At 73.3% G+C, this 53,316-nt stretch carries 49 protein-coding genes; 17 read left to right on the forward strand and 32 right to left on the reverse strand.

Annotation, left to right across the window (positions count from 1 at the left end):
• Positions 1 to 17 precede the first annotated feature (17 nt).
• Entirely contained in the window at positions 18 to 2,003 is a 1,986-nt protein-coding gene (locus AW16_RS0111380; RefSeq protein ID WP_029290460.1) for an endonuclease/exonuclease/phosphatase family protein, read from the forward strand.
• Positions 2,004 to 2,030: 27 nt separating this feature from the next.
• On the opposite strand, the gene AW16_RS0111385 is transcribed toward AW16_RS0111380, so the two are convergent.
• A complete protein-coding gene (locus AW16_RS0111385) occupies positions 2,031 to 3,089 on the reverse strand; it encodes a LacI family DNA-binding transcriptional regulator (protein WP_051681889.1) in 1,059 nt (352 codons plus the stop codon).
• 166 nt (positions 3,090 to 3,255) lie between these two features.
• Here AW16_RS0111385 and AW16_RS0111390 point away from each other — a divergent pair, with 166 nt between their 5' ends.
• Complete coding sequence (locus AW16_RS0111390) at positions 3,256 to 4,659, forward strand: ABC transporter substrate-binding protein (RefSeq protein WP_029290462.1); 1,404 nt, start codon at positions 3,256 to 3,258, stop codon at positions 4,657 to 4,659.
• 88 nt (positions 4,660 to 4,747) lie between these two features.
• On the forward strand, positions 4,748 to 7,183 hold the full coding sequence (locus tag AW16_RS0111395; RefSeq protein WP_029290463.1) for a glycoside hydrolase family 31 protein: 2,436 nt from the start codon (positions 4,748 to 4,750) through the stop codon (positions 7,181 to 7,183).
• 185 nt (positions 7,184 to 7,368) lie between these two features.
• On the opposite strand, the gene AW16_RS0111400 is transcribed toward AW16_RS0111395, so the two are convergent.
• Positions 7,369 to 8,796, reverse strand: coding sequence for an NAD(P)H-quinone dehydrogenase (locus tag AW16_RS0111400; RefSeq protein ID WP_029290464.1), 1,428 nt, complete (start codon positions 8,794 to 8,796; stop codon positions 7,369 to 7,371).
• A gap of 39 nt (positions 8,797 to 8,835) precedes the next feature.
• Between AW16_RS0111400 and AW16_RS0111405 the strand changes: the two genes are divergently transcribed.
• Entirely contained in the window at positions 8,836 to 9,678 is an 843-nt protein-coding gene (locus AW16_RS0111405; RefSeq protein ID WP_029290465.1) for a purine-nucleoside phosphorylase, read from the forward strand.
• A gap of 75 nt (positions 9,679 to 9,753) precedes the next feature.
• Positions 9,754 to 11,613 carry a phospho-sugar mutase gene (locus tag AW16_RS0111410; RefSeq protein WP_029290466.1) on the forward strand — a complete coding sequence of 620 codons (1,860 nt, stop codon included), beginning with the start codon at positions 9,754 to 9,756 and terminating at the stop codon, positions 11,611 to 11,613.
• A gap of 13 nt (positions 11,614 to 11,626) precedes the next feature.
• Here the strand turns inward: AW16_RS0111410 and AW16_RS0111415 are convergent, their stop codons facing one another.
• The 12 genes from AW16_RS0111415 to AW16_RS0111470 form a co-directional block, all read right to left on the reverse strand.
• The gene (locus AW16_RS0111415; protein ID WP_029290467.1) at positions 11,627 to 13,069 is read right to left on the reverse strand and encodes a hypothetical protein; all 1,443 of its coding nucleotides are present in this window, start codon (positions 13,067 to 13,069) and stop codon (positions 11,627 to 11,629) included.
• Positions 13,070 to 13,229: 160 nt separating this feature from the next.
• A complete protein-coding gene (gene deoC, locus AW16_RS0111420; protein WP_029290468.1) occupies positions 13,230 to 13,910 on the reverse strand; it encodes a deoxyribose-phosphate aldolase in 681 nt (226 codons plus the stop codon).
• Positions 13,907 to 14,977, reverse strand: a complete 1,071-nt coding sequence (locus AW16_RS0111425; protein ID WP_029290469.1) for an adenosine deaminase — start codon at positions 14,975 to 14,977, stop codon at positions 13,907 to 13,909. Before AW16_RS0111425 ends, deoC begins: the two co-directional genes overlap by 4 nt.
• Positions 14,978 to 15,057: 80 nt before the next feature.
• Positions 15,058 to 15,288 (reverse strand): hypothetical protein, encoded by a 231-nt coding sequence (locus tag AW16_RS0111430; protein WP_029290470.1) that lies wholly within the window; start codon positions 15,286 to 15,288, stop codon positions 15,058 to 15,060.
• A 95-nt stretch (positions 15,289 to 15,383) separates the two neighbouring features.
• Entirely contained in the window at positions 15,384 to 16,667 is a 1,284-nt protein-coding gene (locus AW16_RS0111435; protein WP_029290471.1) for a thymidine phosphorylase, read from the reverse strand.
• A complete protein-coding gene (locus AW16_RS0111440; RefSeq protein WP_369794784.1) occupies positions 16,664 to 17,068 on the reverse strand; it encodes a cytidine deaminase in 405 nt (134 codons plus the stop codon). The genes AW16_RS0111435 and AW16_RS0111440 overlap by 4 nt, the downstream gene beginning before the upstream one ends.
• Before the next feature lie 5 nt (positions 17,069 to 17,073).
• Positions 17,074 to 18,378 (reverse strand): ABC transporter permease, encoded by a 1,305-nt coding sequence (locus tag AW16_RS0111445; RefSeq protein ID WP_081861620.1) that lies wholly within the window; start codon positions 18,376 to 18,378, stop codon positions 17,074 to 17,076.
• Positions 18,375 to 19,517, reverse strand: coding sequence for an ABC transporter permease (locus AW16_RS0111450; protein WP_231496030.1), 1,143 nt, complete (start codon positions 19,515 to 19,517; stop codon positions 18,375 to 18,377). Before AW16_RS0111450 ends, AW16_RS0111445 begins: the two co-directional genes overlap by 4 nt.
• Positions 19,518 to 19,631: 114 nt before the next feature.
• Complete coding sequence (locus tag AW16_RS0111455) at positions 19,632 to 21,200, reverse strand: ABC transporter ATP-binding protein (RefSeq protein ID WP_029290474.1); 1,569 nt, start codon at positions 21,198 to 21,200, stop codon at positions 19,632 to 19,634.
• A 124-nt stretch (positions 21,201 to 21,324) separates the two neighbouring features.
• Positions 21,325 to 22,449, reverse strand: a complete 1,125-nt coding sequence (locus AW16_RS0111460; protein WP_029290475.1) for a BMP family protein — start codon at positions 22,447 to 22,449, stop codon at positions 21,325 to 21,327.
• A gap of 265 nt (positions 22,450 to 22,714) precedes the next feature.
• Positions 22,715 to 24,004, reverse strand: coding sequence for an amidohydrolase (locus AW16_RS0111465; protein ID WP_369794785.1), 1,290 nt, complete (start codon positions 24,002 to 24,004; stop codon positions 22,715 to 22,717).
• A gap of 82 nt (positions 24,005 to 24,086) precedes the next feature.
• Positions 24,087 to 25,217, reverse strand: coding sequence for a mannose-1-phosphate guanylyltransferase (locus AW16_RS0111470; RefSeq protein WP_029290479.1), 1,131 nt, complete (start codon positions 25,215 to 25,217; stop codon positions 24,087 to 24,089).
• Positions 25,218 to 25,433: 216 nt separating this feature from the next.
• Here AW16_RS0111470 and sdhC point away from each other — a divergent pair, with 216 nt between their 5' ends.
• From sdhC to AW16_RS0111510, 8 genes are all read left to right on the forward strand, one after another.
• On the forward strand, positions 25,434 to 25,838 hold the full coding sequence (gene sdhC / locus AW16_RS0111475) for a succinate dehydrogenase, cytochrome b556 subunit (protein WP_081861621.1): 405 nt from the start codon (positions 25,434 to 25,436) through the stop codon (positions 25,836 to 25,838).
• On the forward strand, positions 25,838 to 26,296 hold the full coding sequence (sdhD, locus tag AW16_RS0111480) for a succinate dehydrogenase, hydrophobic membrane anchor protein (RefSeq protein ID WP_029290482.1): 459 nt from the start codon (positions 25,838 to 25,840) through the stop codon (positions 26,294 to 26,296). The genes sdhC and sdhD overlap by 1 nt, the downstream gene beginning before the upstream one ends.
• A 19-nt stretch (positions 26,297 to 26,315) precedes the next feature.
• Positions 26,316 to 28,166 carry a succinate dehydrogenase flavoprotein subunit gene (gene sdhA, locus AW16_RS0111485; RefSeq protein ID WP_029290484.1) on the forward strand — a complete coding sequence of 617 codons (1,851 nt, stop codon included), beginning with the start codon at positions 26,316 to 26,318 and terminating at the stop codon, positions 28,164 to 28,166.
• On the forward strand, positions 28,166 to 28,930 hold the full coding sequence (locus AW16_RS0111490; protein ID WP_029290486.1) for a succinate dehydrogenase iron-sulfur subunit: 765 nt from the start codon (positions 28,166 to 28,168) through the stop codon (positions 28,928 to 28,930). Before sdhA ends, AW16_RS0111490 begins: the two co-directional genes overlap by 1 nt.
• Positions 28,931 to 29,018: 88 nt before the next feature.
• Entirely contained in the window at positions 29,019 to 29,771 is a 753-nt protein-coding gene (locus AW16_RS17155) for a phosphotransferase (RefSeq protein WP_231496031.1), read from the forward strand.
• Between the two features lie 104 nt (positions 29,772 to 29,875).
• The gene (locus tag AW16_RS0111500) at positions 29,876 to 31,201 is read left to right on the forward strand and encodes a PepSY domain-containing protein (protein WP_051681890.1); all 1,326 of its coding nucleotides are present in this window, start codon (positions 29,876 to 29,878) and stop codon (positions 31,199 to 31,201) included.
• Entirely contained in the window at positions 31,198 to 31,557 is a 360-nt protein-coding gene (locus AW16_RS0111505) for a hypothetical protein (protein ID WP_051681891.1), read from the forward strand. The genes AW16_RS0111500 and AW16_RS0111505 overlap by 4 nt, the downstream gene beginning before the upstream one ends.
• On the forward strand, positions 31,550 to 31,984 hold the full coding sequence (locus AW16_RS0111510; protein WP_029290493.1) for a hypothetical protein: 435 nt from the start codon (positions 31,550 to 31,552) through the stop codon (positions 31,982 to 31,984). The genes AW16_RS0111505 and AW16_RS0111510 overlap by 8 nt, the downstream gene beginning before the upstream one ends.
• Here AW16_RS0111510 and AW16_RS0111515 read toward each other — a convergent pair.
• The 7 genes from AW16_RS0111515 to sigE form a co-directional block, all read right to left on the reverse strand.
• The gene (locus tag AW16_RS0111515) at positions 31,953 to 32,948 is read right to left on the reverse strand and encodes a YihY/virulence factor BrkB family protein (protein ID WP_029290495.1); all 996 of its coding nucleotides are present in this window, start codon (positions 32,946 to 32,948) and stop codon (positions 31,953 to 31,955) included. The genes AW16_RS0111510 and AW16_RS0111515 overlap by 32 nt on opposite strands.
• 73 nt (positions 32,949 to 33,021) lie before the next feature.
• Positions 33,022 to 33,606, reverse strand: a complete 585-nt coding sequence (locus tag AW16_RS0111520; protein WP_029290497.1) for a 2'-5' RNA ligase family protein — start codon at positions 33,604 to 33,606, stop codon at positions 33,022 to 33,024.
• Positions 33,603 to 34,643, reverse strand: a complete 1,041-nt coding sequence (trpS, locus tag AW16_RS0111525) for a tryptophan--tRNA ligase (RefSeq protein ID WP_029290499.1) — start codon at positions 34,641 to 34,643, stop codon at positions 33,603 to 33,605. Before trpS ends, AW16_RS0111520 begins: the two co-directional genes overlap by 4 nt.
• 135 nt (positions 34,644 to 34,778) lie before the next feature.
• Positions 34,779 to 35,126, reverse strand: a complete 348-nt coding sequence (locus tag AW16_RS0111530; protein WP_029290501.1) for a translocase — start codon at positions 35,124 to 35,126, stop codon at positions 34,779 to 34,781.
• A gap of 46 nt (positions 35,127 to 35,172) precedes the next feature.
• A complete protein-coding gene (locus AW16_RS0111535) occupies positions 35,173 to 36,618 on the reverse strand; it encodes a S1C family serine protease (RefSeq protein WP_034648914.1) in 1,446 nt (481 codons plus the stop codon).
• A complete protein-coding gene (locus tag AW16_RS0111540; RefSeq protein ID WP_029290505.1) occupies positions 36,615 to 37,568 on the reverse strand; it encodes a zf-HC2 domain-containing protein in 954 nt (317 codons plus the stop codon). Before AW16_RS0111540 ends, AW16_RS0111535 begins: the two co-directional genes overlap by 4 nt.
• Complete coding sequence (gene sigE / locus AW16_RS0111545; protein ID WP_029290507.1) at positions 37,565 to 38,134, reverse strand: RNA polymerase sigma factor SigE; 570 nt, start codon at positions 38,132 to 38,134, stop codon at positions 37,565 to 37,567. Before sigE ends, AW16_RS0111540 begins: the two co-directional genes overlap by 4 nt.
• A 200-nt stretch (positions 38,135 to 38,334) precedes the next feature.
• Here sigE and AW16_RS0111550 point away from each other — a divergent pair, with 200 nt between their 5' ends.
• Entirely contained in the window at positions 38,335 to 38,967 is a 633-nt protein-coding gene (locus tag AW16_RS0111550; RefSeq protein ID WP_029290510.1) for an O-methyltransferase, read from the forward strand.
• A gap of 93 nt (positions 38,968 to 39,060) precedes the next feature.
• Here AW16_RS0111550 and AW16_RS0111555 read toward each other — a convergent pair whose 3' ends face one another.
• The 7 genes from AW16_RS0111555 to dapE form a co-directional block, all read right to left on the reverse strand.
• Positions 39,061 to 39,717, reverse strand: coding sequence for a VOC family protein (locus AW16_RS0111555; RefSeq protein ID WP_029290512.1), 657 nt, complete (start codon positions 39,715 to 39,717; stop codon positions 39,061 to 39,063).
• Between the two features lie 80 nt (positions 39,718 to 39,797).
• On the reverse strand, positions 39,798 to 41,387 hold the full coding sequence (locus AW16_RS0111560) for a M17 family metallopeptidase (protein ID WP_029290514.1): 1,590 nt from the start codon (positions 41,385 to 41,387) through the stop codon (positions 39,798 to 39,800).
• Between the two features lie 17 nt (positions 41,388 to 41,404).
• Positions 41,405 to 41,572: a DUF3117 domain-containing protein gene (locus AW16_RS18145; protein WP_013772033.1), complete on the reverse strand. Its 168-nt coding sequence runs from the start codon at positions 41,570 to 41,572 to the stop codon at positions 41,405 to 41,407.
• Between the two features lie 216 nt (positions 41,573 to 41,788).
• On the reverse strand, positions 41,789 to 43,120 hold the full coding sequence (locus AW16_RS0111570; RefSeq protein ID WP_231496032.1) for a hypothetical protein: 1,332 nt from the start codon (positions 43,118 to 43,120) through the stop codon (positions 41,789 to 41,791).
• A complete protein-coding gene (folP, locus tag AW16_RS0111575; protein ID WP_369794787.1) occupies positions 43,117 to 44,013 on the reverse strand; it encodes a dihydropteroate synthase in 897 nt (298 codons plus the stop codon). Before folP ends, AW16_RS0111570 begins: the two co-directional genes overlap by 4 nt.
• Positions 44,014 to 44,024: 11 nt before the next feature.
• Positions 44,025 to 44,861, reverse strand: coding sequence for a TIGR00730 family Rossman fold protein (locus tag AW16_RS0111580; protein ID WP_029290520.1), 837 nt, complete (start codon positions 44,859 to 44,861; stop codon positions 44,025 to 44,027).
• Between the two features lie 37 nt (positions 44,862 to 44,898).
• Positions 44,899 to 45,975, reverse strand: coding sequence for a succinyl-diaminopimelate desuccinylase (gene dapE / locus AW16_RS0111585; protein ID WP_029290522.1), 1,077 nt, complete (start codon positions 45,973 to 45,975; stop codon positions 44,899 to 44,901).
• A gap of 55 nt (positions 45,976 to 46,030) precedes the next feature.
• On the opposite strand from dapE, the gene dapD reads away from it, so the two are divergent.
• Together dapD and AW16_RS17160 are read left to right on the forward strand one after the other, a co-directional pair.
• A complete protein-coding gene (gene dapD / locus AW16_RS0111590; RefSeq protein WP_029290524.1) occupies positions 46,031 to 46,981 on the forward strand; it encodes a 2,3,4,5-tetrahydropyridine-2,6-dicarboxylate N-succinyltransferase in 951 nt (316 codons plus the stop codon).
• A gap of 283 nt (positions 46,982 to 47,264) precedes the next feature.
• On the forward strand, positions 47,265 to 47,915 hold the full coding sequence (locus AW16_RS17160) for a hypothetical protein (protein ID WP_156044148.1): 651 nt from the start codon (positions 47,265 to 47,267) through the stop codon (positions 47,913 to 47,915).
• A gap of 107 nt (positions 47,916 to 48,022) precedes the next feature.
• Here the strand turns inward: AW16_RS17160 and AW16_RS0111600 are convergent, their stop codons facing one another.
• The 3 genes from AW16_RS0111600 to fdxA all read right to left on the reverse strand — a co-directional run bounded on the left by AW16_RS0111600 (position 48,023) and on the right by fdxA (position 51,024).
• A complete protein-coding gene (locus AW16_RS0111600) occupies positions 48,023 to 49,330 on the reverse strand; it encodes a citrate synthase (protein WP_081861623.1) in 1,308 nt (435 codons plus the stop codon).
• Between the two features lie 217 nt (positions 49,331 to 49,547).
• Positions 49,548 to 50,687 carry a succinyldiaminopimelate transaminase gene (dapC, locus tag AW16_RS0111605; RefSeq protein ID WP_029290528.1) on the reverse strand — a complete coding sequence of 380 codons (1,140 nt, stop codon included), beginning with the start codon at positions 50,685 to 50,687 and terminating at the stop codon, positions 49,548 to 49,550.
• 10 nt (positions 50,688 to 50,697) lie between these two features.
• Positions 50,698 to 51,024, reverse strand: a complete 327-nt coding sequence (fdxA, locus tag AW16_RS0111610) for a ferredoxin (protein ID WP_029290529.1) — start codon at positions 51,022 to 51,024, stop codon at positions 50,698 to 50,700.
• An 85-nt stretch (positions 51,025 to 51,109) separates the two neighbouring features.
• Between fdxA and AW16_RS0111615 the strand changes: the two genes are divergently transcribed.
• Positions 51,110 to 51,337, forward strand: a complete 228-nt coding sequence (locus tag AW16_RS0111615; RefSeq protein ID WP_231496033.1) for a hypothetical protein — start codon at positions 51,110 to 51,112, stop codon at positions 51,335 to 51,337.
• Between the two features lie 171 nt (positions 51,338 to 51,508).
• Here the strand turns inward: AW16_RS0111615 and AW16_RS0111620 are convergent.
• Positions 51,509 to 53,316 (reverse strand): VanW family protein (locus AW16_RS0111620; RefSeq protein ID WP_231496034.1); only part of this gene is annotated, 1,808 nt, incomplete at its 5' end.

The raw sequence follows: 53,316 nt of genomic DNA on the forward strand, positions 1-53,316 counted from the left end.
GCGGTAGCGTCCTCGTCGTGAGCACCACCGCGCCGCCCGACGAGCCCCGCGAGCCGACGCGACCCGCCGAGTCGCAGCTGCCGCCCGACGCGGGCACCCCCACGCGCGTGTGGCTCGCCGCGGCGCTCACCGTCGCGGTCGTCGAGGCGATCCGGATGAGCGGGCCGTTGCTGGACCGGGCGTTCGGCGTCGGGACGCTCGACGCGGCGCTCACCGCGCTCGGGACGTACGCCGGCGCGGGCGTGCTCGCGGGCGTCGCGCTGGTCGCGTCGCGCGCCCGCCAGGGCGTGCCGACCGGTCGGACGGTGCTCGCCGCCGCGGGCCTGCTCGCGGTGCTGCGGCTGGTCACGCAGGGGCTGGGCGGGTCGGCGCTGTACGTCGTCGGGCTGGTCACGGTGGCGGCCGCGGTGGCCGCGTTCACGCTCGGGGTGGCCTTCGTCGCGGGTCGCGACGGGGGCGGGCGGCAGGCGGCGACGGGCATCGTGCTCGGCACGACGGTGTCGGTGTCGGTGCAGCTGGTGCTCGGGACGTGGGACGCCGTGTGGCGTGACGGGTGGTCCGGCTGGCTCGTCGGGGCACTCGTCGCGATCGCGCCGCTCACGCCCGTCCGCTACCTGCTGCGCGCCCCCGCCGCGAGCGGGCGGCCACGGCGCACGTGGGCGCTCGGGCCGTTCCTCGCGCTCGCCGCGATGATCGTCGCCAACCCGGCGTTCGCGGCGTCCCAGACCGGTATGGCGCTCGGCGTCGTCGGGCTTGCGACGGTGCTCGCCGGCAGCGTCGGCGTGTGGGTGCTGCTGCGGCCGACGACGCCGCCGGGCGCGGTGCGGGTCGCTGCGGCGGTGCTGCTCGTCGGTGCCGTGGCGGCCGCGATGTGGTGGACCGGCGCCGCGGCGCTGGTCGCGCTGCTCGTGCTGCAAGCCGTCGTGGGAGTCGTGCTCACCTCGGCGCTCAGCGCGCGACGGCCCGCTCCGCTCGGCACCTGGCGGACCGTCGTCGCGACCGCCGTGGCCGGGATCGGCGCGATCGCGGTGCTGCTCGTGTACATGCTCGACTACGACGTCCCGCTGCCGTTCGACAACGCGTGGGTCGTCGTCGCCGCCGCGGTGGCCCTCGCGCTCGCGGGGCTGCGGCTGCGCACGCCGGGCGCCGAGCCACGCGCGTCGGCGGCCGACAGGATCCCCGCGCGCGTCAACACGGTGCGACTCATGCTCGGGCCCCCGGTGCTGCTCGCGCTCGTCGGGCTGGTGCCGAGCACGACGAGCACCACCGGCGCGTACGTCCCCGCGCGCGCCTCGAACGCGGCACCCACCGTGATGACCTGGAACCTGCACTACGGCGTCTCGCCGCTCACCGCGGTGGACCTCGAGGGCATCGCGCGCACGATCGCCGAGGAGCACCCGGACGTCGTCGCGCTGCAGGAGGTCGAGCGCGGCTGGGTCATGGGCGGCGGCACCGACGTCGCGACGTGGCTCGCGCACCGGCTCGGGATGACCGTGCGGTTCGCGCCCGCCGCGGACCGGCAGTTCGGCAACGCGATCCTGTCCCGGTCGGCGCTCGCAGACGTCGCCGTGCACCCGCTCCCCTACGGCGCCGGCCCGCAGGACAGGTCGGCGATCTCCGCGACCGTCGTGACGGCGCGCGGCCAGTCGCTGCGGGTCACGTCCGTGCACCTGCAGCACCGTGCGGAGAACACCCCGACGCGCATCGAGCAGCTCACCGCCCTGCTGGCGGACGAGCCGGTGACCGGGCCGAGCGTGCTCGCAGGAGACCTCAACTCGACGCCCGGCTCGCCGGAGATCACGATGCTCACGGACGCGGGCTGGACCAGCGCGGTCGACGCCGCGGGCGACGGCGGTGCGCTCACGTCGCCCTCGACCGAGCCGGTGGAACGCATCGACTGGATCCTGGGGCAGCAGGTGACGTTCTCCGACGCGCGGGTCCCGACGGAGCCGCGCGAGTCGGACCACCTGCCGGTCGTCGCGGTGGTGACGCCCGCGCCGTGAGTCGGCGCGACCCGCCGGCCCTGCCGCTCAGGCCCGCACGGTGCCGGTCGACTCCCGTGCGACGAACGAGACCCCGATGTGGACGACGCCGTCGTCGGCCGCGACGCCGCGCGATCTCGTCGGGCTCCCGGCGACGGCCCCCGCGCCTGGCTCGTCGTCGATGAGCCCGAGCACCAGCTCGGCCGCCGCGCGCCCCTTCGCCGCGGTGTCCTGGGCCACCGTGCTCAGCGTGGGGCTCACGTACCGGGCGATCTCCGCGTCGTCGAACCCGACGACGGCGACGTCGTCGGGCACGCGCACCCCCGCGGCGGCGAGCCCGCGCTCGATCCCGGCGGCGAGCACGTCGGCGCTCGCGAACACCGCGGTGACGCCTCCGGCCGCGACGGCCGGCGCGGCGGCGAGCCCCGCCTCGTAGGTGGTGTTCGCGACGACCACGAGCGGCGCGGGTGCCCCCGCGTCCGCGAGCGCGGCTCGCAGCCCGTCCAGGCGGCCGTCCACGACCTGGCTGCGCACGTCGGTCGGCCCGCAGAACGCGACGCGCCTGTGGCCCAGGGCGAGCAGGTGCTCGCCCGCGAGCCGGCCGCCGTCCGCGTCGTCGGCCCGGACGGCCGCGGCGCGCGTCCCGGGCGGCACCGCGGCGTCGACGAGCACGGTGGGCACCGCCGGGAGCTCGAGCGAACGCACCTCGTCGTCGGTGAACCCCATGACGACGAGCCCGTCGAGGCTCCACCGAGCGACCGAGTCGCGCACGTCCGCGGCGGTCGCGACCCCCCGGAGCATCACGTGGTGGTCGCGCGCGCGCAGGGCCGCCTCGAGCGCACCGGCGACGCTGACGTCGTGCGCGCTGCCCAGCAGCGACGTCCCGTCGGCACGTGCGGGCAGCAGGAGGCCGACGAGGCGCGTGCGGCGGGCCGCGAGGCTGCGCGCGGGCCCGCTCGGGACGTAGCCACGCGCCGCCACGATGCGTTCGACGAGCTCGGCCGTGGCAGGTGACACACGCCCCGAGTTGCCGTTGACCACGTTCGAGACCGTCATCACGCTGACGCCCGCCTCCGCGGCGATGTCCTTGAGCGTCACGCGCGCCACGCAGGTCCCCCTCGTCGTCGGTCTCGTCGCCCTGTCCCGGACCATCCTCCCGGGCGATCCCCGGAGATTGCCGCTTGACGCCCGACCCTAGCGGCGTTTAGCGTTAAACGTATAGCGCTAAACCTCACGTACCCTGCACTCCACGACCGATCCTGAGGAGATGACGATGACGTCACCCCGCAAGGCCCTGACGCTCGGCCTCGTCGCCGTGCTCGGCACGGGCGCTCTCGCCGCGTGCGGCACGGACGACGACGCTTCCGACCCCGCCGCCTCCGGCTCGTCGGCCACGACGAGCGAGGCCCCGAAGCCCGTCACGCTCGAGGTCGCGATCGACGCCGGCCTGTCGAAGGACGCGATCGCCGCGTTCCAAGCACGCGCGGACCAGTTCCACGCCGCGAACCCCGAGATCACGGTCAAGTCCCGTGAGTACACCTGGGACGCGACGACCTTCAGCGTCGAGCTCGCCGGTGGCACGCTGCCGGCCGTGTTCACGATCCCCTTCACCGACGGGCGCGCGCTCATCGCCGCGAACCAGATCGCCGACATCAGCGACGAGGTCGCGAAGCTCCCCTACGCGGACAAGTTCAACCCGAACGTCGCCGCGGCAGGCCAGGCCGAGGACGGCAAGATGTGGGCCGTCCCGATCGCCGCCTACAGCCAGGGCCTGCACTACAACCGCGCACTGTTCGAGAAAGCCGGCCTGGACCCCGACCAGCCGCCGACCACGTGGGCGCAGATCCGCGCCGACGCGAAGCAGATCGCCGAGAAGACCGGCGTCGCGGGCTACGCCACCATGACCAAGAGCAACACGGGCGGCTGGATCCTGACGACGCTCGCGTACGCGATGGGCGGCCGGCTCGAGGAGGGCACCGGCGACCAGACCACGGCCACCATCGACACGCCCGGCATGCGCAAGGCGATCGACACCCTGCGCACGATGCGCTGGACCGACGACTCCATGGGCGGCGACTTCCTCTACGACTGGGGCTCGATCAACCAGGCGTTCGCGTCGGGGAAGCTCGGCATGTACGTCTCGGGCGGCGGCAACTACGGCAACCTCTTCACGCAGAACCAGATGAACCCCGACGACTACGGGCTGACCGTCCTGCCGCTCGAGGGCACCGACGCCGGCGTGCTCGGCGGCGGCACCCTCGCCGCGGTGAGCGCCAAGGTCGACGACGCGACGAAGGCCGCGGCCGTGAAGTGGATCGACTTCTACTACATGCAGAAGCTGTTCGACGAGGACCAGGCCAAGACCGACGCGAAGACCACCGCGGCCGAGGGGCAGCCCGTCGGCGCACCGCAGCTGCCCATGTTCGACAAGGCGACGTACGACGAGCAGCAGAGCTGGATCAAGGAGTACGTCAACCTCCCCCTCGACCAGATGACGGGCTACACGGACCACGTGTTCGACCAGCCCCTCCTGCCCGAGCCCGGCAAGCGCACGCAGGACCTGTACGCCGCGCTCGACCCGGTCATGCAGTCGATCCTCACCAAGAAGGACGCGGACGTGGACAAGCTGCTGTCCGCGGCGCAGACCAAGGTGCAGGGCATCCTCGACTCGAAGTGACGTGACCGGAGGCCGGCCGGCGGGCATCACTCCCCCGCCGGCCGGCCGTGCGCCAGACCGGCAGGACACGTCAGACCGGAAGGACACCATGCACCACCTGCCGACCCGCGCCGTCGCCGACCCTCGCGCCGTCGTCACGGGCGACCGCTACCGCATCACCGTCCTGACCGACGGCCTCCTGCGGCTCGAGCACTCGCCCGACGGCGTCTTCGAGGACCGCGCCTCGACCTTCGCGGTCAACCGCGAGCTCCCCGTGCCGCAGTTCCGCGTCGTCGAGCACGACGACCGCCTCGAGCTCGTCACGGACCGCCTGCGCCTCGTGTACGACCGCGGACCCTTCAGCCCGGGCGGCCTCGCGGTGCACGTGCGCGGGGGCGTCACGGCCTACCACTCGGTGTGGCGGTACGGCGCATCGGCCGACGACGACGGCGGCAGCCTCGGCGCTTCGCTCGCCGGTCCAGCCCAAGGCACGCTCGGCGGCACCGCGCGCACGCTCGACGAGGCCGACGGGGCCGTCCCGCTCGGCCCCGGCGTGGTCTCCACCCACGGGTTCGCGGTGCTCGACGACTCGTCGTCCATGCTGCTCGACGGCGACGCCTTCGTCGGGCGCGACGGCTCGCGCACCGACCTGTACGTGTTCGCGTACGGCCACGACCACCGCGCCGCCCTGCGCGCGTTCCACGCCGTGTCCGGGCACGCGCCTGTGCTCCCCCGGTGGGCGCTCGGCAGCTGGTGGAGCAGGTTCCACCGGTACTCCGCCGAGTCCTACCTCGCGCTGCTCGACCGGTTCCAGGCGGAGGGGCTGCCGTTCTCGGTCGCGGTGGTCGACATGGACTGGCACGTGACCGACGTCGACCCCGCTCTCGGCTCCGGCTGGACCGGCTACACGTGGAACCGCGACCTGTTCCCCGAGCCCGCCAAGTTCCTCGCGGGCGTGCACGACCGCGGGCTGCGGGTCACGCTCAACGTGCACCCCGCTGACGGCGTGCGCTCGCACGAGGAGGCGTACGCCGAGATGGCACGCGTGCTCGGGCGCGACACGTCGGCGGGCGACCCGATCGACCTCGACGTCACCGACCCCGCGTTCCTGCGCGCCTACCTCGACGTGCTGCACCGCCGGCTCGAGGACGACGGCGTCGACTTCTGGTGGGTCGACTGGCAGTCCGGGCCGCACTCGCGCACGCCCGGCGTCGACCCGCTGTGGGTGCTCAACCACGCGCACTACCTCGACAACGCCCGCGACGACCGACGCGCGCTCACGTTCTCCCGCTACGCCGGCCCCGGCTCGCACCGCTACCCCGTCGGCTTCTCGGGCGACAGCGTCGTGTCCTGGGCCTCGCTCGACTTCCAGCCGTACTTCACCGCGACCGCCGCCAACATCGGCTACGGGTGGTGGAGCCACGACGTCGGCGGGCACTTCCACGGCATCAAGGACGACGAGCTGGCGACGCGCTGGGTGCAGCTCGGGCTCTACTCCCCGATCCTGCGCCTGCACTCGTCCGACAGCCCGTTCATGACGAAGGAGCCGTGGACGTTCGGCCCCGCCGCGCACGCCGCGATGACCGACGCGCTGCGGATGCGCGCCCGCCTGGTGCCGTACCTGCACACCATGAACCACCGCGCGCACCGCGAGGACGTCCCGCTGGTGACCCCGCTCTACCACTCGTGGCCTGCCGCGCCGGAGGCGTACGCGGCACGGAGCTCGTTCATGTTCGGCTCGTCGCTGCTCGTCGCCCCGATCACGGCCCCGGCGGACGACGTCACCCTGCTCGGTGCCGTCCGCACGTGGCTGCCCTCCGGCACGTGGGTCGACGTGCACACCGGGCTCGCCTACGACGGCGACCGCGAGACCGTCCTGCACCGACCGCTCGACCACGTCCCCGCGCTCGCCCCCGCGGGAGCGCTCGTGCCGCTCGACGCTGCCGCGGTGCCGGGGAACGACCCGGTGAACCCCTTGGCGCTCGAGGTCCTCGTCGTCGTCGGTGCCGACGGCGCGTTCGACCTCGTCGAGGACGACGGAACACCCGCCGACCGGACCGCCACGACCGCGCTGCGCTTCACGCAGGCGACCGGAACGTTCGCCGTCGGACCGGCCGCACCGGACGACGACGGCCCCGCCCCCTGGCTGCCCGCGCGCCGCACGTGGACCGCGACGTTCCTCGCGGTCGACGAGGCCTGCGACGACCACGTCGAGGCGTTCGTCGACGACGTCCCCGTCGCCGCGCGCGTCGTGCGCGCGGGCTCGCGGCTGTCGATCACGGTCGAGGACGTCGCCGTCACGTCCGACCTCGGCATCCGCATCGGGGACGACCCCCGGCTCGCGGCGGTCGACGTCGAGGCGCGCGCGACCGAGGTGCTCGACCGCGCGCGGTGCGAGTACGACCTGAAGACGCGGCTCCTGCGGATCGCCGTCGACGACCGGCCCCTGCACGTGCGCGTCTCGCACCTGCGGGCCGTGGGGGCGGCCGCCGGGCGGGAGGCCGTGGTGGACGCGGTGCTGGAGGTGCTGCTGGCGCGGGGGTAGCCGCGGTTCGTAGGTCGTCGGCGTCCGGTCGCGCTCTTGGCCGCGGGCTCAGTCCCTGTGCTTGTGGTCGGATCGACCCTGCGCTCAGCTCCGGGTCAGTCCCTGCATCCGTGGTCGGACTGAGGCTGCGCTCCGCGGATCGCGAGTGCGCCTGGGGGCGCCCTCACGATCCGCTGCGCTCCGCCTCAGTCCTCCGAACGATGGTGGAGCATGCGGGCCACCTCCGCGATCGTCCCCGACATCGACGGGTACACCGTGATGGCCTCCGCGACCTGGTCGGCCGTGAGGCGGTGGGTCACCGCGAGGGTCAGCGGGAACACCGACTCGCTCGCGCGCGGGCCGACGAGCACCGCACCCAGCACCGTGCCCGACGACGGGTGCGCGAAGATCTTGATGAACCCCTCGCGCACGCCCAGCATCTTCGCGCGCGGGTTGCGCGTGATCGGCAGCATGCTCACCGTGTAGTGCATGCCCGCCTCCTGCATGCGCGCCTCCGAGAGGCCGACGGTCGCGATCTCCGGCGCGGTGAAGATGTTCGCCGAGACGCCGCGCAGCGACAGGGGCTTCACGGCGTCGCCCAGCGCGTGCGACATCGCGATGCGCCCCTGCGTCGCCGCGACCGACGCGAGCGGCAGCACGCCGGTGACGTCGCCCGCCGCGTAGATCCCGCGTGCGGACGTGCGCGACACCTTGTCGACCTGGATGTGCCCCGACGGCGCGAGTCGGACGCCAGCCTCCTCGAGCCCGAGCCCGGCGGTCGTCGGGATCGAGCCGACCGCGAACAGCACGTGCGTGCCCTCGACCTCGCGCCCGTCGGAGAGCGTCACGACGACGCCGTCTGCGGTGCGCCGCGCGCCCTCGGCCCGCGAGCGCGACAGCACGGTCATCCCACGACCGCGGAACACGCCCTCGAGCAGCTCGGCGGCGTCCGCGTCCTCGCCCGGCAGCACGCGGTCGCGCGACGACACGAGCGTGACGTCCGCGCCGAGCGAGGTGTACGCGCCGGCGAACTCCGCACCGGTCACGCCGGACCCGACGACGACCAGCTTCTCCGGCAGCGACGTCAGCTCGTACAGCTGCGTCCACGTGAGGATGCGCTCGCCGTCGGGGCGTGCCGTCGGCAGCTCGCGCGGCGTCGCACCGGTCGCGACGAGCACGACGTCGGCCTCGAGCGTCTCGTCGGGCTCGCCCGCCTGCGTGCGGACCTGGATCCGCTGCGGCCCGTCGAGCCGACCCTCGCCGAGCACGATGCGGACGCCCTCGCGCTCGAGGCGCGCGCGGATGTCGGCGGACTGCGCCGCGGCCAGCGCCTTGACGCGCGTGTTCACCGCGGCGAGGTCGATGTGGTGGCGCGCCTCGGCGCCCGACGACGCGAGCCCGTCCGCGCGGATGCCCAGCTCGGGCGCGCGGTCGGCGATCGTGAGCCACTCCGCGGTCGCGATCAGGGTCTTGGACGGCATCACGTCGGTCAGCACCGCGGCGCCGCCGAGGCCTGCACGCTCGACGACCGTGACGTCGGCACCCAGGCGCCGCGCGACGAGGGCGGCCTCGTAGCCACCGGGGCCTCCGCCGACGACGACGACGCGGGAGGGGACGGTCTCAGGGGTGCTCACGGAGGACCATTGTGCCGTGCCCGGGGTTAGCCTTCCCGCATGAGCGACGTCACCGACCTCGACGACCCGACGACCGACCCGTTCGACGTGGCGCGCGAGGCCGCCGCCGCGATCGCCGAGCTCACGGGCGTGCCACGGCACGACGTCGCGCTGGTGCTGGGATCGGGCTGGGGCGGCGCGGCCGACCTGCTGGGCGAGACGGTCGCCGAGCTGCCGAGCACGGACGTGCCGGGGTTCAGCGCCGCCGCGGTCGTCGGGCACTCGGGCGTGATCCGCTCGGTGCGCATCGCGGGCGGCGACGGGGCCGACGACAGGCACGCTCTCGTGCTCGGGTCGCGCACCCACCTGTACGAGGGCAAGGGCGTGCGCCGCGTGGTGCACGGCGTCCGTACCGCCGCCGCGACGGGTGCACGCACGCTCGTGCTGACCAACGGGTGCGGTGGCCTGAACCCCCAGTGGGGTCCCGGCACGCCGGTGCTCATCCGGGACCACATCAACCTCACGGCGACGTCACCGCTCGAGGGCGCCACGTTCGTCGACCTCACCGACCTGTACTCCTCGCGCCTGCGCGCGATCGCGCACGAGGTGGACCCCGCGCTCGGCGAGGGCGTGTACGTGCAGTTCCCCGGCCCGCACTACGAGACCCCGGCCGAGGTGCGCATGGCGGGCGTCCTGGGCGGCGACCTCGTCGGGATGTCGACGACCCTCGAGGCGATCGCCGCACGGCAGGCCGGGCTCGAGGTGCTGGGGGTGTCGCTCGTGACGAACTTCGGCGCCGGCATCAGCGACCAGCCGCTCTCGCACGCCGAGGTGCTCGAGGCGGGCCAGGCCGCCGGGCCTCGGATCAGCGCGCTGCTCGCGGAGGTCGTGCGGCGCATCTGACCGGGACCACGACCGGACCTCAGACCAGGACCTCTGACCAGGCCGGACCACGCCCACGCCGCTAGGTTGGCTCACATGACCACCGGCTCGAACGACGACGGCGAGACGTGGGACGCGCTGCAGTCCCAGGTGCGGGCGTGGATCGACGACGACCCCGACCCCCAGACCTCCGACGAGCTGCGCAGGCTGCTCGACGCGGCCACCGCCCCCGGCGACATGCCGACCGACGGCCACGACCCGACGCCTGCGCAGTGGAACGTCGACACCGCGAGGCGCCTCGCACGTGAGGACCTCGCGGACCGCTTCTCCGGACCGCTGCAGTTCGGCACCGCGGGGCTCCGCGGCCGGATCGGCGGCGGCCCGCACCGCATGAACCGTGCGGTCGTCATCCGCGCGGCCGCCGGCATCGCCGACTACCTGATCGGCGAGCTCGACGGCGTCACGCCTCCCCCGCGGGTCGTCGTCGGCTACGACGCGCGGCACCGCTCGTCGGACTTCGCGCTCGACACCGTCGCGGTGCTGACCGCGGTGGGGATCGAGGCGCTCCTGCTCCCGGAGCCGCTGCCCACACCCGTGCTCGCGTTCGCGGTGCGCCACCTCGACGCCGACGCCGGGATCATGGTCACGGCGTCGCACAACCCGCCGCAGGACAACGGCTACAAGGTGTACCTCGGCGGCCGGGTGGTGACCGACGGCGGCCGGGGCGCGCAGATCGTGCCGCCCTTCGACGCCGCGATCGCGCACGAGATCGCGCGCGTGCCGTCCGTGCAGTCCGTGCCGCGCGCCTCGTCGGGCTGGACCGTGCTGGGCGACGAGGTCGCGGACGCGTACGTCGCGGCGGCGCTCACGCTCGCGGACGACGACCCGGCGGTCCGTGCCGCGGCCGCGCACCTCAAGGTGGTCCTGACGCCGCTGCACGGCGTGGGCGGGTGGATCGCGCGCCGCGTGCTCGAGGGCGCGGGGTTCACGGACCTCGTCGTGGTGCCCGAGCAGGAGGCGCCCGATCCGGACTTCCCGAGCGTCGCGTTCCCGAACCCCGAGGAGCCGGGTGCGATCGACCTCGCGCTCGGTCTCGCGAGCGATGCGCGCGCCGACCTGGTGCTCGCGCTCGACCCCGACGCGGACCGGTGCGCCGCCGCCGTGCAGGACCCTCGCGTGCACGTGCACCGCGGCCCGGACACCGCCGGCGCCGAGGGCTGGCGGATGCTGCACGGCGACGAGACGGGCGCGCTGCTGGGCGACGAGGTCGCGGCGGGCGTCGCCGACCCGTCGTCGGCGCGCTTCGCGAGCTCGATCGTGTCCTCGCGCCTGCTCGAGCGCATCGCGGCGGATCGCGGGATCGGCTACGTCCCGACGCTGACGGGCTTCAAGTGGATCGCTCGCGTCGACGGGCTCGCGTTCGGGTACGAGGAGGCGCTCGGGTACTGCGTCGACCCCGAACGTGTGCACGACAAGGACGGCATCACCGCCGCGCTGCGGATCGCCGGCCTCGCGGCGCGCGTCAAGGCCGCCGGCGGGACGCTCATCGGCGTCCTCGACGGCCTCGCACGCCGGCACGGCCTGCACCTGACGGACCAGGTCTCGGCGCGGTTCACGGACCTGTCCGCCATCCCTGCGTCGGTCGACCGGCTGCGGTCGGCACCACCGACGACGCTCGCGGGCTCGCGCGTGCAGGAGGTCGTCGACCTCGCGGCAGGCACCGACGACGACCGCGGCGGCCTACCGCCCACCGACGGGCTGCGGCTGACGACGGCGGACGGCACGCGCGTCGTCGTGCGCCCCTCCGGCACCGAGCCCAAGGTGAAGTGCTACCTCGAGGTGATCGTCCCGCTCCAGCCCGACGCGTCCGACGACGACGTGACGGCCGCGCGCCACCAGGCACGCGACCGCCTCGACGCCGTGGCCCACGACATGCGCGCCGCGCTGGGCATCTGACGACGCCGTCCGCTCAGCTGCGGACCTTGAACGTCGCCTTCTTGCTCACGTAGCCGGACTTCTTCACGGTCAGCGTCTTGGTGCCCTTCGACGTTCCCTTGGCGACCTTGACCTTCGCCGTGCCGTGCGACCCGGTCGTGTACTTCCTGCCCTTGTAGGTGAACGTCGCACCCTTGACCTTGGCCCCGGCGTCGGTGACGGTCACCGTCACCGTGCCGCCCTTGGCCTTGCGGACCGACGAGGGGCCGGTCTTCACGGTCAGCCCGGCGCCGAGCTGGGTGTGGTAGATCCCGATCGCGCTCGACCCGTTCTTGACGTCGGCCGTCACGACGACGTCGGCGACACCGCGCGACCCCTCGATCGCGGTCTTCCAGATCGTCGAGCTGTGCACCGGCTTCGACGCGACGACCGCACCGAGCCGCGTCGCCGCGGTGTTGCTGCGCACCGCGTGCACCACGGCCTTGCTGCCGCTGTAGGCGGTCGCCCACGCGACCCACACGCGCCCGCCCGGCCCGGCGCTCGCCGAGACGTCACGTGCGTCCGTGGCCTTGACCTGGGTGTAGGTCTTCGACGAGGTCGACGAGCCGACGCGCCACACCCGCACGTACCTGGTGGTCGGGTAGCCGACCGTGTAGGCGAGCACGACGCCGCCGCCGCTGCGGGCGACGAGGGCGACCCGCTGGTCGGGCTGCAGCGCGGTGCCGGACCCCGGGGCCCGCACGGCCTTCGACGCCGTCGGCAGCACGCGCTGCACCCAGATGCCCGTGTCCGACGGCTTCGACGACGACCCCAGCTGGTACCACGCGGCCCAGACCTCGCCCGTGCGTGCGTCGCGCGCCAGCGCCCCCTCGTACGCGTTGCCGCTGTGCGCGGTGGTCGTGCGGTCGGCCGACGTCGACGGCATGACGGTGTCCGCGCCGACGTGGTAGCTCAGCCGGTCGTCGGACGACTGCGTGAACGCGGAGACGAGCGTGCCCTTCACGTCGACGACGTCGAGCGCGTAGCCGCCTGCCTCCGACCTGCTGAGACCGCCCGGGGCGAGCGACCACGACGAGCCGTTCGTCGACGTCGCGTAGGCGACCGCGCCCTGGTACTTCTCCGCCGGCGACGTCGTGCGGATGCCCTGAAGCGCGACGACCACCTTGCCGTTGCTGCGCGCGAACGCGACGCGCTGGTCGAGCGAGGCCCACCCCTTGACGACGGTCGACGTGCCGCCGACCGGCTTGCCGGACGTGCTCACCTGGCGCGTGTAGACGCCCTGGCTGGTGCCCTCGGTGGACCAGCCGACGAGCAGCCGGCTGCCCTGCGCCGACGGCAGCTGCACCACGTCGGGCTGCGTGATGTTCCACAGCCCGCTGCCCGTGGCGAGCGTGCTCCACGCACCGCCCGAACCGGCCTGCGCGGGGGCCGCGAGCCCCAGCACCGCGAGGGATCCGACCACGACGGACGCGAGCACGCCCGCCCCGAACCTACGAGTCCTGTGCCGCACGTGCATCGTCGCCCCCCGGCGCTCCGGGCGCCGTCGCTCGGCGCCACCGATCCGGACGCTAGCGGGGACGGGACATTCCGGGCACCGGGATTCCCGGGTGAAGTCGCGCCGGGACGCTCGGCGACCGCTAGTACCCGCTGTCCGCCTCGAAGCCCGCGAGCACCGCCGCCGTCCCGGACAGCCCGAGGCGCGTCGCACCCGCGTCGATCATCGCGAGCGCGTCGGCCGTCGTGCGGATGCCGCCCGACGCCTTGACGCCGAGCTCTCCGCCGACGGTGTCCGCCATGATCGACACGGCGTGCACGGTCGCGCCGCCCGCCGGGTGGAAGCCCGTCGACGTCTTGACGAAGTCCGCACCCGCGTCCCGCGCGGCCCGGCACACCTGGACGATCTCGTGGTCGGTGAGCACGGCGGACTCGATGATGACCTTGAGCACCGTGGGTGCCGGCACGGCCGCGCGCACCGCCGCGACGTCGGCCCGGACGTCCTCGAACCGGCCCTCCTTGGCCGCGCCCACGTCGATGACCATGTCGACCTCGTCGGCCCCGTCCCGCACCGACCGCTCCGCCTCCGCGGCCTTGACCGACGAGTGGTGCTTGCCCGACGGGAAGCCGCACACCGTGGCGATCTTGAGCCCGTCCGGGACCGTCACCGGCAGGAACGACGGCGAGATGCAGATCGAGTACGTCCCGAGCCGCGCGGCCTCGGCGACCAGCGCCTCGACGTCCTCGCGGGTCGCCTCGGGCTTGAGCAGCGTGTGGTCGACGAACTGCGCGAGCGCTTCCGGGTCCAGGGGTGCGTGGGTCATGCGCGGTGCCTTCCTCCGCGGGCCGCGGCGTACGCGGGCCGGATCACGGTGTCGATGAGCGCGGCGCGCTCGTCGTGGTGGATGAACGCGTGCGCCGCGGCCGTGACCGCGACGTCCTCGAGGTCCGCGAGCGTCCAGCCGGCCTCCTGCACGAGCAGCGTCAGCTCGCGGGACAGCGACGTGCCCGACTGCAGGCGGTTGTCCGTGTTGACGGTCACGGCGAAGCCGAGCTCGTGCAGGCACGTGACCGGGTGGCTCGCGACCGAGTCGGCCGCGCCGGTCTGCAGGTTCGACGACGGGCACAGCTCGAGCGCGATGCGGCGGTCCCGGACCCAGTGCGCGAGCACCCCGAGCCGGTCGCCCAGCTCGTCGGCCCCCGTGTCCTGCGCGATGCCCGCACCGTGCCCGAGTCGGCACGCGTGGCCGACGTGCACGGCCTCCGCGACCGACCCGAGCCCCGCGGCCTCGCCCGCGTGCACGGTCGCCGGGAAGTCGTTGTCCCGCAGGAGCGCGAACGCCTCGGCGTGCAGGGAGGGCGGGAACCCCTCCTCGGGCCCGGCGATGTCGAACCCGACGACGCCGACGTCGCGGTTGTCGAGCGCGAGGCGGGCGATCTCGAGCGAACGGTCCGCCTGCCGCATCGCGGACAGGATCGTGCCGATCCTGATCGACCCGACGCCGGAGCCGTTCGACGACGCCTGCGCACTGCCGTCGGCGAAGCCGCCCAGCACCGCGTCGACGACCTCCTGCAGGGTCAGCCCCTCGCGCTGGTGCTGCTCGGGCGCGAACCGCACCTCGGCGTAGACGACGCCGTCCGCGGCCAGGTCGATCGCCGCCTCGCGCGCCACCCGGCGCAGGTGCTCGGGCGTCTGCATCACCGCGATCGTGTGCTCGAACGTCTCGAGGTAGCGCTCGAGCGACCCCGCGTTCGCGGCGTCGGTGAACCAGGCCGCGAGCCCTTCGGCGTCCGGCGCGGGCAGCTCGTGGCCGATCTCGGCGGCGAGCTCGACGATCGTCGCGGGACGCAGCCCGCCGTCCAGGTGGTCGTGCAACAGGACCTTGGGCAGACCGGGGACGAGGCCGACGAGCTGCTCGGTGCGCTCGCCGGCGTCCTCGTCGCGCTCCTGCGGATGACCGTCCGGCTCGCTCACTCAGGTTCCTCCTCGTCGTCGTCCAGGTCCACCTCGTCGTCCTGCTCGACGACGTCCGCCTCGTCGGCCCGTCCCTCGAGGTCGGGCCGCGGGAAGTCGGGCTCGTACTCGTCGGGGTCGGGCGGTGCCAGGTCGTCGACCGGCTCGCCCAGCCGGGCGGGCTCGTGGGGGTCGGCGGGCTCCAGGCCCGCGTCACGCCAGGCGTCGTTCCCGGGAACGGTGCTCATCGCTGCTCCAGACGTTCGGTGGCTGCGGACGGTCCCCATCGTGCTCCGCTCGTCGCACGGCCGCAGGTCCAGCGGGCGCGCACTTCGGCGGCGGATCAGTCGATGCGACCCAGCACGAGCGGGCGCACCGCGACGTCGGTCCCCGCGGGCGCGACGACGACCCCTCCCTCGAGCGCCTCCCGTGCGCGCCCGAACCGTTCGGGGGTGTCGGTGTGCAGCGTGAGGATGGGCTCGCCCGCGCGCACCGTGTCGCCCGGCCGCGCGTGCAGGACGACGCCCGCACCCGCCTGCACCGGGTCCTCCTTGCGTGCCCGGCCGGCACCGAGGCGCCACGCCGCGATGCCGACGGCGTACGCGTCGAGCGTCTCGAGGACACCGTCGCTCTCCGCCACGACGACGTCCGTCTCGCGCGCCCACGGGAGCTCGGCGCGGGGGTCGCCGCCCTGCGCCTCGATCATCCGGTTCCAGGCATCCATCGCGCGGCCGTCGGCGAGCGCCGCGGCCGGGTCCGCGTCGGGACGGCCCGCGGCGTCGAGCATCTCGCGCGCGAGCGCGAGCGTGAGCTCGACGACGTCGGCGGGACCGCCGCCCGCGAGCACCTCGACCGACTCGCGCACCTCGAGGGCGTTGCCCGCCGTGAGCCCGAGCGGCGTCGACATGTCGGTGAGCAGCGCGACCGTGCGCACGCCCGCGTCGGTCCCCAGGTCGACCATCGTGCGCGCGAGCTCGGACGCGCGGTCCAGGTCCTTCATGAACGCGCCCGAGCCGACCTTCACGTCGAGCACGAGCGCGCCCGTGCCCTCGGCGATCTTCTTGCTCATGATCGAGCTCGCGATGAGCGGGATCGCCTCGACCGTGCCCGTGACGTCCCGCAGCGCGTACAGCTTGCGGTCCGCGGGCGCGAGGCCCGATCCGGCCTGGCAGATCACGGCGCCGACGTCCTCGAGCTGGCGCATCATCTCGTCGTTGCTCAACGCGGCGCGCCAACCGGGGATCGACTCGAGCTTGTCGAGCGTCCCGCCCGTGTGGCCCAGGCCGCGGCCGGACAGCTGCGGGACCGCGACGTCGAACACCGCGACGAGCGGCGCGAGCGGCAGCGTGATCTTGTCCCCGACGCCGCCGGTCGAGTGCTTGTCCGCGGTGGGGCGGCTCAGGTGCGAGAACGACATGCGCTCGCCCGACGCGATCATCGCGGCGGTCCAGCGCGCGATCTCCGCGCGGTCCATCCCGTTGAGCAGGATCGCCATGTTGAGCGCCGACATCTGCTCGTCGGCCACCTCGCCGCGCGTGTACGCGTCGATCACCCAGTCGATCTGCGCGTCGGACAGCCGGTGCCCGTCGCGCTTGGCGACGATCACCTCGACGGCGTCGAAGCTCATGCCCTCTCCTCCAGGTCGGCGGGGCCGAACGCGTCCGGGAGCACCTCGCTCATCGGTCGCACCCCGCTCACGGTCTCCACGAGGAGCCTCGACCCCCCGTGCTCGAACAGCAGCTGCCGGCAGCGTCCGCACGGCATGAGCACGTCGCCGTGCCCGTCGACGCACGTGAACGCGACGAGCCGTCCCCCACCGCCGACGACGAGCGCCGAGACCAGCGAGCACTCCGCGCACAGCGTCACGCCGTACGACGCGTTCTCCACGTTGCACCCGACGACCGTGCGCCCGTCGTCGACGAGCGCCGCGGCCCCCACGGGGAACCGTGAGTAGGGCACGTACGCGCGCGCCATGACGTCGGTCGCGGCGGCCCGCAACGCGTCCCAGTCGATGTCGGGGTCGGCCACGCCGCTCAGCCCTTCAGGTACGGGACGCCCGACGCGGCGGGTGCGCGCACGCGTCCGACGAAGCCGGCGACCGCGAAGATCGTCAGCACGTACGGCAGCATCAGCATGAACTGGCTCGGCACGGGCGTGCCGAGCACGGACAGGGCCGATGCGAGCTTCGTCGCGAACCCGAACAGCAGCGCCGCGCCGAGCGATCCGATCGGCGTCCAGCGGCCGAGGATCATGGCCGCGAGCGCGATGTAGCCGCGGCCCCCGGACATCTCCTGGCCGAACTGGCCGACGTACCCGATGGTGAGGAACGCGCCCCCGAACCCCGCGGTGGCCGAGCCCGCGAGCACGTTGCGCCAGCGCGTCCGGTTGACGTCGATGCCGACCGTGTCCGCGGCCTCGGGGTGCTCCCCCACGGCGCGCACGCGCAGGCCCCAGCGGGTGCGGAACAGCAGGACCGTGAGCACCACGACGGCCACGTACATGGCGTACACGATGACCGTCTGGTCGAACAGCACCGGGCCCAGCAGCGGGATCTTCTCGAGGAGCGGGATGCCGATCGGCTTCATCAGCGGCGGAGTGTTGAGAGTCGCCGCGTTGGGCTTGAGCACCGCACTGAACAGGAAGCTCGTGAGCCCGACGGCCAGCACGTTGAGCACGACGCCGACGATGATCTGGTTCACCGCGTACTTCACGGTGAACAGCGCGAGCAGGAGCCCGAGCAGCCACCCGGCGACCGGGGCGGCGAGGAGGCCCGCGTAGACGTTGCCCGTCACCGACGCGACGACCGCCGCGGCGAACGCCCCGACGAGCAGCTGCCCCTCGATCGCGATGTTGACGACTCCCGCGCGCTCGCACAGCACGCCGCCGAACGCGCCGAACGCGAGCGGCACGGCCAGCAGCAGCGAGCCCTGCAGCAGGTCGACGAGCGACGTCGCCTTGCCCGCGACGGCCCACACGAGGAACGCGAACACCCACAGCACACCGAACACCGCGAGCAGCCATGCGGGCGTGCGACGGTGCTTCACGGCCTGCCAGAACGCGAACGCGGCGATCGCGACGCACAGCACGCCGAGCACGATCGCGGTGGGCCTCGACGCGACGACGAGCGGCGAGAGCTGCACCGCGTCGGCGCGCAGGGACAGGCCGAACGTGGAGTCCACGCCCGACTTCGCCCCGAACCCGAACACCGCGAGCGCGACGAGCGCGAGGACCCCGAGGATGATCGGGATCCGCAGCGACGGACGGACGCTCACGGACTGCGCGGCCGGTGCCGGCACAGGGGCCGGCGTGGGGGCCGGCTTCTCGACGACGGTGCTCACGCGGCCGCCCCCTTCAGCTCACCGGACGGTGCCGGGATCCGGAAGATCGTGCGGACGAGGGCGGGCGCGGCGACGAACAGCACCACGAGCGCCTGCAGCACGAGCACGATGTCGATGGGTGTGCCGGTCACGACCTCCATGAACCGGCCGCCCGCGCTGAGCCCGCCGTACAGCAGACCCGCGAAGAAGATGCCGAGCGGCTTGGACCGTCCGAGCAGCGCGACCGTGATGGCGTCGAAGCCGATCGTGCCCGCGATGCCGTCGGTGATGTACTTCGACGTCCCGAGCAGCTGCACCGCACCCGCGAGGCCCGCGAGGGCGCCCGAGATGAGCATCACGTAGATCGTCATGCGCTGGACGCTGATGCCCGCGGTGCGCGACGCGGCGGGGTTGGACCCGACCGCCCGCAGCTGGAAGCCGAGCCGCGATCGCGACATCAGCCACCACACCGCGACAGAGGCGAGGATCGCGATGACGAAGCCCCACGTCACGCGGAACTGGCTGCCGAACAGCAGGGGCAGCTGCGCGTGCGGGAGCACGGTGATCGACTTGGGCTCGCCGTTGGTGCCGATGAACGCCTTGGTGGTCAGCAGCCACGCGAGCAGGTTGGTCGCGACGTAGTTGAGCATGATCGTGACGATGACCTCGTGCGCGCCGGTGCGCGCCTTGAGGACACCGGCGATGCCGCCCCACAGCGCACCGCCCGCGATGCCACCCAGGAGCGCGAGCAGGACCGCGACCCCGGCCGGCAGGTGGTACGTGAAGCCGATGTACCCGGAGACGATGGCGCCGAGGATCACCTGGCCCTGCGCGCCGATGTTGAACAGGCCCGCACGGAACGCGACCGCGACGCCCAGCGACGCGATGATCAGCGGCGTCGCGGTGGTCATGGTCTCGGTCAACGGGCGGATCGCGAGCGCGAACGTGTCCGCCTGGTAGTCGAACACCGCGCCGCGGAACAGCGCGGCGTACGCGGACGCGACGGCCGACCACGCCGCGGAGAGCAGGTCGCCCGGGCGGGAGAAGAAGTAGCCGGCGGCCTTCGTGACGTCGGGGTCGACCGCGGCGATGAGCACGCCGCCGATGACGAGCGCCAGCACGAACGCGAGCACGGTGACCATCGCGTTGCCGGTGGACACGCGGCGCAGCCAGGTGGCGGCACGCTCGTCGGACGACGGCTGGGACGGCGTGCGGGGCTCCGCCGGGGGGGGCGACCGGCGGGGTCGCCGCCGGGTCGGGAACGAGCTCGTCGGTCACGGCGCCTCGCCTTCCTCGAGCAGGGTCTCGGTCGTGGGGTTCTCGGCGGCCTGGCGCTGCGCGTCGTCGAGCGGGACGCCGGCCATCATCAGGCCGAGCACGTCGCGCGGGGTGTCGCCCGGCACGACGCCGACCACCCGGCCGCGGTACATCACGGCGATCCGGTCGGCCAGCGCGCTGACCTCGTCGAGCTCGGTCGAGACGATCAGCACCGCGGTGCCGACGTCACGTTCGGAGACGATGCGCCGGTGCAGGAACTCGATCGAGCCGACGTCGACGCCGCGCGTGGGCTGGCTCGCGACGAACAGCTTGAGCGGGCGGGAGAGCTCGCGCGCGACGACGACCTTCTGCTGATTGCCCCCCGAGAGGCGACCCGCGGGCTGCGCGGGCCCGCGCGTGCGGATGTCGTACTCCTCGATGCGCGCGGTCGCGTTGGCCTGCACGGCCGCGAGGTCGACGCTGAGGCCGCGGCGGTAGCGCTCGTCGAACAGCAGGTCCAGCACCAGGTTCTCCGCGACGCTGAACTCGCCGACGAGCCCGTCGTGCGACCGGTCCTCCGGAACGAAGCCGACACCCTTGTCGAGCACCTGTCGCACCGAGAGCCCGACGAGCTCCTCGCCGCCCAGCCGCACCGAGCCGCGCAGCGGCGTCTCGAGCCCGAGCAGCGCCTCGACGAGCTCGGACTGCCCGTTGCCCTGCACGCCGGCCACCGCGAGGATCTCGCCGGCGCGCACCTCGAACGAGACGTCGTCCACGACGCGCGCACCGGTGGGGTCCAGCACGAGCAGGTCCTGCACCTCGAGCGCGACGTCCCCGGGCTCCGCGGGCGCCTTGTCGAGCTCGAGCGAGACCGCCCGGCCGACCATCATCGCGGCGAGCTCGGTCTCGGGCGCGGACGGCTCGGCCGTGCCGACGACCTTGCCGTGCCGGATGACGGTGATGACGTCGGCGACCGCGCGGACCTCGCGCAGCTTGTGCGTGATGAAGACGATCGACGTCCCCGCCTCGCGGAGCTGGCGCATGATCTCGATCAGCTCGTCGGTCTCCTGCGGCGTCAGCACCGCGGTGGGCTCGTCGAGGATCAGGACGCGCGCGTCGCGTGCCATCGCCTTGATGATCTCGACGCGCTGCTGGACGCCGACGGGCAGGTCCTCGATGACGGCGTCGGGGTTCACGTCGAACCCGAACCGGTCGGACAGCTCGCGCACCTTGGCACGCGCGGCATCGAGGTCCAGGAGGCCGCCCCGGCGCGTGCTCTCGTGCCCGAGCATCACGCTCTCGGCGACCGTGAACACCGGCACGAGCATGAAGTGCTGGTGCACCATGCCGATGCCGGCGGCGAGCGCGTCCGCCGGCCCGGAGAACTTGGCGACCGCGTCGTCGATCGCGATCTCGCCCTCGTCGGGCTCGTACAGCCCGAACAGGACGTTCATCAGCGTCGACTTCCCGGCGCCGTTCTCACCGAGCAGCGCGTGGATCTGCCCCGGCTCGATGACCAGGTCGATGTGGTCGTTCGCGACGAGCGGCCCGAACCGCTTGGTGATCCCCCGCAGCTCCAGCTTCACGTGCCCTCCTTGGCGACGGTGCGCAGTCCGACATTATCCGGAGTGGATCCAGTGTCGATCGATCCTCAGCCGGACACGACCGAGCCGGCCCGGGATCGTGTCCCGGACCGGCTCGGTCGGTGGATCACTTGGGCGAGCTGACCGACTCGACCTTGAGCTTGCCGGAGATGATGTCGGCCTTGAGCTGGTCGACCTCCTTCTTCAGGTCGTCCGGCACCTTCGAGTCGAGGTCGTGGTACGGCGCGATGCCGACGCCCTCGTTCTGCAGCGTGCCGACGTAGGGCTCGGCCGAGAACTTGCCCTGGACCGCGTCCGTCACGGACGACTCGACAGCCGCACCGATGAGCTTCATGACCGAGGTCAGGATCACCGACGACGAGTCGGGGTTGATGAGCGCGCCGTCCGAGTCGACCCAGATGACGAGCGTGCCCGGCGTGGCCTTCGCGGCCGTCAGGGCGTCGAGCGCGGCGCCGCCGGCGACCGGCAGGATGATGTCCGCGTTCGCGGCGACGAGCGAGTCGGCGTTGGCCTTGCCGGAGCCCGGGTCGAACGGAGCGTTGCCGGAGTTGAACAGGCCGTCCTGCTTGGCCTTGTCCCAGCCGACGAGCTTGACGTCCTTGCCCTTGACCTCGTTGTACTTCGCGATGCCGTCCGCGAAGCCGTCCATGAAGACGGTGACCGTCGGGATCTTGAGGCCGCCGTAGGTGCCGACGACGCCGGTCTTGGTCATGCCCGCGGCGAGGTAGCCCGCGAGGTACGCGGCCTGGGCCGTGTCGAACTCGAGCGGCTTGACGTTGTCGAGCGTGAGCGCCGCGCCCTTGGAGTCCGTGGGCTGCGCGTCGACGATCGCGAACTTGGTGTCGGGGCTGGCCTTCGCAGCGTCACCGGTCGCCGTCGAGAGCTTGAAACCGACCGACACGATCATGTTGCACTTCTGGCTGATCATGTTGGCGATGTTCGGCGCGTACGCGTCGTCCGTCTTCGACTCGGCCTGCGCCGTCTGGATGCCGAGCGTCTTCTTCGCCGCCAGCAGGCCGTTGAGGCCGGACTCGTTGAACGACTTGTCGTTGAAGCCGCCCGAGTCGGACACGATGCAGCCCTTGAAGTCGCTGTTCGTCGCACCGCCGGTCGACGTCGCGTCGCCGCCCGTCGCGGGGGTCGTGGTGTCGTCGGACGGTGCACTCCCGCACGCCGCGAGCGCGAGGGCGACGGCCCCGCTGAGCGCTGCCGCTCGGATGATCTTCTTCACGCGAAACTCCTGGTCTCGTGCAGTGCGGGCCCCGCCGGCCCTCGTCCCCTGCTGGTGCGGCGGCTCGTGGCGAGCCGGTCGCGACAGGGCGCGGGCGGGCATGACGGCGGGTGTCCCGGTGGATGAGTCGGACTCTAGCCACGCGTGCGTGACGCGCACGTTACCGAGTGGTATCCAGCGAGGTTCTGTTACTGACCTGAGACATCGGCCCAGGTGGCGGACGCGGCGTCTCAGGATGCGACCGGCACGCCGGGTCGAGCGCGACTCACCGCCCGGCGAGCACCGCCGCGCGGGCCAGCAGCAGCGCTCCGGCCTCGATCGCCCGCTCGTCGACCCGCAGGTCGCCCTGGTGGATGTCGTAGGTGGTGCCGCCCGGCGTGCGCGTGCCGAGGCGTGCCATCGAGCCCGGCACCTTCGTCAGGTACCACGCGAAGTCCTCGCCGCCGAGCGACTGCTCGGTGAGCAGCACCGCCTCCTCGCCCAGCACGTCACGCGCCGCGGCCTCGAGGACCGCCGTCGAGCGCTCGTCGTTCTCGACCGGCGGCACGCCCCGGTGGTGCCGGATCTCCGCCTCCACGCCGAGCGACGCGACGACCTGCTCGACCGCGGCGTGGAACACCTCGGACGCCTGCTGCCACGCGCGCACGTCGAGGCACCGCAGCGTGCCGCGCACCGTGCCCGACGAGGGGATCGCGTTGTTGGCGGTACCCGCCTGCACCGCGCCCCACGTGAGGTTGACGCCCGAGCGCGGGTCGAGCCTGCGCCCCAGCACCGCGGGCACCTGCGTGATGACCTGCCCGAGCGCGAACACGACGTCCCCGGTGAGGTGCGGGCGCGACGTGTGCCCGCCCGGCCCCGTGAGCGTGACCTGGACCTCGTCGCTCGCGGACGTGATCGGCCCGATGCGCGTGCCGACCTGGCCCACGTCGACCTTGGGGTCGCAGTGCACCGCGAAGATCCGCTCCACGCCGTCGAGCCCGCCCGCGGCGATCACGTCGAGCGAGCCGCCGGGCTGCACCTCCTCGGCCGGCTGGAAGACGAGCCGCACGCCGCGCGGCAGCAGCCCCTCGTCGGCCAGGCGCGCGAGCGCGAGCCCCGCGCCCAGCACGACCGTGGTGTGCACGTCGTGCCCGCACGCGTGCGCCACGCCGCGCTGCTCGGAGGCCCACGGCAGGTCGCACGTGTCCGGCAGCGGGAGCGCGTCGATGTCGGCGCGCAGGGCCACGCGTGCGCCCCGGTCGGTGTGCGCAGGGCCGATGTCGCACACGACGCCCGACCCGGGCAGCAGTCGGGGGCTCAGCCCCGCCGCGGTCAGCCGGTCCGCGATCAGCCGTGAGGTGCGCACCTCGGTTCGCGCGAGCTCGGGGTGCGCGTGGATGTCGCGGCGGACGGCGACGAGTTCGTCGCGCAGCTCGTCGAGCGTCGTGCGCAGCAGCGCGAGCGCCGCGTCGTCGGACCCGTCGCCGCGCCGACCACCCGCCGCGAGGCCCGCCGGGTGCAACGGCGCGACGGCCGGTCGTGCGGCGGGCTCGGGGGTCGTGGGCTGCGCGGACACCTGGCGAGGCTATCCCTGCACGCGCACCGGGGACCCGCCGAGTCCGTCATGCGGCCCACGCGCGAGCGATGCGCGCGCAGGATCAGAGCAGGTCGTCGCGGCCCGCGGCACGCCAGCCGTCGACCGCGCCCTTCACCTCCTGGGCCGCGGCACGCGTCGTGACGAGCAGCGCGTCGGGGGTGTCGACGACCACCGCGTCCGCGATGCCGACCACCGTCACCGTTCGCTCGCCGGCCCCGGTCACGACGAAGGCGTCCGGCGACGCGAGCCGCAGCACGCGCGCGTCGTCGCCCACGGTCGCCCCGTCGTCGGCCCCGTCTCCGCCGACGAGGTGCGCGAGCGACGCGAAGTCGCCCACGTCGTCCCATGCGAAGTCCCCGGGGACCACGGCCACGCCGCCGGCCGCCGCGACCGGCTCGGCGATCGCGTGGTCGATCGCGATCTTCGTCAGCCCGGGCCAGACCCGCGCGAGCACCTCGTCGCGCCCGTCCGTGTCCCACGCGCGGCCGATCTCCTCCAGCCCCGCGGCCAGCGGGGGCAGCTGGGCGGCGAGGTGGTCGAGCAGCACGCGGGCCCGCACGATGAACATGCCCGCGTTCCAGCGGTACTCGCCCGTCGCGAGGTAGGCCGCGGCCGTGAGCTCGTCGGGCTTCTCGGTGAAGCCGAGCACGTGCAGCGCGCTGGGCGCCCCGTCGACCCCGAGCGGCTCCCCGCCCCGGACGTACCCGAACGCGGTCGACGGTCCCGTGGCGCGGATGCCGATCGTCGCGACGAAGCCCGCGCGCGCGACCTGCACCGCCTCGCGCACGGCGCGCTCGAACTCCTCCTGCCCCGAGATCACGTGGTCGGCCGCGAACGAGCCGAGCACCACGTCGTCGCCGTGCCGGTGCAGCAGCACCGCCGCGGCGAGCCCGATCGCCGCCATGGAGTCGCGGGGGGACGGCTCCGCGAGCACGTCGGGGGCTCCCCCGGTCTCGTCGGCCCCCACCTGCTCCGCGACCGCGTCGGCGTGCCGCGCGCCGGTCACGACGAGCACGCCGCCGCGACCCGTGAGCGGGACCAGCCGGTCCACGGTCGCCTGCAGCAGCGTCCGCCCGCTGCCCGTGAGGTCGAGAAGGAACTTCGGGCGCCCGGCCCGCGACAACGGCCACAGCCGCGTACCCGCACCGCCTGCAGGCACGACCGCGTGGAAGCCGGGGATCTCGCTCGACATGCGCGCCAGGCTAGCGAGGACGGTCAGGACCTCGCCGGTACCGCCCGGTCGCAGGCATCCGTCTCGCTGTGTGGACTTGCTCACAGGACGGGACCAAAGGCCCGTGCGCGCACGGTGGCATCCGAACCTGGTGGATACAGTGAGCGTCACGGGCCGGCCACGACGTCGTGGCGGACCAGCTCGTCACTCGCACCTCATCGCCAGGAGGCCCCCCAAGTGCCCGCAGCGCCCGCCGCGCCGCGCAAGAAAGCGCCGGCCGGAACCCTGTACCGCGGCCGGGAAGGCATGTGGTCGTGGGTCGCGCACCGCGTGACCGGTGTCGCCATCTTCTTCTTCCTGCTCGTGCACGTGCTCGACACGTCGCTCGTGCGGGTCTCCCCCGAGGCGTACAACGACGTCATCGGCACGTACAAGAACCCGATCATGGGCCTGGGCGAGGCCGGCCTCGTCGCCGCGATCGTGTTCCACGCGTTCAATGGGATCCGGATCATCCTGGTCGACTTCTGGGCCAAGGGCCCGAAGTACCAGCGCGTGATGCTGTGGGTCGTCGTCGGTCTGTTCGTCGTGACCATGGCCGGATTCCTGCCGCGGCACCTCATGCACGTGTTCGGGGGCGAGTGATGACCACGATCGCCGACCCGAAGGCGCCGCGCCCGCCGCGCGCCCGTCCGAGCCGCCTCACCACGCGCGGCAACACCGAGCTGTACGGCTGGGTGTTCATGCGCGCGTCCGGCGTGCTGCTGCTCGTGCTGATCTTCGGCCACCTGTTCGTCAACCTCGTCGCGGGCGACGGCGTCAAGGCCATCGACTTCGGCTTCGTCGCCGGCAAGTGGGCCTCGCCGCTGTGGCAGGTGTGGGACCTGCTCATGCTGTGGCTCGCGATGATCCACGGCACCAACGGCGTGCGCACGATCATCAACGACTACGCGGAGCGCGACGGCGTGCGGCTGGTGCTCAAGTGCCTGCTGTACCTCGCGTTCGTGGTCGTCGTCGTGCTCGGCACGCTGGTGATCTTCACGTTCGACCCGTGCCCGACGGACGCTCCGGCCAACCTGCTGCCGTCGTTCTGCACCGCCTGACGCCCTCGTAAGGAACCTCATGCAGACCCATCAGTACGACGTCGTCATCGTCGGTGCCGGCGGCGCCGGGATGCGCGCGGCGCTCGAGTCGAGCACCCGCGTGCGCACGGCCGTCATCTCCAAGCTCTACCCGACGCGCTCGCACACGGGCGCCGCGCAGGGCGGCATGTGCGCCGCGCTCGCGAACGTCGAGGAGGACAACTGGGAGTGGCACACGTTCGACACCGTCAAGGGCGGTGACTACCTCGTCGACCAGGACGCCGCGGAGGTGATGGCCAAGGAGGCCATCGACGCGGTGCTCGACCTGGAGAAGATGGGCCTGCCGTTCAACCGCACGCCCGAGGGTCGCATCGACCAGCGCCGGTTCGGCGGTCACACGCGCAACCACGGCGAGGCCGCCGTGCGCCGCTCGTGCTACGCCGCGGACCGCACCGGTCACATGATCCTGCAGACGCTCTACCAGCAGTGCGTGAAGAACGAGGTCGAGTTCTTCAACGAGTTCTACGTGCTCGACCTGCTCGTCGACCACGACCTCGCCGCGGGCCACGTGCCCGAGGGCGAGGAGGTCAACGTGTCGGGCGTCGTCGCGTACGAGCTCGCCACCGGCGAGATCCACGTGTTCCAGGCGAAGTCGGTGGTCCTGGCCACGGGCGGCGCGGGCAAGATCTTCAAGACGACGAGCAACGCGCACACCCTCACGGGCGACGGCATGGCGCTCGCCTACCGGCGCGGCATCCCGCTCGAGGACATGGAGTTCTTCCAGTTCCACCCGACGGGTCTCGCCGGCCTGGGCATCCTGCTCTCGGAGGCCGCGCGCGGCGAGGGCGCGATCCTGCGCAACTCCGAGGGCGAGCGCTTCATGGAGCGGTACGCCCCCACCATCAAGGACCTCGCGCCGCGCGACATCGTCGCCCGTTCGATGGCCAACGAGGTGCGCGAGGGTCGCGGCGCCGGTCCCAACAAGGACTACGTGCTGCTCGACCTCACGCACCTCGAGCCCGCGCACATCGACGCGAAGCTCCCGGACATCACGGAGTTCGCGCGCACCTATCTCGGCGTCGAGCCGTACACCGAGCCCGTGCCGGTCTACCCGACCGCGCACTACGCGATGGGCGGCGTCCCGACGAACATCGAGGGCGAGGTCCTGCGCAACCAGACGGACGTCATCCGCGGGCTGTACGCGGCCGGCGAGGTCGCGTGCGTCTCGGTGCACGGCTCCAACCGCCTGGGCACCAACTCGCTGCTGGACATCAACGTGTTCGGCAAGCGCGCGGGCATCTCCGCCGCGGCGTACGCGAGCGGCGCGTCGTTCGTCGACCTCCCGGAGGACCCGGCGGCGACCGTCGAGGCAGGCCTCGAGACGATCCGCACGCGGCCCGACGGCGACCGCGTCGCGGACATCCGCAAAGCGCTGCAGGAGACGATGGACGCGAACGCGCAGGTGTTCCGCACCCAGGACTCGCTCACGCAGGCGCTCGACGACATCAAGGCGCTGCGCAAGCGGTACGAGCACGTCTCCGTGCAGGACAAGTCGCGCACGTTCAACACCGACCTCCTCGAGGCCGTCGAGCTGGGCTTCCTGCTCGACATCGCCGAGACCGTCGTCGTCGGAGCGCTCAACCGCGAGGAGTCGCGCGGCGGCCACTTCCGCGAGGACTTCCCGGACCGCGACGACGCGAACTTCATGCGGCACACCATGGCGTACCGCCGCCCGATCGCCGCCGACGGCCACCGCCAGTGGGGCGCCGACAGCGACGGCGACGCCGAGGGCCGCTTCCACCACACCGAGGTGTTCGACGGCTACCAGCTGGTCCTCGGGTCCAAGCACGTGAACGTCACCCGCTACCAGCCGATGGAGCGTAAGTACTGATGACCGCCGTTCTCGAGGACGCCCCCGCCGAGGTCGGCGCCATCCCGTCGTTCACCGTGACGCTGCGCGTGCTGCGGCACCTGCCCGACGACTCCGGCGAAACGACGATCGACCACTGGGACGAGTTCCAGGTCCTGTGCCACGGCACCGACCGCGTGCTCGACGCGCTGCACAAGGTCAAGTGGGAGCAGGACGGCTCGCTGACGTTCCGCCGCTCGTGCGCGCACGGCGTGTGCGGATCGGACGCGATGCGCATCAACGGCCGCAACCGCCTCGCGTGCAAGACGCTGCTCAAGGACCTGGACCCGTCCAAGCCCATCACGGTCGAGCCCATCAAGGGCCTGCCGGTGGTCAAGGACCTCGTGGTCGACATGGAGCCGTTCTTCGCGAGCTACCGCGAGATCATGCCGTTCCTCATCACGACGGGCAACGAGCCGAGCAAGGAGCGCCTGCAGTCCGCGAAGCAGCGCGAGCGCTTCGACGACACCACCAAGTGCATCCTGTGCGCGGCGTGCACGTCGTCGTGCCCGGTGTTCTGGACCGACGGGCAGTACTTCGGCCCCGCCGCGATCGTCAATGCGCACCGCTTCATCTTCGACAGCCGTGACGAGGGCGGCGCCCAGCGCCTCGAGATCCTCAACGACAAGGAGGGCGTGTGGCGATGCCGCACGACCTTCAACTGCACCGAGGCGTGCCCGCGCGGCATCGAGGTGACGAAGGCGATCCAGGAAGTGAAGCGCGCGATGATCACGCGCGCCTTCTGACGAGACCACGATCGAGGCGGCGGGCAGCACGGAGCAGCGCGCGACGATGACGCGCGCCCTCTGACCGGGCGCGACTAGGGTGCCGGGCGTGACCGAGATCCCGCTGCCCGGCGGCAACGTGGGCGGGGCCGTGCGCGTCGGGGACACCGTGCGCCGGCCGACCGGACCGTGGACGCCCGCGGTGCACGAGCTGCTGACCTTCCTGACCGACGCCGGGCTCCCGCACGTGCCGCGCGTGCTCGGCATCGACGAGCAAGGCCGCGAGGTGCTCACCTACCTGCACGGCGACGTGGTGCCCATCGGGCGACGCGCACTCACGGACGGGCAGCTCGCGTCGGCGGCGCGGTGGCTCGCCACCTTCCACGAGGTCGTCGCCGGGTTCCCCTGTCGGGTTCGGCGGTGGCGGTTCGTCGAGGCCGACGTCACCGACGGCGAGATCGTGTGCCACCAGGACTTCGCGATGTACAACCTGGCGTTCGAGGGTGACGAGCTCGCGGGCGTCTTCGACTGGGACGTCGCCGGCCCGGGTCTCCCGATCGACGACCTCGCCATCCTCGCGTGGAACTCCCCGCTGCTGGACCTGGGGACCGACCCGGCCGCGGCCGCGCACGGGCTGCGCGTCGTCGCGGACGCGTACGGCGGGCCCGGCGCCGACGACATCCTCGACCGGGTGTTCGTGCGCATGACGCTCGCCGCGCGGCGGATCCGCGGTGGCCAGGCGGCCGGCGACCCGGGGATGCTCCGGCTCGGGGAGATCGGCGAGCCCGCGTCGACCGAGCGGCGGCTGGCCGAGCTGGAAGCGCGCCGTCCGCAGGTCGAGCACGCGCTCGGTCGCCCCTAGCGATCGTTCCCGACTGACGAGACGAACCGTGCAGATCGGACGAAGGTAAGGCTAACCTCTGCAACGTCGTTCCGGCTCGGGGCGCGCGCACCGCAGGGGGAATCGTGACCGATCTCGCCGACCCGCCACGTCCGCGTGCCGCGGCGACCGTCCCGGCGGCGAACGCCGCTCACCGGAGCGTCAGGCAGCGCTGGCACCGGTTCTGGCGGCGCAAGCCGTTCCACCGCTCGATGGTCCTCGCGCACCGCTGGCCGGCGCTCGTCCTCGGCCTGCTCCTCGTCGTCGAGACGACCGCCGGCTCGGTGCTGCTCTACAAGCCCGAGCTCACGCGGCTCACGCACCCCGCGTGGTTCTCGCACAGCGCCGAGCTGCCCACCGGTGCCGACGACGCCGCCGGGACGCTCTCCGCGATGGAGGCCGTCGACGTCGTCGCACAGGCTCACCCCGACGCAGACCTGTGGGGCGCGTACGCGGACCAGGGCGTGTGGGCCGTGGTCGACACGGGATGGACGCGACTGTGGTTCGTCGACCCCGGCTCCGGGGACATCAACGGCACGGCCGCGACCGACGACGGCGTGCTCGACGCGCTCGTCAACCTGCACGACTGCGCGTTCAGCTGCGAGGGCTACCCGGGGTACCAGTCGTGGATGGCGGCGCCCGTGTGGAGCGGCGCGCCCGGCGGCCTCGCCGACGTGACCTGGACCGTCGTCGTGCTGGGCGGCCTCGGGCTGCTGCTCCTCGCGCTCGCGCTCACCTCCCTGCGGATCTGGTGGCCCGGGATCAAGAGGCTGCGCAGTCGCTTCACGGTCCGCACCGGCAAGGGCCGGTTCGCGCGCGACTACGACCTGCACAACGTCGTCGGCGCCGTCGCGCTGCCGTTCCTGCTCATGTGGGGGCTCACGGGGGCCGCCTTCGAGATCCCGGCCGTCAAGACCGCATGGGTACAGCTCACCGGCGGTGACACGCCGCGCGAGGAGGAGTGGGCGCTCGAGCGGGCGCACGTCCCCGACGGGACGCCACCGACGACCGCAGAGCAGGCCGTCGCCACCGCGCTGCGGGACGTGCCCGGCGAGGTCACGGGCGTCTACCAACCCGTCAAGGACAGCGACTTCTGGGAGGTCGACGTCATCTCGTCGTGGCGGTCCTTCGCGGGCACCGGCGGCTCCGACACGTACGTGCTCGTCGACCCCGGCACTCCGGACCACTTCGTCACCCTCTACTCCGCGCGCGGCGAGCCCCTGGCCAACCGGGTGTACGACAAGGTCATCGAGCCCGCGCACTTCGGCGGCCAGGCGAGCTCGTGGTGGCGCGCCATCTGGTTCGCGATGGGCCTCGCACCGCTGGTCCTCATGGTCACCGGCATCTCGACGTGGCTGTTCCGCCGCGGCACACGCCGGCGTCGGGCAGCCGCGAAGGCGGCCCGCGCATGATCGCGCCCTTCGCGTTCGCCCTCGCGGCGTCCGCGCTCGTGCTGGGCATCGGCACGCTCGCGCGGGCCGACCGCTTCGACTCGGCGCGCGGGCTGGTCGCCGCGGGGGTGCTCGAGACGGGGCTCGTCGTACAGGCCGTGCTCGACGGGCTGGGGATCGCAAGCGGGCACCGACCGGCCTCCCCCGCGACGCACATCGCCTACCTCGCCGTGTCCGTGGCGCTGATCCCGGCCGCTGCGGCGCAGGTCCAGGGCCGGTCCGGGCGGTGGGCGGGCGCGCTGCTCGCGATCACGTACCTGCTCGTCGCGGTCGTCGTCGTGCGGCTGCAGGCCACGTGGAGACCGGCACATGATTGAGACGACGACCGAGCGATCCTCCGGCACGCGCACGCTCGGCCCCGGGCAGCTGCTCGTCACCGGGTACGGCGTGTTCGTCGTCGCCGCCACCGGCCGGTCCGCGGTGCAGCTCGCCACGCAGGCCTCGCGGGCTCCCCTCGCCTACGCGCTGTCGGCGCTCGCCGCGCTCGTCTACTGGTGCGGGTTCGTCGCGACGCTCCGCGCCGTGCGCGGCCGTCCGGTGCGGGCCGCGCGCGCGGTCGCGAAGGTCGAGCTCGCGGGCGTGCTCGTCGTCGGGACCGCGAGCCTGCTGGTACCCGCGGCCTTCCCGGACGCCACGGTATGGTCCGCGTACGGGCTCGGCTACGCGTTCGTGCCGCTCGCGCTCCCGGTGGCCGTGCTGTGGTGGACGCGCGTCAGCCGCCCGACGAGTCATCCGGCGTCGTAGCGGGCGGGTCCGCGACCCACGCCGCGGCGAGCAGCACGATGCGCGAGATGAGGTTGACCCACAGCAGGAGCGTGACGACGACGACCGCACCGCTGAGCAGCGGGTTCTTTCCGATGCTCCCGGCGACGACCGACGTCCCGAGGAACCGCACCACGCCGATCCCGACCGCAGCGATCACCGCCCCCTGCAGCAGGTCGCGCCGCGGCGGGTGCTCCCCCGCGAGCACGCGCACGATGAGCACGAACGTCGCGAGGTCGATGACGAACGCCACGACGATCCCCACGGCGCGCAGGGTGAACCCGCCGGCGTCGTCCCAGCCCACGGCCTGCAGCACCCACTGCGTCGCCGAGCCCACCGCGGTGGTGAGCAGCGCGGAGAGCAGCACCGCGAACGCGAGCCCCGCCAGGCCGCCGAGCTGGCGCAGCCGGGTTCCGACCGCGCTCCCCCCGCCCTCCTGCGCGAACATCGCCCGGACCCCGGTGCGCAGGGCTCCCGTGGCAGACAGCGCGGACAGGAGCAGCACGACGACGGCGACGATGCCGGCGAACGTCAGGTTCGCACTGAGCTCGAGCGAGTCCGGGTTGATCCCGTTGCCCGAGCCGGTCGTGTCGATCAACCCCGGCAGGCTGTCGTTCACCGCGTCGAGCACCTTGTCGCGCAGGTCCTCGTCGTTGCCGAGGACGGCCATGAACACCGTGTACCCGATGGTCAGCCCGGCGAACACCGCGAACAGCGCCGCGTACGCGATGCCACCCGTGAGCACGCCGCCACCGCGTGCCCCGAACCGCGCGTTGGCCCGCGCCGGCCGCGTCTGCTGCCACCACGCGAGCAGCGCCTTGACCCGGCCCATGAGCGAGGTGTCCGGGGGCGCCGACGAGTCGTCGGCCGGGGCCGCCAGGTGCGCGCGCCCCGCTCCCGTCGGCGCGTGCGCCTCCTGCGGCACCGGGTGCTCGGCTCCTGTCATGCCCCGACCCTAGGTCGGCTCGGAGCACCCGGCATCTGCGCCGACGCCCGTCCGCAGGCCGGTGGCGGGCGTGTCAGACGGCGCGCGGCTCGTGCTCGTCGGCCTGCGCAGGCTCCGCAGGCTCCGCGCCGAGCGCGTGCCTGGTCACGACGTGCCACGCGCCCTCGTCGTGCACGTAGCACTCGAACGAGTCGACGACGAACGTCGCGTCGAACTCCGCGAGCTCGTCGATCGCCTCGTCGAGCGACTCGTCGGCCAGCTCGTGCGCGACCGTCACGTGCGGGTGGTAATGGAAGCGCAGCTCCTGGTCGAGCGGACCGGACCGCACCTCCTGCTCGAGCTGCTCGCACCCCGCGATCCCGTCCGCCACCTGGACGAACGCGACCTGCGACACGGGCCGGAACGTCCCCGTGCCGCGCAGCCGCACCGTGAAGGGGGCGTGCCCGGCCGCCACCGCGTCGAGGTGGGCCTGCACCGCCGCGGTCTCCTCCGGCTCGACGATCGTCGGGCCGAGCAGCGTGATGTGCGGCGGGATGGCGGACGCCATGGGGTCGCCGAAGCGCGCGCGCGCCTCCTGGAGGGCCGAGTGGTGCGGCTCGGGGATCGTGATCGACACCCCGATGAGCCGCTGGTCACCGGAGCGCTCCGGCAGCCTCATGCGCCCACCCGCACGCGCGGACGGCGTGCCAGCAGGCCCGAGCGCTCGTACAGCCGGTCGAGCGTCGCCGACGCGATCTCACGCGCCTTCTCGGCGCCCGCGGCCAGCACGTCGTCGAGCGACGCCGGGTCCGCGAGGTACCCGTGCACGCGCTCCTGGAACGGCTGCACCCAGTCGACGACGACCTCGGCGAGATCCTTCTTCAGGTCTCCGTACCCGCGCCCGTCGTACTCCGCCACGATCGCGTCGACCGGGCGGCCGGACAGCGCCGAGTAGATCGTCAGGAGGTTGGAGATCCCGGGCTTGGCGACCGGGTCGAAGCGGATCTCACGCTCGGTGTCGGTCACCGCGGACTTGATGCGCTTCGCGATCGTCCGCGGGTCGTCGAGCAGCTCGATCAGGCCGTTGGGCGACGCCGCGGACTTGCTCATCTTCGCGGTCGGGTCCTGCAGGTCGTAGATCTTCGCCGTGCCCTTGACGATGTACGGCTCGGGCACGACGACGGTCCCGGCGCCGAACCGCGCGTTCATGCGCTGCGCGAGGTCGCGCGCGAGCTCGAGGTGCTGACGCTGGTCCTCGCCCACCGGCACCAGGTGCGTGTCGTACAGGAGGATGTCCGCCGCCATGAGCACCGGGTAGGTGAACAGGCCGACGGTCGTGCCCTCGTTGCCCTGCTTCGCGGACTTGTCCTTGAACTGCGTCATGCGCGACGCCTCACCGAAGCCCGTGTGGCACGACAGCAGCCATGACAGCTCCGCATGCTCGGCGACGTGCGACTGCACGAACAGGATGCTGCGCTCCGGGTCGACGCCCGCGGCGAGGTACTGCGCGGCCGTGCGGCGCGTGCGCTCGCGCAGCACCGCGGGGTCCGGGCCGACGGTCAGGGCGTGCAGGTCGACGACGCAGTAGATCGCCTCGTTGCCCTCCTGCAGGGCCACCCACTGCGTCAACGCACCCAGGTAGTTCCCCAGCTGCAGGGAGTCGGAGGTGGGCTGCATCCCGGAGAAGATGCGCGACGTCGTGGGCGGCACAGCCATGGGTCCATTCTGTCAGTGACCGCGGGGCGCGGTCGAAGGGTGTTCGAGGGGCGGGCCGGGCACGGGCATCCGGTCCGGCGCCGAGGTGCTCGTCCGATCAGCGCGGGCAGCGCCAGGAGCGTCGGGGCGACGAGGTCATGTCGCCTCGTCGTCGTACGGCGCCGCACCAGCGCTCGCGAGCGTCGCCGCTGCGACGGAGGCCCGACGGGCGGGTGCGGGTGCGGGTGTCATCGGCTCGAGCAGCGCGTCGCGGACGATGCGCCGCGGGTCGTACTGCCGCGGGTCGAGCGCCGTCCAGTCCAGGTCGACGGCGTCCTCGCCCATCTCGCTGTCGATGCGCGTCTTCGCGTCCTTCATCCACACGCGCGCGCGCCGGACCAGCGCACCGAGCTGCTCGGCGTACCCGGGGAGCCGCTGGGGCCCGATGACGATCGCCGCCACGAGCAGCAGCACGACGAACTCGCCGCCGTTGATGTCCAGCACCCCGCCAGGCTACCCCGCGTTCCTGGACGGCAGACCTGCGCGCAGGTCAGCTCCCGGACTCGTCCAGCACCACGCGGACCGTGCGTTCGTCGGGGCCGGTGCGGACCCGCAGCGCGACCGTGTCGCCCGGCGTGTGCGCGCGGATGGCGACGATCAGCTCGTCGGGCTGCGTCACGGGCCGGTCGTCGATCGACAGGATGACGTCCCCCGAGCGGATGCCCGCGCGGTCGGCCGGGCCGTCTGGCGTCACCGGCGGCGTGCCCTGCTGGCTCTTCGACGCGACCTTGACGCCCTCGCCGACGTACGCCTGGTCCAGCAGCACCCCGATGATGGGGTAGGTCGCGTGCCCCTTCTCGATGAGCTGCTCGGCGGTGCGGCGCGCCTGGTCCGACGGGATCGCGAAGCCGAGGCCGATGCTGCCGCCCGTGGTGCCGTTGGTGCCCGGTGGCTGGGCGATCGCCGAGTTGATGCCGATCACCTCGCCCTCGGCGTCGACCAGCGGCCCGCCGGAGTTGCCGGGGTTGATCGCGGCGTCGGTCTGGATCGCGTTGATGAACGCGGTGTCCGCCGAGTCGCCCGCGGACACCGGACGGTTCAGGGCGCTCACGATGCCCGTCGTGACGGTCCCGGCCAGGCCCAGCGGTGCGCCGATCGCGACGACGGGGTCGCCCACGACGACGTCCGCGGAGCGTCCCAGCACGAGCGGGGTGAGGCCCTTCTCGTCGACCTTGATGACCGCGAGGTCGTAGTCCGACGTGCGTCCGACGATCGTCGCCCGGCGCTCGTGCCCGTCGGAGAACGTCACCGTCAGCGAGCCGCCACCCACCGCGCCCGCGACCACGTGGTTGTTGGTCAGCAGGTAGCCGTCGGCCCGCAGCACGAAGCCCGAGCCCGTCGCGGTGCCGTCGCCGCCCGTCGACTCGATCGACACGACGCTAGGCAGCACCGTGGCGGCGATCTGCGCGACCGACGCCTCCGCCGTACCTGCAGCTGCACCTCCGGACGGCCGAGGAGCGCTCGACGGGATCGCCGGCAGCCCCGCGTCGGCGAGGTGGTCGTCAGCTGACCAGCGCGCACCCAGCACACCGCCCACGAGACCCGCGACGAGCGCGAGCACGACGAGCGGCACGACCCAGCCGACCGAGAGCGCACGCGGTGCGCGGCGGACCCGGACCTGCGGTGCAGACGTCGCAGAGAGCGGCGTCGAGAGCGGCTGCTGCGGTGGGAAGCCGGGCGGGTACGACGAGGGGCCCTGCTCGGCGCCGAGACCCACGGCTGGCGTGGACGAACCCGGTGCGTGCACGAAGGAGCGCGGCGCGCGCGGCTGCTCGGGGGGACCACCCTGCCCGGGTGCGTCCTGACCCGGTGCGCTCTGACCCTGTGCGCCCTGTGCCGTGCTCCCCGCCGACGGACCGGGCAGCGGCCTCGTCGAGGGCGAGGCGAACAGGGGGACGTCCGACGGCTGCCCGGGCTGCTGGTCCTGCTCCGTCATGACTGGTCGAGCACTCCCGCCACCGTGGTCCACCCGCGCCACATGCGGGCGGGGACGCCGTCCGCGGCGCCCACGGGGAAGCCTGCCACGAAGGAGCGCGCCGCGCCGGAGTCGCGCCCCGCGACGACCTGCACGACCGTGTCGCCCGACTGCCACGCGACGTGCCACGGCTCGGTCGACAGCAGCACCGCGTCGATGCCCTCGACGTCGGCGGCCTGCGCGCCGACGACCGCTGCCTCGTCCAGCCGTCCCGCCTGCTCCGTCACGACGACGGGTCCGGCGGGTCCGGTGAGGTCCACCTCGAGCGACCCCTCGTCGGTGGTCCGCCACCCCACGAGGGACCACCCCGCGGGCAGCTGCGTCGGGAAGGGCCAGCCGTGCCGGTCGACCCATGCGTCGAGGTCGTCCACGCCGGCGTCGACCGCGTCGACCTGCACGGTCGCGGCATGGCCGAGCAGGTCGAGATCGGGCGCGACCCTGCCCTGCGCGACGACGTCGGGCTGCTCTCCCAGCACGAACAGCATCGCCGCGACCGCGCCGACGCCCGCGACCGACCCGGCGAGCAGGCGGGTCGACATCCGGCGCAGCGGCACCTCGCCGCACAGCGCGGCACCGCTGCGCGCCTCCCACGCACGGCGTGCGGGGCCGCGGTGCAGGCCGTAGCTCGCGAGGTCGTGCTCGGTGCGACGCGGCGGCGGCGCGAACGGGTCGGCGGACCGCACGGGCTCGTGCGCGGGCATCGCGACACCGAGGGACAGCAGGCGGGCGGTGAGGTCGTCGTCCGGCGCGACGTCCTGCGACGCCGCGAGCGCGGCACGCGCGGCACGAGCAGCCGCGAGCTCGGCGGCGCACTCGTCGCAGGTCGCGACGTGCGCGAGCGCACGCTCCGCAGCGGCCGGCGCGAGCTGGCCGTCGACGAGCGCGCTGATCCGCGAGCCGAGGTGGCTCATGCCCGCACCTCGTCGACCTCGACCACGGGCGTGCGCCCGGGAGCGCGGTGCTCGAGCGACTCGCGCAGCCGCGCCCGCGCGCGGTGGATCCGCGAGCGCACCGTGCCGAGCTTGATGCCCAGCGTCACCGCGATCTCCTCGTACGAGAGCCCCTCGATGTCGCACAGGACGACCGCGGCGCGGTACTCGGGCGGGAGGTCGTCGAGCGCGCGCTGCACGTCGGCGTCGAGGTTGCCGTGCTCGAACGCGCGCTCGGGTGCCGCGAGCTGGTCGGTCGACTCGAAGCGGTCGCTCTCGTCACCGATCGCGTCGATGCGCACGCGCTGGCGCCTGCGCGCCTGGTCGAGGAACAGGTTGGTGGTGATGCGGTGCATCCAGCCCTCGAACGTGCCGGGCTGGTAGGTGTGCAGCGACCGGAACACGCGGACGAACGTCTCCTGCGTGAGGTCCTCGGCGTCCTGGCGGTTGCCCGAGAGGCGGTACGCGAGCCGGTACACGCGGGCGGAGTGGTCCCGCACGATCTGCTCCCACGACGGCGGCTGCCAGGCGGGTTCGGTCTGCGGCACGTGTCTCCTCGCTGTGGCCGACGGGTCGGCGGGTCCCCATCATCCCATCCGGACCCGGTGCCCCGGGTCCGACGACAGGTCTCGTCGGTGCAACGCCTGCGCCGCACGGATGGTTCCGCGTGCCCCCACGGCGCGACGCGCGGGCGGGACTACGCTGGCAGCGCCCGCACCGGCGGGCTCTGACGTGCCGGGAGGCCACCATCTCCACCGACAAGGCGAGCAGCTGGGTCTACTGCGAGGACTTCGTCGAGCAGGACGACGTGCTGCTGCGGGCCCGCGAACGCGCGGCACAGCTCGGCTGCACCGCTGTGACCCCGGGAGCCGGCGCCGCCCTGACGGTGCTCGCGGCCGCCAACGCTGCGCGCGCCGTGGTCGAGATCGGCACGGGCGCCGGCGTCGGCTCGATCCACCTCCTGCGCGGGATGCCCGCGGACGGCGTGCTCACGACGATCGACATCGAGGTCGAGCACCACCGCGCCGCCAAGGAGGCGTTCGCCGAGGAGGGTGTGCGCTCGACGCGCACGCGCACCATCTCCGGGCGCGCGCTCGACGTGCTGCCGCGCCTGACCGACGGCGCCTACGACATGGTCGTCGTGGATGCCGACGTCGAGGGCGTGACGCGCTACGTCGAGGAGGGCGTCCGGCTGCTGAGGCCGGGCGGCGTGCTCGTCGTCGACGACGCGCTGTGGCACGACCGTGTCGCCGACCCCGCCCGCCGGGACGACGACACGACCGCCGTGCGTGAGGTGGGCCGTGCGGTGCGGGCCGACGAGCGGCTCGTCAGCGCGCTGCTGCCCGTGGGCGACGGGCTCCTGGTCGCGGTGCGCCGCTGACGCCGTCGGGCGTTCCGTCTGGCCCTCCGTCAGGCCCTGCGTCCGGCCGTCTCTGAACCGCCTCTGAGTTTGCCGCTGAGCCGCCGCGAGGCGTCAGTCGTGCGTGTCCGTCCAGGCCGCGATGTCGATGCCGTGGTTGTCGGGTGACGCGATCGTCCACCACTGCGGCGCGTAGGAGTCGTCGACCAGCCGTCCGCCCGCGGCGAGCGCCGCGGCGACCCGTGCCTCGGCCCGGTCGGCGGGCACCGACACGTCGATGTGAGTACGTCCACGACCGGTCCGCTCCATGTCCGGGTGGAACGAGAGCGAGGGGCCGCGCCGCAGCGGGTCGACCGCGTCGTCGACGCCCGACGGCACGTATCCGAGCGCGGCCTCCCAGAACGCCTCGACGTCTCTGTCCGGGTGGTGCGCGACGTAGATGTCGACGGTCTGGACGAGGTCGACGTCGGGTCGCAGCCCCAGCTCGCGCGCCGCGACGGAGACGGCCGCGGCGGCCTCGGCCCCGGCGACGGGGATCAGCCCGTCGCGGTGCGGGATCCGCACGACGACGGCCTCCGGGCGCAGGTCCACGTCCGGTGCGACGCCCAGCCGTGACGCCGCGTCCACGACCGGCGCCACGAGCGCCGCGGCCTGCGCGAGCGACCCGGCGCGGAAGCACGCCTGCGCTCCCCACGAGGTCACCCGCCAGTCCTCGACGCCGGGCCGCGTGTGGAAGGCCGCCGGGGTGAGTCCCTGCTCGTCGTCCGTCATCGCCCCACGGTAGGCGCGGGACCGGACGATCGCGAGACCTCTGGCGCAGCGGTCCGGCGCTGCGGTCGGGTGCAGGTGGGTCAGCGCAGGTCGGCGAGGTACTGCAGCAGCAGGCGCGCCCCGAACCCGGTCGCGCCCTCGGTGATCTCGTGCCGGTCGGACGTCGCGCGCGCGGGCCCGGCGATGTCGAGGTGCGCCCAGCGACGCGACCCCACGAACTCGCGCAGGAACAGCGCCGCCGTGATCGCACCCGCACCCAGGCCGGCGTCGGCGGGGACGTGACGCAGGTCGGCGACGTCGGAACGGACGGCGTCCGCGTAGTCCTCGACGAGCGGCAGGCGCCACAGCGGCTCGCCGACGGCCTCGCCCGCACGTTCCAGCGCCGCGACGAGGGCGTCGTCGGTGCCGAACAACGCGCCGCGCTGCTTGCCGAGACCGACGGCAGCGGCGCCTGTGAGCGTCGCGACGTCGACCAGGACGTCGGGTTCGAGCGTGGCGTCGGCCCATGCGAGGGCGTCGGCGAGGACGAGCCGCCCCTCGGCGTCGGTGTTCGCGACCTCGACGGTCGTGCCGCCGTACACGCGCAGGACGTCGCCCGGGCGGTACGACGAGGCCCCGAAGTGGTTCTCGGCGAGCGGCAGCACCGCGGTGACGGCGTGCGCGAGCCCGGAGTCGGCCGCGGCGAGCACGGTCGCGAGCGCGACGGCCGCACCGGCCATGTCCGTCTTCATCGTGACCATCGACTCGCGCGGCTTGATGCTGATGCCACCGGTGTCGAACGTGATCCCCTTGCCGACGAGCACCACGTGCCTGCCGGACGCGTTGGTGGGCGTGTAGCGGACGACGACGAGCCGCGGCGTGGACGCCGAGCCGGCGCCGACCGCGAGGATCCCGCCGAAGCCCTGCGCCGAGAGCTCGCGCGGGGTCAGGACCTGGGTCTCGAGACCGCGTCGCGCCGCGAGCCGCTTCGCCTGGTCGGCGAGCCACGCGGGCGTCTTGGTGCTGGACGGCGTCGTCGTGAGGTCGCGCACGAGCCACGTCGCGGCGGCGGCCGTCCGCGCGGCGTCGAGCGCCGCGGTGACGCGCGTGCCGTCACGCCCCAGGAGCACCAGCTCCGCGGACGGTGCGGGCGCAGGTCCGGTGGCAGACGTGGGCGGGCGGTACGCCGCGAGCAGGTACCCCTCGGCGAACGCACGCGCAGCCTGCGCGGCCTGCGACGCGGACTGGCTGCCCTGCACGCCCGCGGTCGTGAGCACGCGCCCGAGACCGCGCGACGCGCGTGCCAGCGCCGCGCCGGCGTGCCGCAGGTCGGCTGCCGACCGGGCACCGAGGCCCAGCAGCACCACGCGAGGCGGCAGCGCCTGCCACGGGAGCTGCACCGCAGAGCCGACGGCGCGCGGCAGCTGCAGGACGTACGACTCCCCCGACGCGCCCGTCAGCCCGACGCGGTCAGCGATCTCGGCGAGGTCGATCCCGTACAGCGCGGACACGTCCGCCGCGCCCTCACCGGGCTGCGCACCGTGCTCGCCCTCGACCGCAGGCACGAGCGGCACGGCGATCGCGTCGACCGAGCCGTCGTCCAGCAGGTCGGTCGACACGAGCGTGCCGCCCGACGGCCACAGCTCCGGCGGCGTGCGTCCGATGGTCGACCGGGTACCCGTCCGTGCCATGCGGCTGCCCGGGGCCGTCAGGAGACGACGGAGGTGAGCGCCTCGCCCAGCTCGGCGGCCTCGGTCGCGTTGAGCTCGACCACCAGCCGTCCGCCGCCCTCGAGCGGGACGCGCATGACGATGCCGCGACCCTCCTTGGTCACCTCGAGCGGTCCGTCGCCGGTCCTCGGCTTCATCGCGGCCATGCGGGCCTCTCCTTCGGCTCGTGCGTCCCGGCGAGCCTGGTGCGGGCCCGGCGGCGAGCGGTCAACGACCGCCTCACCAGCGGCCCAGCTGCCGGTTGTCCGCGTCACAGTCTAGTTCACACCTGCGACACCACGGTCCCGAACCGGGGGCCGACCCGTTCGCTCGTCCCGTCCACTCGGCCCGGCGGCTCGGCCCGGAGGACCGACCGGCACACGTCACGGCGGCCAGCCGGTGGGCCCCTGCAGCCGCCACATGTCCCACACCCACACGACCTGCAGGCCGAGCATCGCGACGACGACGAGCGCGAACCAGAGCCGCCGCGCGCGTGCGGGCCTCGTCACGACGCCCGCGGTCACCGCCCCGAGCGGGAACGCGAGCAGCAGGAACCGCGCGATGCTGCTGCTCGGCTCGACGGCCCCCGCGATGTACAGCAGGTACGCGGCCGGCCAGGCGTGCAGCTCGGGGCCCAGGCGCCACGCGGCGGGGACGACGAGCACGGCGACGACGAGGGCGAACGACGCGAGCAGCACCCACGGCGCGAGGTCCCCGAACCAGAACCGCGAGACGTACCCCCACGACCCGAACGGCACGACCTCGCGCACTCCACGCCACGTCTCCTGCGTGAGCAGGTACGCGTCACGCTCGCCGGTCACGCGCCCGCAGATCAGCGGCCACGCGACGCCCGAGACGGCGGCCGTCGCGGCAAGGCCCGCGAGCGCACCCCAGTCCCGCGCGCGCAGCCGGTCCTCGCCGCGGCGCGCGTGCCACCAGCGCGCCGCAGCGTGCACCAGGATCACCGCGGCCATCGGCAGCGCGACCGCACGCGTGAAGCCGAGCGCGAGGATCACCGCCCCCGCGAGCAGGTAGCTGCGCCGGATCAGCAGCAGCAGCGCCGAGGCGACCAGCAGGAGAGCGAGCGACTCCGTGTACCCGATCTGCAGGACGGGGGCGGTCGGGAACACGCTCACGAGCGCGACCGTCGCGAGCGGCAGCCCCGGACGTGCGGCGACCGCGCGCGGCGCACCCTCGGCCACCGCGCGGTGGACGACGAGCATCGCGGCGCCGCCGAGCACGAGCGCGAGCAGCGGGGCCACCTGGTACCACTGCCCGCCCGTGAGCTGCATGAACCCCCGCACCAGCATGGGGAACAGCGGGAAGAACGCCCACACGTTCTGCTGCACGTCGCCGTTCGCGTCCCGCGGGAGCGTCGAGGGGTATCCGTGCTCGGCGATCTGCCGGTACCAGGTGGCATCCCAGAACAGCCCGGTGAACTGCAGGTACGACGGGCGGTCGCCCGCCCAGTAGCTGGCCTCCTGGTGCTGCGCGGTCGCGACGAGCGCCACGGCCGAGAACAGCCGCGCACCCGCGTACACCGCGAGCGTCTGCAGCCACCACGGCCACCCGCGCGGGTCCCAGCGCGCCCGGCGCACGGCCGTCTCGGGCACGGTCGGCCCCGGCACGGTCGCCGCGGGCACGTTCGTCTCGGGCGCCCCTGCGGCCGACGACTCCCGCACGACCGGGTCCCCGGCGAAGGCGTCCCCGCTCACACCAGCCCCCGAACGGCACGCGCAGGCGCCCGCTCACCACGGATCGACGCGACCATGTCGAGCGTCCGCCTCGTGGCGCGCACGTCGTGCGCACGGAACACGCGAGCGCCGAGCCACGCCGCGACGGCCGTCGCGGCGAGCGTCCCCTCGAGCCGCTCGTCGGCCTCGAGGTCGAGCGTCTCGCCCACGAAGTCCTTGCGCGAGAACGCCATGAGCACCGGGAAGCCGAGTGCGACGAGCGCCTCGGTGCGCCGCGTCAGGTGCAGCGAGTGCCAGGTGTTCTTGCCGAAGTCGTGCGTGGGGTCGACGAGCACGCTCGCGGGGTCGATCCCGAGAGCGACCGCGCGCCGGGCCGCTGCGCCGACGGTCGCGACGACGTCGTCCAGCACGCCGTCGAGCGGGTCGTGCCCCGGGAGCGCTGGGTAGGACACGCGGAACGGGTCGGTACGCGGGACAGCGCCGCCCGTGTGCGAGCACACGATGCCCAGGCCGCACTCCGCGGCGACGTGCACGAGCTCGGGGTCGTGGCCGGCCCACGTGTCGTTGACCAGGTCGGCCCCCTCGTCGGCCGCTGCGCGCGCGACCGGCGCACGCCACGTGTCGACGCTCACGAGCACGTCGGGGAACGCCGCGCGCACGCGTGCGACGACCGGCACGACCCGCGCGATCTCGTCCTCGGTCGTCACCTCGGGCCCGCGCCCGGCGCGCACGCCGCCCAGGTCCACGAGGTCGGCGCCCTCGTCGACCGCGCGTGCGACCGCCTCGAGCGCGCCGTCCTCGTCGTAGCGCGCGGGCGCGTAGAACGAGTCCGTGGTGCGGTTGACCACGGCCATCACGACCGGCCCGTCGAGCGTCCGGCCCCGCAGCCGCAGGGGTGCACCGGCGACGGGCACACCCGCGAGCGTCACAGCGCCTCGGGGCCGGGGGTCGCCTCCTCGGCCTCCTGCTGCGCGTGCGCCGTCGCGCGGACCGCGGCCTCCTCCTCGGCGCGCAGCTGCGCGCCGCGCTCCACGACGATCTCGACGGCCTCCTGCGCGGAGTCGACGACCTTGAGAAGGTCACGGTCGGGCGGCGAGATGAGCCCGCGATCGACGACCGGGCCGCTCACCCAGTCGAGCAGCCCCTGCCAGTAGTCACGGCCGAGCAGCACGATCGGGAACTGGATGACCTTGTGCGTCTGGACGAGCGTGAGGGCCTCGAACAGCTCGTCGAACGTGCCGAAGCCGCCGGGCAGCACCACGAAGCCCTCGGAGTACTTCACGAACATCGTCTTGCGGGCGAAGAAGTAGCGGAAGTTCACGCCGAGGTCGACGTAGTCGTTCATGCCCTGCTCGAACGGCAGCTCGATGCCGAGGCCCACGCTGACCCCGCCCGCCTCCTTGGCGCCGCGGTTGGCCGCCTCCATGATCCCGGGGCCGCCACCGGTGATGACGGCGTACCCGGCGTCGACGAGCCCAGCGCCGACCTCCGTCGCGAGCACGTAGTCCGGGTGGTCGGGCTTGGTGCGGGCCGAGCCGAAGACGCTCACCGCCGGCCCGACCTCCGCGAGCGCGCCGAAGCCCTCGACGAACTCGCTCTGGATCCGCATGACGCGCCAGGGGTCGCCGTGCAGCCAGTCGGCCTCCTCGGTGCGGCTGAGCAGCCGCTGGTCGGAGGTGGTCGCGGGGATCTGGCCGCCGCGCAGCAGCACGGGGCCCTTGCGGTAGCCGTGGCCGGGGGCCGGCTGTCCGTCGTCGCTCATGGGGCCGACTCTAGGGTGCCGCGCTGCGAGCGGGCCGTCAGGCCGCGGTGAGCCACGCGCGCAGCGCGACGTAGGCCTGGCGGATCTGGTCCGCCGGGCAGCGCTCGTCGTCCTTGTGCGCGAGCAGCGGGTCTCCGGGGCCGAAGTTCACCGCTGGCACGCCCAGCGCCGAGAACCGCGCGACATCGGTCCAGCCCAGCTTCGGGGCGGGCGCGCCGCCCGTGACGGCGAGCACCGCCTCGGCGAACTCACGCGCCGCGGGGGCGTCGAGGCCCGGACGCGCGCCGGGGGCGGCGTCCACGATCTCGACGTCGTACCCGTCGAAGACCTCGCGCACGTACGCGGAGGCCTGCTCCACGTCGGCGGACGGCGCGAACCGGTAGTTGACCGTCACGACGCACCTGTCCGGGATGACGTTCCCCGCCGTGCCACCGCTGACGAGCACCGCGTTGAGGCTCTCGAGGTACCCGAGCCCGTCCACGTCGACCGTCCGCGGCTCCCACGCCTCGAGCCGCCTCAGCACCTCGCCCGCGGCGTGCACCGCGTTGCGGCCCGTCCACGGCCGCGCCGAGTGCGCCGCGACGCCGTGCAGCACCACCTGCACCCGCAGCGTCCCGTTGCAGCCGCCCTCGATGCCGCCGTTCGTCGGCTCGCCGAGGATCGCGAGGTCGCCCGCGAGCCAGTCGGGGTGCTCGCGCACGATCCGCCCCAGGCCGTTGAGGTCGGCGGCGACCTCCTCGTGGTCGTAGAACACCCACGTCACGTCGCGCACGGGGTCGACGAGCTCGGCCGCGAGCGCGAGCTGCACCGCGACGCCTGCCTTCATGTCGACCGTGCCGCGCCCCCACACCACGCCGTCCTCGAGCCGCGTCGGCAGGTTGTCCGCCACCGGGACGGTGTCGAGGTGCCCCGCGATCACCACGCGGGACGCCTTGCCGCCGTGGGTGCGCGCGACGACCGCGTCGCCGTCGCGCAGCACCTCGAGGTGGTCGTACGCGCGCAGCGCCGCCTCGACGGCGTCGGCGAGCTCGCGCTCGTCGCCGCTCTCGGAGCGCACGTCGCACACGGCGCGGGTCAGGTCGACGACGTCGGCGGTCAGGTCCAGGTGTGCCACGCGCCGACCATATCGGGCGCTCCCGACGCGCCGGTTCTCGCCTAGGGTTGGCGCCATGACCTCACGTCCCGCCTGGGGGTTCGGCCTGTCGACCGTGACCCTCGACGGCACCACCCTCGACGCCTGGTACCCCTCCCCCGCGCTCGGGGCCCCCGACGACGACGTCGCCGTCCCGCCCGAGCTCGCGGCCGCAGCGCTCACCGACGAGGCACGCGGCGTTCGCGTCGTCGTCGTGCGCACGGTGATCGACCTCGACGCCCCGCCGCAGGACACCGCGGACGCGTACCTGCGCCTGCACCTGCTGTCCCACCGCGTCGTCGAACCGCACGGCCAGAGCCTCGACGGCCTGTTCGGCGTGCTGCCGAACGTCGTGTGGACCGACCGCGGACCGTGCGCGGTCGAGGGGTTCGAGGCCACGCGCGCACGCCTGCGCGCCGCGACGGGCGTCGCCCCGACGGTCCTCGGCGTCGACAAGTTCCCCCGCATGGTCGACTACGTCGTCCCCACCGGGGTGCGCGTCGCCGACGCCGACCGCGTGCGCCTGGGCGCCCACCTCGCGGCGGGCACCACCGTGATGCACGAGGGCTTCGTCAACTACAACGCCGGGACGCTCGGCACGTCGATGATCGAAGGTCGCGTGTCGGCCGGTGTCGTCGTGGGCGACGGGTCGGACATCGGTGGCGGCGCGTCGATCATGGGCACGCTGTCCGGCGGTGGGCGCCTGGTGGTGTCGATCGGCCGGCGCACGTTGCTCGGGGCCAACGCGGGGCTCGGCATCCCCCTCGGGGACGACTGCGTGGTCGAGGCCGGGCTGTACGTCACGGCGGGCACCAAGGTGACGCTGCTGGGCTTCGGCGGAGACGACGAGGGGCGCGTCGTCAAGGCCCGCGACCTCGCGGGTGCCGACGGCGTGCTGTTCCGACGCAACTCGCTCACGGGCGGGGTCGAGGCCGTGGCCCGCACCGGCGCGGGCGTGCAGCTCAACACCGCGCTGCACGCGAACTGATGCCGCGTCGGCCGAGCCGGTCACGCCGGCACGGCCGCACCCGGCGCGCGCTGCTCGGTGTCGCGGTGGTGACGCTGCTCCTGGCGGCGCTCGTCGCCGGCGTGGTCGTCGTGCTGGACCGCTCCACGACCCCGCGCGTCCAGGCCCAGGCTGCTACGCGTCCGACGACGGCGCGAGCTACGCCCTCGCTCCCGAGCAGGCGTCCAACGCGGCGCTCGTCGCTGCGACGACCCTGCGCCGCGGCCTGCCCGCACGCGCGGCGACGATCGGCATCGCCACGGCGATGCAGGAGTCCCGCCTGGTCAACATCGACTACGGCGACCGCGACTCGATCGGCCTGTTCCAGCAGCGGCCGTCGCAGGGGTGGGGCACGGTCGAGCAGATCATGGACCCCGTCTACTCGACCGGGAAGTTCTTCGACCACCTCGTCAAGGTGCCGGGGTACGAGAAGCTCGAGGTCACCGACGCGGCGCAGGCGGTGCAGCGCTCGGCCTACCCCCAGGCGTACGCGCAGCACGAGCCGCGCGCGCGTGCGTGGGCCTCGGCGCTCACCGGGTACTCGACCGCCGCGCTGTGGTGCGAGCTGCGGGATGCGACGGTGCCCGGTGACGCGGTCGCGGTGCAGGCGCGCCTCACGCGTGACCTCGGCCGCCTGCCGACGACCGTCGCGCGGAGCACCGACGCCGACGACGCGCCCACGACCGTCACCGTCGACGCACGCCCGCTGGGGGCGAAGAAGGACGCGGACCGCCTGGGGTGGGCCGTCGGGCAGTGGGCGGTCGCGAACGCCGACGAGCTGTCGCTCGACGAGGTCCAGGTGGACGACCAGCTGTGGACCCGCTCGTCGACCACGTGGGAGCCGGTCCCGACGAAGGGCGATGACGCCCGCCACGCCGCACCTCCGGGTCGGGTCACCCTCACGCTCGCCCGCTGACGCGCGCTCCCGACCCCCGACGCCCTACCCCCGAGAACGGTGAAGCGCTCGTCGCCTGAGGGACGACGAACGCTTCACGTTCGAGCGAGGTGACGACCTGCGTCGCGTCAGCGTTCCTCGCGGGCCACGTAGTCGCGTGCGACCTCGCCCGTGTAGACCTGGCGCGGGCGGCCGATCTTCGTCTGCGGGTCCTGCATCATCTCGCGCCACTGCGCGATCCAGCCGGGCATCCGGCCGAGCGCGAACAGCGGCGTGAACATCGCCGGGTCGAATCCCATGGCCTTGTAGATGAGGCCCGTGTAGAAGTCGACGTTGGGGTACAGCTTGCGGCTGATGAAGTACTCGTCGTTGAGCGCGATGTCCTCGAGGCCGCGCGCGATGTCGAGCAGCTCGTCGTCCTTGCCGAGGGCCGCGAGCACCGCGTCGGCGCTCTCCTTGACGATCGCCGCACGCGGGTCGTAGTTCTTGTAGACGCGGTGGCCGAAGCCCATGAGGCGGACACCCGCCTCCTTGTTCTTCACGCGCGTCATGAACTCGGACGCGTCGCCGCCGTTGGCCTTGATCTCGTCGAGCATCTTGAGGACGGCCTCGTTGGCGCCGCCGTGCAGCGGGCCGGACAGCGCGTTGATGCCGGCCGCGACCGACGCGTAGAGGTTGGCGTGCGACGAGCCGACGATGCGCACCGTGGACGTCGAGCAGTTCTGCTCGTGGTCCGCGTGCAGCACGAGGAGCTTGTCGAGCGCGTCGACGACGACCGGGTCGGGCTCGTACTGCTGGTACGGGACCGCGAACGTCATGCGCAGGAAGTCCTCGACGTACCCGCGGCTGTAGTCCGGGTACAGCAGCGGCTCACCCTTGGACGAGCGGTGCACGTACGAGGTGATCGTCCGCGTCTTGGCGAGGATCAGCACCGTCGCGAGCTCGACCGTCTCGGGGTCGAACGGGTCGAGGGACTCGGGGTAGAACGTCGACAGCGCGTTGATCGCCGACGACATGACCGCCATCGGGTGGGCCGTGCGCGGGAACGTCCCCATGAACGTGCGGAAGTCCTCGTGCACGAGCGTGTGCCGGTTGATCCGGTCCTCGAACGCGCTCAGCTCGTCGGCGCTGGGGAGCTCGCCGTTGATGAGCAGGTACGCGACCTCGAGGAACGTCGCCTTGCCGGCGAGCTGCTCGATCGGGTACCCGCGGTAGCGCAGGATGCCCGCGTCGCCGTCGATGTAGGTGATCTTCGACTCGCAGGACGCGGTGTTCATGAACCCGGGGTCCACGGTGACGAGGCCCGTGTCGCGCAGCAGGGTCGAGACGACGACGCCGTCGTTGCCGTCCGTGGCAGGCACGACGGGCAGGTCACGCGAGGTCCCGTCGACGACCAGCTCGACGCTGGTCTCGGTGGTGCGGCCGGTCGTCGTCATGCGTACCTCCCTGGTCCGGGAGGCCTGGTGCGCCGCGCCCGGGTTTCTGATCGCTGTGCCGCGGCCGGTCGGGTCGCAGACGTCGGCCTCGACGCGGGGCGCCGTCGACCGCTGCCTGACGGTACCTGCGCGTCACGCCGCTTGCCCAATCACCGGATCTTCACGTTCCGCGAACCGGGCGTGATCCGCGTCACATCCGACAGGCGAGATGCCGCGATCAGGCTCCGGACAGGCGCGCCGCCGCTTCCGCGATCCGCTCGTCGGGTGCCGTCAGCGCGATGCGGACGTGCAGGTCGTCGCCGTAGAACGCCCCGGGCGCGACGAGGATCCCGAGACCCGCGAGGTCCGCGACCGTGGCCCACGAGTCCTGCGCACCGTGCTCGGGCCTCGTCCACAGGTACAGCCCGGCCGACGAGCGGTCGACGACGTACCCGGCGCCCTCGAGCGCCGAGCGCAGCACCGCCCGGCGCCGCCCGTACCGCGCGCGCTGCTCGGCGACGTGCGCGTCGTCGTCGAGCGCCGCGACCGTCGCCGCCTGCACCGGACCCGGCACGATCATCCCCGCGTGCTTGCGCACCTCGAGCAGCCGCCCGACGAGCGCGGGGTCGCCCGCGACGAACGATGCCCGGTACCCCGCGAGGTTCGACTGCTTGGACAGCGAGTAGACCGCGAGCAGCCCGGTGAGGTCGCCGCCGGTCACCGCGGGGTCGAGCAGGCTCGGCACGCCGCCGCTCGCCCACGGCTCGTCCCACGCGAGCTCGGCGTAGCACTCGTCGGACGCGATCACGACGGGCACCCCGTCACGGGCCGCCGCCGCGCGGGCGGCGTCCACGACGGCACGCAGCTTCTCCACCGAGAGCACGGACCCGTCCGGGTTGCCCGGGGAGTTGAGCCACACCAGCCGCACGCCGCCCTCGGCGAGCCGCGTCGCGGGGTCGTCGGTCGGCTCGGGGTTCGCCCCCGCGAGGCGCGCGCCCACGTCGTACGTCGGGTACGCCGCCCGGGGGTGCAGCACCACGTCGCCAGCACCCAGGCCGAGCAGGGTCGGCAGGAACGCGACGAGCTCCTTGGACCCCACCGTCGGCAGCACGCCTGCCGGGTCGAGCCCGCGCACGCCGCGGCGCCGCGCGAACCAGCGCACCACGGCGTCCCGCAGCTCGGGTGTCCCGTGCGTCTGCGGGTAGCCGGGCGAGTCGGCGGCGGCGGTCAGCGCGTCGCGGACCAGCTGCGGCGTCGCGTCGACGGGCGTGCCCACCGACAGGTCGACGATGCCACCGGGGTGGCTGCGCGCGCGCTGCGCGTACGGGGTGAGCGTGTCCCAGGGGAAGTCCGGCAGCGCGCCGGTGAGCAGGCCCATCGCCCGCGCGTCAGTCTTCGTGCACGCGCAGCGGGAGCGTCGCGATGATCGGGTGGTCCTTGTCGATCTCACCCATCTTCGCGGCGCCGCCCGGCGAGCCCAGGTCGTCGAAGAACTCGACGTTCGCCTTGTAGTACTGGCTCCACTGGTCCGGGACGTCGTCCTCGTAGTAGATCGCCTCGACGGGGCAAACCGGCTCGCAGGCGCCGCAGTCGACGCACTCGTCGGGGTGGATGTACAGCGACCGCTTGCCCTCGTAGATGCAGTCCACGGGACACTCCTCGATGCACGCCTTGTCCTTGACGTCCACACAAGGCTCGGCGATCACGTAGGTCACGAGGGTCCTCCGCAGGGGTTGGGGTCGCTCCTAGTATTCCGCACATGCCAGCGCTGCGAACCCGGTGTCCACGATGACGGGCGACGTGACGTGGCGCACCCTGCGGCCCGGCGAGCGCGTCGTGGTCCGACGACGACGCGACGACGACCCCGCCCCTGGCGAGCCCCCGTACACGGACGTGCTCGGCGAGGTGGTGACGATCGACGACGACGGGCTCGTCGTCCGCACCCGGCGCGCGGACGTGGACGTGCCCGGCGCCGACGTGGTGCTGTGGAAGCGGGTCCCGCCCGCTCTACCTCGCCGCGCTCGCTGAGCCTGCGTCGGCGCACGTCGGACCGCGCCGACCGCGCGACGGCAACGGACCTCGTCGACGGCGAAGCAGCTTCCCGGGGTACGCCACCTGCCAGGCGCGCACGTGAGCCTCGGCGATGGCCCGCGCGTCCTCGGGCCGGGGGTCCCTGACGTCACCCCGGCGGGGCTGCGATCAGTCGTCGCCCCCCGAACCCGAGTCCTTCTTGTCGTCGGCCGACGGCGGCGCCCCGCAGATGACACGGTTCTGCGGCTTGTAGCGCCACGAGTTCGACTCGGTCTTCTTGAGCACGTCGTCGAGATACGTCTTGCGCGTCACCGTCACCGAGAACCCGGGGTTGCCGGGCAGCGAGGGCGTGCACGTCTTGCTCTGCGAGTAGACCGTCGTCGGCGCGACGACGCCCGAGCGCGGGCTCGTCGTCGTCTTGACCGTCCAGTACTTGGTGCCCCAGATGCGCACGTACGCGCGGCCGTCCTTGACCCAGCCCTGCACGAGAGCGCCGTACGGCGTGTTGTTCTTCCACTTCATGTCGATCACGCCCGTGAAGATCGTCGACTCACGACCCTCCGGGTAGCGGGAGAACCACTCGCTGTGCGGCTGGTGGGTGATGTCCTCGAACCCCGCGAAGAAGCCGGCGTTGTAGCTCGTGGTCGACACCTGCGACAGCCCGCCGCCGATCGCCTGGACGTGCTCGCCGCTCACGATCGCGCCGGCGTCGACGTAGCCATGAGCCTTGTCCACCGGGCCGAGCGCCTCCGTCAGGCTGAACGTCTCGCCGGGGCGCACGAGCGTGCCGGTGATGTGCTTGAGGCCGTTCGCGATGTTGATCGTGCGCATGGGCTCGGGCGTCAGGGGCGTCGAGAACTCGGAGACGACCTCCTTGATGCCGAGCTTCTTCAGCGCCGCCGTCGAGTCCTCGGGATCGGTCGCGACGAGCTCGACCTTCGCGTCGCGCTGGTCCGCCTGCGCGGCCGCGGCGACCGCGGTGGCGAGGCCCTCCGCGTCGATCTTCGTACCGGCCTTGCCCTCCTTGATCACCGGCTTGTCGTCCTTGAACACGAACGACGCGTCGGCGGCCTTGGTGAGCAGGTCGGGCTGCTGGTCCAGCACGTCCTTGCTGAGCTTCTCGCCGTCGAGCTGCAGGACCAGCTGCCCGTTCTTGGGCACCATCGACGCAGCAGCGCCGACGTCCTTCGGCTCCAGCACCGCGAGCTTGCCGTCGACCGTCACCGACACGGGCCCCGACACCACCTTCTCCGCGGTGTCGAGCGCCGCGTCGGTGACCTCCTGCGTGATGGCGGGCTGCGACGTGGTCGTCGGCAGCGGGAGCGGGCGCTGCCCCGAGAGCCAGTCGTCGCGCACCGCCTGCGCGGCGCCGGCCTCGTCGAGCGTCCAGCCCTCCTTCGCGTCGGTGGACTGCGCGGTGCCGTCGACGAACACCACCGAGCCGTCCACCGGGTCCTGCGTGAGGCTCGACGAGAGCGAGTCCATCGCCGAGGCGAGCGCCTTCTCGTCGACCTTGGTCACCGCCGACGCCTCGTCGACGCCCACGACGTGGTCCCACAGCCGGCTGGGGTCCTTGAGGTCGACGCCCGTGAGCTGGTCGACCGTCGCCTGCGCGTCGAACGACAGGCCCGCCTTCTTCGGGTCCAGGTTCGCGGTCACGTCGTTCGCGACGACCGCGATGGGCTTGCCCGTCGCCGACGCGAGATCGGCGTCCAGGCGCGCGACCGCGTCGTCCGCCGACAGCCCGCCGATGTCGACCCCCGCGACGCTGGCGCCGCGCGGCACCTTGTCCGCGTACGCGTAGGACGCCGCGACGTAGGCGCCGGCGAGCACGACGACGATCCCGCCCACGACCGCGAGCGCCTTCGGCCAGCGCCGCTTGCCGCCGTCCTGCTCGAACACATCCAGCGGGGACTCCTTGCGCGGGGTGGTGGGCACGGGTCCGGCGGACACGCGGGTGGGCTGCGGGGTCGGGG

Source organism: Cellulomonas sp. HZM (assembly GCF_000708885.1).
Classification (GTDB): domain Bacteria; phylum Actinomycetota; class Actinomycetes; order Actinomycetales; family Cellulomonadaceae; genus Cellulomonas.

Bases quoted from the DNA above. Each gene is read 5' to 3' on its own strand.
- AW16_RS0111390 (WP_029290462.1), top strand. From the start codon at position 3,256: ATGACGTCACCCCGCAAGGCCCTGACGCTCGGCCTCGTCGCCGTGCTC.
- AW16_RS0111395 (WP_029290463.1), top strand. From the start codon at position 4,748: ATGCACCACCTGCCGACCCGCGCCGTCGCCGACCCTCGCGCCGTCGTC.
- AW16_RS0111405 (WP_029290465.1), top strand. From the start codon at position 8,836: ATGAGCGACGTCACCGACCTCGACGACCCGACGACCGACCCGTTCGAC.
- AW16_RS0111410 (WP_029290466.1), top strand. From the start codon at position 9,754: ATGACCACCGGCTCGAACGACGACGGCGAGACGTGGGACGCGCTGCAG.
- deoC (WP_029290468.1), bottom strand. From the start codon at position 13,910: ATGACCCACGCACCCCTGGACCCGGAAGCGCTCGCGCAGTTCGTCGAC.
- AW16_RS0111430 (WP_029290470.1), bottom strand. From the start codon at position 15,288: ATGAGCACCGTTCCCGGGAACGACGCCTGGCGTGACGCGGGCCTGGAG.
- AW16_RS0111435 (WP_029290471.1), bottom strand. From the start codon at position 16,667: ATGAGCTTCGACGCCGTCGAGGTGATCGTCGCCAAGCGCGACGGGCAC.
- AW16_RS0111470 (WP_029290479.1), bottom strand. From the start codon at position 25,217: ATGTCGAGCGAGATCCCCGGCTTCCACGCGGTCGTGCCTGCAGGCGGT.
- sdhD (WP_029290482.1), top strand. From the start codon at position 25,838: ATGACCACGATCGCCGACCCGAAGGCGCCGCGCCCGCCGCGCGCCCGT.
- sdhA (WP_029290484.1), top strand. From the start codon at position 26,316: ATGCAGACCCATCAGTACGACGTCGTCATCGTCGGTGCCGGCGGCGCC.
- AW16_RS0111490 (WP_029290486.1), top strand. From the start codon at position 28,166: ATGACCGCCGTTCTCGAGGACGCCCCCGCCGAGGTCGGCGCCATCCCG.
- AW16_RS0111505 (WP_051681891.1), top strand. From the start codon at position 31,198: ATGATCGCGCCCTTCGCGTTCGCCCTCGCGGCGTCCGCGCTCGTGCTG.
- AW16_RS0111510 (WP_029290493.1), top strand. From the start codon at position 31,550: ATGATTGAGACGACGACCGAGCGATCCTCCGGCACGCGCACGCTCGGC.
- AW16_RS0111515 (WP_029290495.1), bottom strand. From the start codon at position 32,948: ATGACAGGAGCCGAGCACCCGGTGCCGCAGGAGGCGCACGCGCCGACG.
- AW16_RS0111520 (WP_029290497.1), bottom strand. From the start codon at position 33,606: ATGAGGCTGCCGGAGCGCTCCGGTGACCAGCGGCTCATCGGGGTGTCG.
- trpS (WP_029290499.1), bottom strand. From the start codon at position 34,643: ATGGCTGTGCCGCCCACGACGTCGCGCATCTTCTCCGGGATGCAGCCC.
- AW16_RS0111535 (WP_034648914.1), bottom strand. From the start codon at position 36,618: ATGACGGAGCAGGACCAGCAGCCCGGGCAGCCGTCGGACGTCCCCCTG.
- AW16_RS0111540 (WP_029290505.1), bottom strand. From the start codon at position 37,568: ATGAGCCACCTCGGCTCGCGGATCAGCGCGCTCGTCGACGGCCAGCTC.
- AW16_RS0111555 (WP_029290512.1), bottom strand. From the start codon at position 39,717: ATGACGGACGACGAGCAGGGACTCACCCCGGCGGCCTTCCACACGCGG.
- AW16_RS0111560 (WP_029290514.1), bottom strand. From the start codon at position 41,387: ATGGCACGGACGGGTACCCGGTCGACCATCGGACGCACGCCGCCGGAG.
- AW16_RS18145 (WP_013772033.1), bottom strand. From the start codon at position 41,572: ATGGCCGCGATGAAGCCGAGGACCGGCGACGGACCGCTCGAGGTGACC.
- AW16_RS0111580 (WP_029290520.1), bottom strand. From the start codon at position 44,861: ATGAGCGACGACGGACAGCCGGCCCCCGGCCACGGCTACCGCAAGGGC.
- dapD (WP_029290524.1), top strand. From the start codon at position 46,031: ATGACCTCACGTCCCGCCTGGGGGTTCGGCCTGTCGACCGTGACCCTC.
- AW16_RS17160 (WP_156044148.1), top strand. From the start codon at position 47,265: ATGCAGGAGTCCCGCCTGGTCAACATCGACTACGGCGACCGCGACTCG.
- AW16_RS0111600 (WP_081861623.1), bottom strand. From the start codon at position 49,330: ATGACGACGACCGGCCGCACCACCGAGACCAGCGTCGAGCTGGTCGTC.
- dapC (WP_029290528.1), bottom strand. From the start codon at position 50,687: ATGGGCCTGCTCACCGGCGCGCTGCCGGACTTCCCCTGGGACACGCTC.